This window comes from Stutzerimonas stutzeri (genome assembly GCF_024448695.1).
GTDB classification, from domain to species: Bacteria; Pseudomonadota; Gammaproteobacteria; order Pseudomonadales; family Pseudomonadaceae; genus Stutzerimonas; species Stutzerimonas stutzeri_T.
This window is the reverse complement of the sequence record NZ_JAMOHY010000003.1, coordinates 110,214-167,884: the sequence shown is the minus strand read 5'-3', so window position 1 is coordinate 167,884 and position 57,671 is coordinate 110,214. Positions and strand designations below refer to the sequence as shown.

The following is a 57,671-nucleotide window of genomic DNA, read 5'->3' as shown; positions in this document are numbered from 1 at the left end:
TCAGAAAGGTCTCCAGACCTTACCAATGGAACACCGTCTTCTTCATCATCACCCGGCTGAACAACGCCGTAGTTCAATTTGTCATCTGGATCAACAAGCGTAGAAAGCTCAACGACCTTCCACCCCTTCGGATTGGTCACCGGGTCGCCGAACATGTCCAGAAACACGGCACGGAGGAAGTCGTCGGCGAGCTGGATGGCTTGCTGGCGTTTGCGGCGGATGGCGTCGGCTTTGACGAGGATGGCGGCGATGCGCTTTTGTTCGGGCAGGGGTGGAAGGGGAATCAACCTGTCCTCCATCGCAGACTTGGTAACGTGAATCATCGTAGATCCGGTACCTTGCTCTCTCTTGATACTCTCCACATCGTTTTGCAGCGCATAAAAAAGGTACTTTTTATCAACAACCCCCTCATCTATCACAATCTTCCATATGTGATAGTGGTAAATAACTTTTTTGCCGCCCCAGATTCGCGGACCAAACGATGCGGACCATGCGTACAGCAGATCGCCATGATCACAATACTTATCCTCAGGAAGTTCCAAGTCCGAATAATACCAATCCCTGTTGGAGAAAAAATTCCCGACCCTTAGAACTTCATACTTACCCTCAGACAATAGCTCATCTTTAGCGTATGCCCTGCCGTTTATTAAGGTACAAACCGTTGAAAGCTTAACCATCGGCCAACTCACAGCATCCCCTCCAGCTCATCCAGATCCGCCAGAATTTCGTTCTCCAGCCCCTTGAGCCGTTGCAGAATCACCTTCGGGTCTTCGTACTGCTCTTGCTGGTACTCCACCTCCTTGTAGCGGTTGATGGAGAGGTCGTACTTGTTAGCGGTGATATCTTGGGCCTGCACGACAAAGGCCTTTTTGCGCTTGTCGCCAAACAGGGTGTTGATGGTGCTGGCGCTGACATTGCTCTCAACCATCTGCCGGTATTTGTGCCACTGGGCAATGGCATCGGGCAGGTCGTTGCCTGCTTCACCCTTGAGCGGGGTGCGTTTGTCGTCCAGGGAGTAGCCATCGGCTTGCAGGTCGTAGAACCACACACGCTCGGTGCTGCCGCCCTTGGTGAACATCAGGATGGCGGTGCTGACGCCGGCGTAGGGTTTGAACACGCCGCTGGGCAGGCTGACGATGCCTTCCAACTGGTTGTTGTCGAGCAGCTCCTGGCGCAGTTGCTGGTGCGCCTTGCTGGCGCCAAACACAACACCGTCCGGCACGATCACCGCAGCGCGGCCACCGAGTTTGAGCGAACGGAGGATATGGGCGACGAACAGCAGTTCGGTCTTCTTGGTTTTCACCAGGCCGAGCACGTCGGGGTTGGTGTTGCTTTCGTCCAGGCTGCCCTTGAACGGCGGGTTGGCCAGCACCACGTCGAAGAAGTTCTGTTCCTGGCGCGGGTAGTGCTCCTTGATGGATTTGCTCAGGCAGTCCTGATACAGGATGTTCGCGCCGTTTACCCCGTGCAGCATCATGTTCATGCTGGAGACGCGGAGCATGGTGGTGTCGAAGTCGAAGCCCCAGAACATCTGGCTGTTGATGTGTTGGCGGTAGGGTTCGAGCAGGTCGCCGGTAAAGTGCCGGTTGCCCTCTTCATCGGTGAAGATACCCGCCTCGCTGGAGTGCTGGCGGTTGAGGTATTCCATGGTGCGGGCGAGAAAGCCCGCGGTGCCGCAGGCAGGGTCGCAGATCACGTCGGTTGGTTGCGGTGCGATCAGCTCGATCATCGCGTCGATGATATGGCGCGGCGTGCGGAACTGGCCGTTGATGCCGGCAGTGGTGAGCTTGCTCAGCAGGTATTCGTAGATATCGCCCTTTACATCGCTCTGGGTCAGCGGCAGGTCGTTGACCATCTCCACGGCGGAGGTCAGCACCGACTCGTTCTTGATCTCCAGATCGGCGTCCTGCATGTATTCGCCGATATGCCCCAGCCCTTCCAGCGCACTGCCCTCCTCGCCCAGGCCATCGACCACATCGGACTTTTTACCCAACTTGGCGAAGTAGGGATAGACGTTGTGCTTGAGGTGCTGGTGTAGCTGCTTTCCGCCCATATGATGGAAGTTCTTCCAGCGCAGCAGTTGGCCTTCCGGGGTGTCGGGGAACAGGCGATCGAAGGTTTTGCCGGTGCGGTTGGCCTTGCGCTCGGCCACGTCTTCCTGCATGTCGAGCATGCGGGCGAACATCAGGTAGCTGATCTGCTCGATCACGGTCAGCGGGTTGGTGATGCCGCCGGTCCAGAACTTTTCCCAGAGTTTGTCGATATCGTTGCGGAGTTTGCCGGTGAGCATGGGGGGTTCTGTGTCCTATTTCCTGGTGTTTGCTTGGTATTGAGCGGCAGCTTCCTGGATACGCAGCAGTTTTTCCCGCTCGCGTTCCAGCTCGCGCTGGAGTTCTTCTTCGCTGGGCAGCGCGGTGAGGTATTTGGAGGCGAACAGCTGTTTGCTTTCGCTGAGTACGGAGTATTTGGCGACGGTGTTATTGCGCTCGCTGCAGAGGATCAGGCCAATCGTTGGGTTGTCATCGGCACGGCGCTTGTGCTCCTCGTACATGCGCACATACATGTCCATCTGCCCCACATCCTGGTGGGTGAGCTTGTGCATCTTCAGGTCGATAAGCAGAAAGCATTTGAGGTGGAAGTTGTAGAAGACCAGATCGATGAAGTAGTCACCATCATCGGTGCGGATGCGCTGCTGACGCTCGACAAAGGCAAAGCCCTTGCCCAGCTCCAGCAGGAATTGTTGCAGGTTGCTGATGATGGCCTGCTCCAGGTCACTTTCCTGCCAGGTTTTGTTCTGGAGATTGAGGAAGTCGAGGATGTAGGGGTCACGCAGGTAGTGCTTGGCGTCTTCGAGCAGCTCCCCGATTTTCTGTTGGGCTTCCTGTTCTACCGTCGGTTTGTCCTTGCTGGCCAGCAGGCGTTCGTAGTAGAGCACACCGATCTGGCGTTCCAGTGCGCGCACGCCCCAGCCTTGTTGCGCGGCCTCGCGCATGTACCAGTCACGCGCACGGGGTTTGTCGATACGTGCCAGCAGGTTGTAGTGCGACCAGCTCAATTCGAGAGACAGTGTCTCTCGAATTGGAAAAGCCAGGTAAAAGCGGCGCATATTGCGCAGGTTGGTGACATCAAAACCTTTGCCAAACTCGCGTTGCAGGCGCTCGGACAGCTGTTTGAGTTGCTGCTTGCCGTACTCGGCCCGCTCCTGCCCCTGCTGCTCCTGCTCAACGATCAATCGGCCCACCTGCCAGTAGGCCTGCACCATCTGCTGGTTGATCGCCTGCCTTACCTGTTGGCGAGCCTGCTGAATGACCTCCGCGATGGCGCTGTAGAGGCTGTCGTCCGTGAGACTCTGGCTAGCCACGTTGCGCCTCCTGCTTCAGGAAAGGTTTAAGCACCGCGATCAGATCGCCTACATCATCGGGGCTGAATACGCCGTCGATGCCTTCGTGAGAGACGCTGTCGAACGGCGGTTCGTAGAGCTTTTCCACTTTGATGCTGCCGTGCTGGGCGATGTGGTTTTTCAGCAGGTTCATAAAGCGCACCTGCTGGGCGGTCAGGCTGGGGTGAGCATGCAGGAAGCTCTTGAAGTGCGCCTCGATGGCTTGTGCATCGAGGCCGATAAGCTCGCGCACGGTGAGATGCAACTGATCCGCAGTGCGACCATAGAACTCGTTGAGCACCTCCAGGCTGACACCGGGGTGGCTGGTGAGGATGGTCGAGGTGAGGGTTTGCAACTCGGCCTCGGCAATGAGCTCGCCCTTGTGGATTTTCTGCAGGGTCGGGTTGGCGGCGAGCATGCTGTCGAGAATGTCCTTGAGGCGGCGGCGGTAGATCATTGCCTCGTTGGCGCCAACGATCTTCACTTCGCGCTCGCCTACCTGCACGCCACCATCTCCAGCCTTGGTGCTGGGCATGGCATAAATCCCACCGCCTGCGGTTTGGCGATACTTCATGATGCCGCGCAGTTCCTTGCGGGCGCTTTCCAGTTTGTCGATGCTCGGCTGCTGCCAGAATTCGGCGCTGCGTACTTCGGCAATCAACACATCCTTCTGGCGCACGGCCTGGATGTTCACGGCGAGTTTGTCCAGTTCAGCCAAGAGGACGATCTTGCCATCGTCGAAGCAACTGGCCTGATCGACCAGACAGCGCTGGATGCCCGCGATCAACTTGTCCAGCGCGGTGGCGTGTTTGTCGCGCAGCACTCGGGCGGACATCAGAGGCGCGATGGTATCGCTGAGCAGGTGCTGGGTTTTAGCATCAAGCCCTTGTAGCTGATTGCCCTGCTGTAGCTGGTGAACCAGCCGCAGCTCACGCCTGACCGCTACGCTGGTGTCCGGCAGGTCATTGATATCCGCCCGCAGCAGCTCAATCGCAGCGTCAAAAGCAGCCACATGGTTCTGCTTGAGTGCCGCCTGCGCCAGCTCCAGGCGTGCTTCGAAGGTGGTCTGCAACAGCGACTTGCCGCCGGTATCTTCCGGCTCCTGATACTCCTGCTCGAAGAAATCGAAGTTGCCGTAGTGGTCGAAGATGAGGAACTCGGTCTTGTCCTTGCCGGGGCCGAACAGGTTGGGGCGCAGGCGGGTGCCACGACCGATCATCTGCCAGAACTTAACCCAGGATTTGACCGGCTTGGCGAACACCAGGTTGACCACTTCGGGTACGTCGATGCCGGTGTCGAGCATGTCGACCGAGATGGCGATGCGGAAGTCGTTATCCGGCTTCTTGAACTCCTTGATCAGGGTGTCCACGTGCGGAATGGCGTTGTGGATGACCTTGCAGACCTTGGTGCCGTACTGCGGGTAGAGCTTGCAGAAGAGCTTTTCCAGGTGTTCGGCGTGATCCTGGCGCTGGGCGAAGACGATGGTCTTGCCGACCAGTGAGCCGGTCTCATCCTTGATGCCGTTGTCGATCAGGTTTTCCAGGATGATGCGGTCGGTGTCCTCGCTGAAGATCTTGCGCCCGATGTCCTTGCCGGCGATGGTGGTGCGCCTGGCTTCTTCCTCGCCGAGGTCTTCTTCTAGCTGGCGTTGCTGCTCGTCGCTCAGGTCGTTGTAGTGGATGCCGTCGCGCAGGAAGTCGGTGGTGAGGTCACGCACGCGAAACGGCACCAGATACGGCGGCTCGTTGTTGATGGCGGCATCCAGACCGAATTCGAAGGTGGGGTCGGTGGTTTCGCAGTCGAAAATATCGAAGGTGTTGCGGCTGATGAACTTCACCGGGGTGGCGGTGAGGCCGACCTGCAGCGCGTCGAAGTAGTCGAACAGGTCACGGTACTTGTTGTAGATGCTGCGGTGGCTTTCGTCAGCGATGATCAGGTCGAAGAAGCCGATATCCAGCTGGGCGAAGCGATTCATCATGCCTGGGTAGGTAGCGATATAGATGCGCGCTGTCTGATCCACCTTGTTGGTTTCACCAATCACGCAGCGTGGCTCGCTGGACAGGTTATGCCTGAAGGCCTCATCGGCCTGCACGCGCAGTTCCTTGCGATCGCAGAGAAACAGTACACGCTTGGCCCAGCTGGTACGCAGCAACAGCTCGGCCAGGGCGATGGCGACGCGGGTCTTGCCGGTGCCCGTGGCCTGGATGATCAGAGCCTTGCGCCGCTGCTGCTGGAAGTGCGCGGCAACGGTCTTGATGGCTTCGATCTGGTAGGGGCGGTCGGCAATGCTCAGCTCGGGGTTGTGCCTTTCCAGTTCGGGGATGCGGTATTGGCGCTGGTAGTTCAGGTACTCAAGACTGTCCTTGCTGTAGAGGCCATAAACCGGGCGGTAGGTGTTGTACTGCCTGTCGTCCCAGATAAAGGTTTCGTAGCCGTTGCTGTAGAAGATCACCGGGCGCTGCATGCCCATGCGCTCGAAGCCATCGGCGTACATGCGGGCCTGTTCGCGCCCGGCCTGCAAGCTGACATTGCCGGATTTCTTGGCTTCGATCACGGCCAGGGGCTGGCCGTTGTCACCCCATAGCACGTAGTCCGCACGGCCCTTGCCGGAGACGTTGCCGGGGAAGTCGACTTCTACTTCCTGGCCGACCTGCGCCGGATTGCTGACATCCCAGCCGGCCTGCAACAGCATGGCGTCGATCAGCAGTGCACGGGTCTTGGCTTCATTCCATTGCAGGCTGTTGGCAACTTTCTGGCTCTGCTGCTGGCGCTTTTGCTGGTCGGGCTTGGCCGGCGGTTCGAGCTTGTCGAGGTGGCGGGTGCGCTCCTGCTCCAGCCTGTCCATGACGCGCTGCAGCTCTTCCTGCTGCTGGTCGAGTTCCTTTTCGTAGCTGGAGACGGTCTTCTGCAAGCCGGCCAACGCAGCAGTCGGGTCCTGCACCTCGGCAAACTCGGGGATAGCAGCCTGCGCTGTGCCGTAGTACTTGATGGCCATGTACATGGCCAATTGATAGGCGGTCTTCAGCGCCAGTTGCGCATTACGCAGCTCGCCTTCGGCACCATGGGCGGTGTCGTTGCCTTGAATACGCAGGAAGTTGATCTGGTGAACCAGGGGCTTGCTGACGCAATCGACAAACACCGGATTTTTCACCAGCTCATAGAAGCTCGACTGTGGCAGGCGTGGCAGCAGCTCTTCCTTGTAGACGGCTTTGGTCAGCTCTTCGGCGAAGCTGCGCAGGCGTGTCAACGCGCTACCCGGATCGATGTGCAGCACCGCCTCGGCCAAGCCGGCGAGATTCGCCAGCAATTCGTTGCCGGGGCGAAGAAACTCGAAGTTGACTGATTTCATAAAGGTGCTTCTGTCCATGTCGGTCCTGTAGCGAGAGCGAGGACCATGCCAATTTTATTCAATGCCGTATCTGTCCCTGCAGTTGCTCAGCGTCTGCTGGCTTTTAAGGCCCAGCAGGCTGGCAGCACGGATTTTGTTGTTGCCTACAACAAAATTTTCTACTGCTCCGGCACCTGACCATGGATCGCAACGTGCTGACCAATCAGCGCCAGTCTTCGATCGAGTTCATTCATGAGGCGCAGCTGGGTCGCCATGACTTCTTTCTTGTTGAAGAATCCGGGCTGCTCGGTGTGAAGACCAAAGCGGCTGTTGATCGCAGCCGGTGACATGACCACCTGATAGGCCTTCGACGCGTGGTTGTAGATGGCGCACAGCAGACCGTTGGTGGTCTGCGACGGATGAACGAATACCAGCGTCAACCACTGCCCCGTGCGCATCTGGATGCTGCTGTCGGCAAACCCGAAGCAAGCCTCGCTGCCATCGCCCAGCCTGATCCAGAACTCGTGCTCGGTGGTGGTGTAGCTGCTGATGTGCATCGAGGAGTGTGCGCTGCCGCCCATGGAGCCATAACCACCATAGACATACCCGCCATTGCTGGCGCTGTGGGAATGAGAAGCCGAGAGGTGGGTGTTGGCGCGCTTTTGCGTATCCAGAACCTGGCCGGTCAAGGCGAAAAAGCGCAGTTCGTGGTCGAAGTGGCGGAACCCTTCATCAAGGAAGTTCTCGTCATTCGGCGACAGGGTGATGTCGTACATCGTACGAATCAGTTCTTCGCGCGCGGCCTTGTCACGCTTGGCCTTCTCCTGCAATTGCGCGCGGTGCGCCTTGGCATCCTCGAAGGCCTTGATGGCCTGGGCCTTTACGATGGGACTCTTTTCCCTGGCGAAGGCCGAGGTTTTCTCCGTCGCCTCCTTGATGACCGGCGCCGCTTTCAAGCTGGCTTCGGCAGCCAGTTCCTTTGCGCGATTCAGGGCCTGGGAGGCTTTCTCAACCATTTCCGGGTTCGCCTGTACGGCCTTTTGCTTCAGGTCATCCCATAAGCTCATGCGGGGTATCTCTCCATGATTGATTACTCGCCAGCGACCGGCTCGGGCCCCAGCGCCACCTGGTTATCTGAAACGCTTCAACGCTTGCCAGCCTTGCTCTGCTTGTCCGGTTTGCGCAGCCGGACGTAGAGGTCCAGGCCGCCGGTGGCGCTGCTGCCGCGTGACTCCAGGTCGAACCGCTTGGGCTCGGCGGCGATCAGGTCGCTGAGTTTTCTGCAGCCGTAGAGCCTGGGGTCGAAGGCCGGGCGCAGTTTACTGATGTTCTGCCCGAGGGTGCCGAGCTGGATCCAGTCCTCTTCTTCGGAGAGGTCGTCGAGTACCCGGGCGATGAAATCCACCGGCACTTGCTGGCACTTGATCGCTGCGCCTTTGTCGAGGGTCTTGGGCACGCGACTGACGGTTTCTTCAACCTGGGCAGCGGCGGCGGCAAGCTTCTCCGGAGACGGCGCTTCCGGCGACTGTTTAAGGGCGGCGGCACGGAGGATCTCGGTATAGATGAACTTGTCGCACGCCGATACGAATGGCGAAGGCGTCTTCTGCTCGCCAAAGCCATAGACGGTCAGGCCTTCCTCGCGGATGCGCGCGGCCAGGCGGGTGAAGTCGCTGTCGCTGGAAACCAGGCAGAAGCCGTCGAAACGCCGGGTGTAGAGCAGGTCCATGGCGTCGATGATCAGCGCGCTGTCGGTGGAGTTCTTGCCCGAGGTGTAGGCGAATTGCTGGATCGGCTGGATTGAGTGATCCAGCAGCACCTTCTTCCAGCTACCCAGGTTGGGCTTGGTCCAGTCGCCATAGATGCGCCGGACGCTGGCGACACCGTACTTGGCGATCTCCTCGAACAGCGGCTCGACAATGGCCGCCGGAGCATTGTCGGCATCGATCAGGACGGCAAGGAATTTCTGTTTTTGCGGGGCGCTGGACTTGTTGGCCATGGGTCATCCCTGGAAGAAGATTTCACGACCATAACGCCGGCAGGCAGGTGCTGACCAGAGGGCTGTACATGTGGCCCTGCAGGCACCGTTATAGAGGCGTATCACTGCTTTCAAAAGCACTAATGGCAAATTGACCTGAAAGGCCATTTGCCATACTGTCCGTTGCAAATTGTGACGGAGCGCAAGCCTCCGTTTAATCACCGTATCGATTACGTTTGGAGCAGGGATGCGCGGTGCATTGCTACGCAGTGGTAAAAGCGAGACTTTTACCGCGTTGGGAGAGACCGGGCAGCCGGTGTATCGGGCCGCTTTGCAATTGCACGAAGCCATTCGACGCAAGGATGCGAATCTCGTCGAGCATCTGGCGATACCGCAGAGCGATGAGCTGGGCAATCAGATCGACTGGTACAGCGACATTCCCGGCGATGTGATTCCCTGGACCTCGGCCACCGAAGAAGAGCGCGCGCCAGCCCGGCAACAGCTGGAAAAGCTGAAGACCGCGCTGGATGATCTCAGCACCCGCTTCCTCGGCAGCGATCCGGCTGACCAGCAGGGCGACAAGGCGGTGTTCGGCAAGCTGCTCAAGCGGGTCATCTACTTCCCCGATGAAAGCTTCGTCTATCTGGTGAATGGCAAGCCGGTGCTGACCTTCTGGGGCTTTCAGCATGCCGACGCTGACCGCAGTCTGGAGCCGCTGCATTGCCTGTATCCACGCAGCGAACCGGAGCCCAGCGCACCGCTGATACCGACGCCCGCTGCGGCTGCGACTGTGGCCGCTCCGTTGGCGGCGGTCGCCGTCGAGCCAGTACCGGTCGTCACCCGCCCCTGGTGGCGGCGCTGGTGGTGGCTGTGGCCGCTGCTCCTTCTATTGCTGACGCTGCTGTTGCTCAGCCTGCTGCGCGGTTGTATGCCCACCACCAGCTTACCGAACCTGCCCCAGCTGAATCTGCCGGCCATTTCCACGCCGGAACTGCCGAGCGGCTCATTGCCGGGTGGCGGGCTGGGCCTGAATGGCGGCGCCGGCGTTGGCGGGTCCGCCAGCGCCCCCGGATTGCCAGAGGGCAACGGGGGCTCATCAGCACCTGAATCCGCTGGGCCGGGTAACGAGCCGGAGTCGAGCGAGGCGCCTGCTGACGAGCCACCCGCCCCGCCTGCGCTGGAAGCTGAACCCGAAGCAGAACCCGCGCAGCCCGCTGATGAACCACAGGCCGAGCCGTCGCAGCCATCGGAGCAGCCACAACCACCGCAGCTGCCCCAGGACCCGCAAGAACCACTGAGCATTCCCGAGCAGGCCGGCAACGGCCCGGCAGACTTCCTCAATGGCGATTGGCGTGCCGGCGCCGGCATCCAGGATCGCCGCACGGGCAAGCCGCTGCGCCTGCAATACCGGTTCGATGACGGCAAGGGCGAGGTCACGGTGCGCCGCCCGGATGGCGTGGACTGTTCCGGCCCGGTCACTGCCGCCATGAACAACGGCAGCCTGGCCATCGACAGCCACGGCCAAGCCGCCTGCGCCGATGGCAGTAACTACGACATGCCACAGGTCACCTGCGCCAAGGGCGCACAGAGCATCGCGGACTGCACCGGCAGCTACGGAAACGAACGCTTCCCGATGTCCATGCGTCGCGCTGGCGAATAAGACTGGATGAATCCCAATGTTGCCTGAAGTCACCCAATTCGAAGACACCGTCACCCTGATCAGCGACACCGGCATCCAGTTCATGGATTTCGCGCTGTCGCTGGACCTGCGCAAGGAGCCGCCCGGCGAATTCGCGCCGCTGACCAGCGGCCTGCTAACGCGCCTGCTGTACAACGAGGAAAAGGACTTCTACTTCTACGAGCCAGAGCCGGAGAAGATCGAGAAGACCAAGCCCGTGTTCAGCCTCGACATGAAAAGCAGCCTGGACCTGCTCGATGGCCTCTGGCTGCCGATCCCCTTCTTCCGCTTCATGCCGCCCCATCGCTACGACGAAGGCCCGAGCAATTGGGCGCGCATGCGCCTGGTCAAGCTTCCCGCTCCGGACATCGACGGCAACAGCCATCGCCTGACGCTGGCCTTCGACAGCCGCGTCATGCCCCGCCAGGACGGCACCGCATACCTTGCACCCAACCAGGAAGACGTTAGCTCCGGCGTCGCCTTCCGCCTGGCCTGCAATATCCGCGATACCCGCTGGTTCCTCGATCAGGGCTGGGTCAGAGAATGGCTGCTGGAAGTGTTCCGCGAAGGCAATGCGCATCGTCCGCGCGATGAAGTCGATATCGAGGTGCGCGAAAACCATCACCTGGCGCACTACCTCAACCTGCTCAGCCTGATGGCGCAACCCGTGCCCGCGCAGCAGACCAATGCCCGCGCCAAGGTGGACATTCCCGAACTCAAGGTCGTCGCCAACGAGGTCAACGGACAGGTCAAGCCGATCCCCGTGGACTTGGTGCTGGACGTCGGCAACTCGCGCACCTGCGGCATCCTGATCGAGAACCACGGCCAGGCCGGCTCCGGACTCAAGCACAACTATGTGCTGGAGCTGCGCGATCTGATCACCCCCGAGCACACCTACAACCAACCGTTCGAGAGCCGCGTTGAATTCGCCCAGGCCAACTTCGGCAAGGATCAGTTCTCGGTCAAGAGCGGTCGCCACGATGCCTTCCAGTGGCCCACCATCGCCCGCGTCGGCAGCGAGGCCGGACGCCTGGCCAGCCGCCGACGCGGCACCGAAGGCTCGACCGGCCTGTCCAGCCCCAAGCGCTACCTGTGGGACGAGAACGCCTACGGCCACGGCTGGCGCTTCAACTGCTCCTATACAAAAGGTGACAGCGAGCCCTACGCCACCGCCGCACCCTTTTCGCACCTGATCAACGAAACCGGCGAGGCACTGTACAGCCTCGACGAGGACGACCGTCTGCCGGTGTTCATGCCGCGCTACTCGCGCAGCTCGCTGATGACCTTCATGCTGGCCGAAGTGCTGGCGCAAGCCCTGTCGCAGATCAACAGCCCGGCCCAGCGCTCGCGCCAGGGCCACACGCGCACACCGCGCCAGCTCAACAGCATCATCCTCACCGTGCCGCCGGGCATGCCTCAGGCCGAGCGCAGCATCCTCAACGAACGCATGCTGCAGGCCATCGGCCTGGTCTGGAAAAGCCTCGGCTGGCATGCCGGCGAGGAAGACCCGCACGAGGAGGACGTCAGCAGCGCGCGCACGCCGATCCCGAGCATTCGCGTGGAATGGGACGAAGCCTCCTGCGGGCAGCTGGTCTATCTCTATACCGAGGTCAACGAGAACTTTGCCGGTCACCCGGAAGAGTTCTTCGCCACCCTGGCGCGGCCCGACAAGGCCGACCGTGAGCGCATCACCCTGGCAACCATCGACATCGGCGGCGGCACCACCGACCTGGTGATCACCGACTACCGCCTGGACCGCGCCGGTAATGGCGGCAGCGGCAGCAACGTGCATATCGTGCCGGAACAACGCTTCCGTGACGGCTTCAAGGTCGCTGGCGACGACATCCTGCTGGACGTGATCCAGGACTTCATCCTGCCCAGCTTCGAGAAGGCTTTGCGGGTCGCCGGAGTGTCCAGCCCGAACGCGCTCATGTCGCGCCTGTGCGGCGACGAATCGGTCAGCGTGCAGGACGGCATTCTGCGCCAGCAACTCAACCTGCAGGTCTTCACCCCGCTGGGGCTGGCGCTGCTCAAGGCCTACGAACAGTACGACCCGGAGCACCCGCAGGAAGTCATCAGCCAGAGCTACGCCGAACTGCTCGGCGAGCAATCGGTAAACGACAGTGTGTGGGAATACGTCTGCAGCGCGGTACGCCGCGAAGTGGGTGGCCAGACGACGTTCGATCTGCTGCAGGTACCGATCAGCTTCGACCTGCAGCAATTGCACGCCGCCTTCCTCAACGACAGGATCAACCTGACCAAGACGCTCAGCGCCCTGTGCGAAGTGATCTTCCAATACCCCTGCGACATGCTGCTGCTGACCGGACGCCCCTCACGGCTACCGGGCGTGCAGGCCTTCATCCGCAAGATGCTGCCGCTGCCGCCGGGGCGCATCCTGCCGTTGCAGAACTACCGCACCGGCGGCTGGTATCCCTTCCACAAGAGCGGCCTGATTGACGACCCGAAAAGCACCGCCTCGGTCGGCGCCATGCTCTGCCTGCTGTGCGCCAACCACAGCGTGCCGAACTTCTATTTCCGTTCGGCGGCACTCAAGCCCTACTCGACCATCAAGCACATCGGCGTGATCGACCTGAACAACTTCATCAAGGACGCCGACGTGCTCTACCGAGACATCGCCTCGCAGGACGGCATGATCAGCCTGCCGCTGATCGGTGATGGCGATGACGCCGACACCCCGCAACTGGTCATGCGCGGCGACCTGCGGCTGGGCTTCCGCCAGCTGACCGCCGAGCGCTGGGCGGCGTCGCCGCTATACAGCCTGCGCTTCACCAAGGCCGGACGTGAAAAGTTCTCCCGCGCCGGAGAAGACGGTGAAGCGCCGCTGCTGAAGATTCGCTTCAAGATCGACACCCGCGACCAACGCACCCGCAAGCAGGGCCTGATCAGCGACCGGCTGGCCATCGCCAGCGTCGAGTCCAGCAGCAACAGGGTCGCGTTCAACGTGCGCAGTGATCTGGAGCTCGAGCTGAATACCATGCTCGACGCGGGACTGAGCGACACCAAGTATTGGCTGGACAGCGGAAGTGTGAAGCGCAAATGAGCAACCTGACTCCCAAACAGATCCAACTGAGCACCTCCTGGGCGGCCATTCACGAAGGCGCCGGCCAGGCCCTGGAGTGGATTCGCGAAGTGCGTGGCAACGCACCCCGCCTGGACAGCGAGGCCGACAGCTTCAACCTCAAGCTGCACCGTGCACGCAACCTGGCGCGCAGCCTTGGCCGGGTAGCCGGCACACCCATGACCATCGGCTTCTTCGGCCTGTCCCAGGCCGGCAAGTCCTACCTGATCTCGGCGCTCGCGGCGAACCAGCAGGGCAAGCTGGAAACCCTCTACGGCGACACCCGTCTGGACTTCATCAAGCACGTGAACCCACCGGGTGGCGGCAAGGAGGCCACCGGTCTGGTCACTCGCTTCAGCCGTACCGCGAAATCAGGACCGGCCAGCCATCCGGTAGAGCTCAAGCTGTTCAGCGAGATCGAGTTGGCCAAGATTCTGGCCAACGCCTGGTTCAACGACTTCAACCAGGAACTGGTCGACTACGAACTCGACGAGCCGCGCATCGCCCGCATCCTCAAGCCCTTTGAAAACGGTGCCACGAATGCCCCGCAGGCCGGCGTCAGCGCCGATGACGTGGTGTCGCTGTGGGATTACCTGCGCGACAACTTCGAGAAGTCGATCCGCAAGCTGGAGCACCTCTACTGGCCGCGGGCAATGGAGCTGGCGCCGCGCCTGAGCTGTACCCAGCGCGCCGAGCTGTTCTCGATTCTCTGGGGCGAGCAGCCGGAGCTGACCAACCTCTATATCCAGCTGGCCTCCACGCTGCAACGCCTGGGCCATGCACCGCGGGTGTTCGCACCGCTGAGTGTACTGGTCAGCCGTGACGGCGACGGTTACTCCCAGCGCGACAGCATCATGAACGTGGACATGCTTGAACGTCTGGGCAGCAGTCGCGATCTGCCGGTCGAGGTCTGCCCGGCGCCAGGCGATAACCTGCTGCCGGTCGTGGGCGTTCCGGTGGTGCAACTGGCCGCGCTGACCGCCGAAATGATCTTCCCGCTGGTCAATCCGACGTGTGACCCGCAGGTGGAACAGGTTGATCTGCTGGACTTCCCCGGTTATCGCGGACGCCTGGGCATCCGCTCGGTCAGCGAAGCCGGCAGCCAGGCCAGTGCCCAGGGCGGCAACCCCGTGTCCCAGCTGCTGCTGCGCGGCAAGGTCGCCTACCTGTTCGAGCGCTACACCGACAGCCAGGAGATGAACAGCCTGGTGGTCTGCACCAGCTCGTCCAAGCAGATCGACGTTAAGGACGTCGGCCCGGTACTGACCCGCTGGATCGAAAAGACCCAGGGCGCCACCGTCCAGGAGCGCGGCAAGCGCACACCCGGCCTGATCTGGGCGCTGACCATGTTCGACATGCAGATCGGCACCATGCTTGAGCAGGACGAAAACATGGTCCGCGAAGGCTGGGAAGGCCTGCTGAAGAAGACCATGCTGGAGCGCTTCGGCCAATACGAATGGATCCAGAACTGGGCCGGCCAGCCGTTCAGCAACACCTACCTGGTGCGCAAGCCGCGTCTGCCGATGGCCACTTTCGTCGAGATGGCCGAACACACCTACGACGAACTGGGCATGGTTTCGCGCTATCAGGCGCAATTGCAGCTGCTGGGGCGGACCTTCGTCGATGCGCCGGCGGTGTGCGAGCACATTGCCCAGCCGGACGAGGCCTGGGCGGCGATGATGGCGCTGAACGACGGCGGTATCCAGCGCATCAGCCAGTATCTCGGCCGGGTCGCCCACCTCGACTTCAAGCTCAACCGCATCGAGGAACAGCTGGAGCGCTGCAAGGACGATCTGTTGCACAGCCTCGACGGCTGGTATCACAAGGACGGCGAAGGCGCGCTGGCGCTCAAGCGTGCCCAGGCACAGATGATCCTGCAGGACCTGGGCCGCCGGCTGCCGGTGCTGGGCGAGCTGATCGACCACTTGCAATTACCCGGCGACAGCGTGCGCGACCTCTATCTGAGCGGCGCCTACGAGGTTGAAGAGAACGCCACCGAAAGCACCGAAGAAGCTGCCCAGGCCGCACCACAGAGCCTGTACGGCAACGATGGCGGCTTCGACTTCGGCGAGGTGTTCGGCAGCGCTGAAACACCGGCAGCCAAGGTGGCAGCGCCACAGCAACAAAGCAGCGAGCATCGCTTCGCCCGGGCCGTGTTCAAGGCCTGGATCAGCCATCTGCGTGAAATTGCCAACCGCCAGAATCTGCTGACCCTGCTGGGCCTGGATCGCAAGGTGGTCGAGGCCGTGGTCGATGAGCTCATCACTGCGGCCTATCGCCTCGACGTGCCCGAGCAGATCAGCCGTGCGCTGTTGCTGCGCACCCAGAGCGGCACGCGCCGTGATCAGCTGGTGCAGCGTCAGGTGCTGACCGTGCAGCTGGTATTGCGCGACTACGTGTCCTGGTTCGGCAACCTGCACAAGCCCGTGGACGCCCGACCCAAGAGCCTGATCGGCAGCAAGGATCACCTGTTCGCCTTCTATCGCCACCCGCAGCCGGGCCAGTTGCCCGAACTGCCTGTGCAGCCGATCGACCAGTCCAGGCTGTTCCTTGGCGACTGGCTGTCCGGGCTGGCCTGCATTACTCAGGACAACGCCGGGCACAGCGCCGGACGCGAAATCACGATTGAACAGAATGAATGGCTGGGCCGTGTGCTGCAGTCGTTCCAAGCGAGATAAGACATGCCCATACGTGTTGACCTGCTGACCCTTGAGCCAAACATCCCCGGCCAGGCCCGACTGGCGGTGAAGAAATGGCGCGGCGCCAGCGAGAAGCTGGAGTTTTCCATTCAGCGCAATCAGGACCAGTTCTACCTGCAAGGCGACCGGACCTGGAGCAACAATCCGTTCTGGTTCCAGGTGCCGTGCTTCAATCAGGGCGCCGACGAGGATGTGCTGGAAACCCTGATCGGCCCCGATGTGGTCGATCCCCTGCTGGAAGGCAGCGGCAGCTCGAACTTCCGCATCGAACTGCGTGAACTCGATGGCGGCCTCGTGGATCAGGGCGTGGTGCGCCCGGCCCAGGGCCTGCTGTCGTCGATTGCCGGTGGCGAAACCCGCGCGCTCTATGACGGCGGCAACATGAGCGTGCCCGAAGCGCCGCTGGAAATCCCGGACATGCCGTCGCTGGAGCTGCCTGAGCCGCAGCCGGCTGCAGAGCCGCTCAGTGCCACGCCTGAGCCCGAGCCGGTGGTTGCAGAACCGGCAGTCACGAAACCTTCGGCGCAGAAGAAAAGCAACCTGCTGCCACTGATCCTCGGCGTGCTGGTTCTCTTGGCAATCGCGCTGGGACTCTGGCTCTGGTTGAAGAAGCCAGCGGTTGAAACGCCGGCCGAGGCACCGCCCGCGGTAACCGAACCCGCTGCAGCCAGCGAGCCGGTCGCCGCCGGCCCCTGCACGCTGGAAAGCATGGCCAGCCAGAGCGAGCTGAGCTTCGTGCAGAACTGCATCCGCGAGGCGCCGGACAGCGCCGCGCTGCTGGAAATCATCGCCACCGCCAAGCAGGCCGGGCATTGCGGCATTGCCCAGCGCCTGTATGCCAACCGCGCCCAGGCCGGTGACGTGCAGATCGCCCACGCCTATGCGCGTGAGTACGACCCCGAGTTCCACCAGCCCAGCACTTGCTTCGCCGAGGCGGATGCCGCCACCGCAGCCTACTGGTACGAAACCATCCTCGCCTCGGCGCCGGACGACGCCCAGGCCCGCCAACGCTTCGAGGAGCTGCAACCGTGAGCCTGCGTATCAGCTGTGCGGCACTGCTGGCGTTCTGCGCCAGCGCCACCTTGCAGGCAGCGGACAAACCCCTGCTGCAGGAAGGCAAGCAGACCCTGTTCCAACGCGTACTGACCACGCCCAACTGCCAACTGAGCGCCAGCGCCGGTGGCAGCGGCCAGACACAGCCGGCATTCAGCCGTTTCTACGTCTACGAGCGCGCCCAGGCCGGTAACGCCGAGTGGCTGCGCGTCGGCCCGGACAGCTATGGCAAAACCATCGGCTGGCTGCCCGCAGCCTGCACCGTGGACTGGAAGATGCAGCTGACCCTGGCCTTCACCAACCCGGCCAACCGTGACCGCCTGCTGTTCTTCAAGGAGCGCCCGACGCTGGAAGGCATCCTCGATGCGCCGGACCCGGTCAGTCATGTCGCGCCACTGCGGGCCAAACTCAAACAGGGCCAGCCGGCCCCCGGCGTGCTGGCGCAGGAGCCGGAATTCTTCGTCGATCTGCAGAAGGAGTTCTACCTGCTGCCGGTGCTCAGCGGTGAGGAGGTGATGAGCGAAGAAGGTTTCCGCATGCGCCTGCTCAACGTCGCCTCGGTGAGCAAGGCCGAGACGCCATCCGCCACCGGCAGCAACGCGACGGGCGCCGCGAACGCAGCCGGCAGCGCAAGTCAGCCGGCCATCACCAGCCAGCTCAAGGAATTCAGCGCGGCCGTGGTGTTCGTCATCGATTCGACCATTTCCATGGACCCCTATATCGAGCGCACCCGCGAGGCGATCAAGAAAGTTTACGCGCAGATCGCCGTGGAAAACCTCGGCCAGCAGGTCAAGTTCGGCCTGGTCGCTTTCCGCTCCAGCACCCAGGCCGTACCGGGGCTGGAGTACGTCAGCAAGATGTACGCCGACCCCAACAAGGTCACGGACGGCGCCGACTTTCTGAGCAAGGTGGCCGACCTCAGGCAGGCCAAAGTGTCGAGCAGCAGCTTCGACGAAGACGCCTACTCCGGCGTCATGCACGCCATTGATCAGGTGGACTGGAGCCAGTTCGGCGCCCGCTACGTGGTGCTGATCAGCGATGCCGGCGCCATCGAAGGCGACAACAAGCTGTCCGGAACCGGTCTCAGCGCCGAACAGGTGCGGATCGAGGCCAGCAACCCCGGCGTGGCGATCTATACCCTGCACCTGAAGACCGCCGCCGGCCTGAAGAACCACGGCAAGGCCGAGGCTCAGTATCAGGCGCTCTCGACCTATCCGGGCACCAACACTTCGCTGTATTACCCGGTCAATGCCGGTGATCTGGACGCCTACGGGCGCAAGGTCGATGCCTTGGCCAACGCTATCACCAGCCAGGTCAAGGCCGCCTATAGGGGCGACGAGGCCATTGGCAGCGCACTCAATGCCAAGGCGGAACCGGCAGCTGCCAGCAGCGAAGAGCAGAAAATGCTCGACGACGCCGCCCTGATCGGCCACGCCATGCAGCTGGCCTATCTTGGGCAGAAGATCGGCACCCAGGCCCCCCCCGTGTTCCAGGCCTGGATCAGTGATCGCGACCTGATCAAACAGAACCTGCCGACCACCGATGTGCGCGTGCTGCTGACCAAATCCCAGCTCAGCGACCTCAGTGACGTGCTCAAGCAGATCCTCGACGCCGCCAACCAGGGCCTGATCTCGCCCAGCGAAATGTTCGAGCGCCTGCGTTCGGTGGCCGCCACCATGGGCGCCGATCCCAACCAGTTGAAGCAGGGCGACAACACCCGCCTGGCGGAGCTGGGCATGCTCGGCGAATACCTGGAAGACCTGCCCTACCAGAGCGAAGTACTCAATCTGGACGAGGAAACCTGGAAGAGCTGGGACGGCCTGGCCCAGGAGAAATTCATCCGCACCCTGAGCACCAAGCTGCGCCACTACCAGCGTTACAACGCCGATGTGGACCGCTGGGTGGCGCTGGCCAAGGACAGTGATGCACGCGACAACGTGTATCCGGTGCCGCTGGAAATGATGCCCTGAGCCATGCTCGATATTCAGGGACTACGGGTCGCACGGGGCAGCGGTGCGCAGGCGCATCGCGTCTGCCTGCCGGCGTTGCAGCTGGGGCATGGCGAGATTCGCGCCATCACCGGTGAGAGCGGCTGTGGCAAGAGCACCCTGCTCGAAGCCATCGGCCTGTTGCTCGCCCCGCAGGCGCTGACGCACTACCGGCTGGGTCGCGAGCGTGTGGATGTCTGCCAATTGCTGCAGGCCGACGACCAGTCGGCGCTGGCGGCAGTACGCTCGCGCCAGTTGGGTTTTGTCCTGCAAAGCGGCGGTCTGCTGCCCTTTCTCAAGGTGCGCGACAACATCAGCCTGCCGCGCCGCCTGCTCGGCCTGCCGTCGCGCAGCGGCCATGTGGAAAAGGCTGTGGATGTGCTGCGCCTGCAACCCTTGCTCGACAAGTATCCCCAGGCCCTGTCCATCGGTGAGCGTCAGCGTGTGGCTTGCGTGCGGGCCATCGCCCATGAGCCGCAACTGCTGCTGGCCGACGAACCCACCGCAGCGCTCGATCCGGTCAATGCACGGCGGCTGTTCGAGCTGCTGCTGAGCCTGGTGCGCGAGCTGGGGCTGACCGCGCTGGTGGTGTCCCACGACTGGGCGCTGATCGACGAGTTTGGTCTGGCGCGACTGGGCGCCGTCAGCCGTGAAGGGGAGACAGCCTTTGTCCCTGTGGCTTGATCGCTTCGCCCTGCTCGGCAGGCTGGCACTCAACGACCTGTGGCACGACCGCAAGGTGTCGCTGTGTGTGGCCGCCTCGCTGGTAGCGGTGATCGCCCCGCTGCTGCTGCTGTTCGGCCTCAAGCACGGTGTGGTCAACCAGCTGCAGGATGACCTGTTGCGCGATCCGCGCAACCTGGAAATCCGCCTGCTGAGCAGCGGCAACTACGACACAGCCTGGCTCACGCAACTGCAACAGCGCCCGGAAACCGGTTTCGCCATCGGTCAGACCCGCTCACTGAATACCCAGGCCGACCTGCTCGGCCCCAACCGACGCTTCGTCGAAAACGCAGAGATCATCCCCACCCAGGCCGGCGACCCGCTACTCGACACACCACTGAGCGCGCTACGCGGTAACCAGGTGATTCTCAGTGCACGCGCCGCCGAGCGCCTGAACGTCCAGGCCGGTGACTCGCTGCAACTGCAGGTGACGCGCCGGCTGAACGGTGTCAACGAACGCGGCGAGCAACCCCTGCAGGTGCTGGCGGTACTCGACCCGGCGCGTTTCGGTCGCCCCGCCGCCTTCGTCGCGCCTGAGCTGCTGCTGGGGCTGGAACGCTTTCGCGACGGCTATCAGGTGCCCGCGCTGGGCGCACACAGCGGTAACTCCGCCGAGGGCCTGACGCCCGGTTATGCCCGCGCGCGCTTGTATGCACGGGATATCGACAGCGTTGCGCCGCTGGAGCGCTGGCTGAATGCGCAACACATCGAAACCAGCAGCCGCCTGGCCGAGATCGATGCGGTCAAGGCCATCAACCATGTGCTGGGAGTGATCTTCGGCGTGATCGCCGGCGCTTCACTGGTGGGCTGTATCGCCTCGCTGATCGGCGCCTTCCTCGCCAACATCGACCGCAAGCGCCGCAGCCTGGCGCTGCTGCGCCTGCTGGGTTTTCAGCGAGCTGCGGTGGCTGGCTATCTGGTGCTGCAGGCGTTGTTTCTCAGCGGCGCCGGCTATCTTGGCGGTCTGGCGTGCTACGGCGTCGGCAGCCAGTTGTTCAACCGCCTGCTGGGCAGCAGCCAGGCCACAGGCGCCTTCGTCTGTGACATCACTTTCTGGCACGGGCTGATCGCCCTGTTGCTGGCGCTGCTAGTAGCGGCGCTGGTTGCCCTAATCGGCGCCTTGCGCGCCATCAGTATTGAACCTGCGGAGAGTCTGCGTGAACTCTAGAAACTGGTGCCGTTTCCTGCTGTTGCCCCTCGGGCTGGCCTGCACCCAGGCCTTCGCCACCTGGGACGAGAAACACTTCAACCCCATGCCCGAGGCCGGCGACGTGGTACTGCCCATGCCCTGCGACGGCTCCATGGTGTTCCGCAAGGTGCATATCCCCATGGCCGGTCCGCTGGACGACTATCCCATCAGCATCGGCCAGGACAGCGCCGAATGGGGCTACGTCGAGCAGACCCGCCCGGCCTTTATCGCCGGCAGTTTCACCTCCAGTGGTTCCAAGAAGTCGCGCTATTACCTGCTGGCCAAATATGAAATGACCCAGCTGCAGTACCGCGCCCTGACCGACGAGAGCTGCCCGACGCCGTCCAACAAGCTGCGCCTGCCGGTGGTGGCGGTCAGCTGGCTGGATGCGCTGCAGGTTTCGGACAAGTACAACCTGTGGCTGCGCCAGCACGCAGCGGGCAAGCTGCCCAGGGAAGACGGCGCGCTGGGCTTCGTGCGCCTGCCGACCGAGATCGAATGGGAATTCGCCGCGCGCGGCGGGCTGGAAGTCGGCACCGCCGAGTTTCGCGACGGTCGCTATCCGATGGTTGAAGGGTTGAACGGCCATGAATGGTTCGCCGGCTCGCAATCAGCCAACGGCCAGTTGCAGTTGTCGGGCCTGCTCAAGCCCAACCCGCTGGGCCTGCACGACATACTCGGCAATGCTGACGAGATGATCTTCGAGCCCTTCCGCCTGAACAAGCTCGACCGCCAGCACGGCCAGGCCGGCGGCTACGTGGTGCGCGGCGGCAACTACCTGACGGCGCAAGGGGAAATGCGTACGGCCCTGCGCAAGGAAGAGCCCTACTACAACGCCCAGGGCCAGGTGAAGAACAAGACCACCGGCCTGCGCCTGGCGCTGGTGTCGCCGACCCTGACCTCGCGCGAGCGGGTCGCCAGCATCGAAAGCAGCTGGAAGAAACTCGGCAGCGGAACGGAAGATGCCACCAAGGACAAGGGCACCGTGCAGGCGCTCGAAGCGCTGGCCTCCGGCGTCGAAGATCAGGCCCTCAAGGATCAGCTCAAGTCCCTGGAGAACCAGCTACGCGCCAGCAACCAGCAACAGGAAGAGGCTCGCGATCAGGCCATTCGCGCCAGCCTCAACCTGGGCGCCTTCCTCTGTACCAAGATGCTCGATGACGGCCAGTATCTGGATTTCCTGCAGAAAAACTACGACCTCAACTGCGCTGCCGGCGAGCAGGACCCCAGTTGCCCCATGCGCAAGGGCAAGCTCGACGAACAGCAGGACCGGCTGCACAAGCTCAGCCGCTACTACGCCAGTAGCCTGGTCGAGTCGGCCAGCCTCTACGGCCAGCCGCTGCTGCAGAAACAGCTGCCGGTGATGGAAGAGCTCATCGGTCGCAACAAGCAGCTGCAGGAACTCAAGCCCTATCTGCGCACCCACTGGGCCAACCAGAAGGCCTTCCTGCAGACCCAGAAGATCGACACCAGTGCCTGGCTCACCAGCTGCAAGGCCGTATCCCGATAACTAGAAAAAGCACAACGCCAAACACACAAGGAGCGACAACATGAAACTGAGCCAAGGTATGTTTTCCAGGGCCGTACTCGGCTTTGTCATGGCAGGCAGCATTCTGCTGAGCGGCTGCGCCAGCACCGGGAGCCTGCTCACCGACAGCTCGGTCCCGGCCGCCGACCCGCGCCTGACCCAGGGCAATGACGCCGCGTTCTTCAGCAAATCAGGCTTCACTGCCTGCGCCGGTGCCGCCAGCGTCGGGGTGCTGGCCTGCGCCCTGTCCAACTCCAGCAACAAGGCCGCCTGCGCCGTGGTCGCCGGCCTCGCTGCCTGCGGCGTAGCCATGGGCGCCAACTACTACTACGACCAGCGTCGCAGCCAGTACGCCAACACCGCCGAGCGCCTGGGGGTGATGAGCGCTGACATCCAGAAAGACACGGAAAATGTCGTCGCCCGTACCGAAACCATGCAGCGCGTCATCCGTGACGACGAGCAGAGCATCGCCGCCATCCAGAAGTCGATCAAGAACAAGCAGCTGGACAAGGTCCAGGCCGAGCAGGAGTTGGCTGGTGTCGACCAGAACCTGGCGCTGATGCGCAAGGAACTGGCCAATATGCGCAACAAGGTCAGCGAATACGAGAAGACCGCCAAGCTTGAGCGCGAAAGCGGTGCCGGCACCGATGTGGTCAAGATCGAAGAGGAGATCGGCAAGATGAACCTCAAGGTCGCGGCCCTGCAGCAGGAAGTCGATGGCCTCTATAGCCAGCGCTCCGCGATCACCCTGGGCTGAGGCGACGCACATGATCTTTCGACTGTTGTTTGGCGCCCTCGCGGCGCTGACGCTGGCCGGTTGCGCCACCGCACCGGCCAACTGCAACTCCGCCAACAATGACGCGAGCCTGATCGCCAAGATGCAATGCGACCACTCCGGCGGTTACAGCGCGCAGATTCGCCAGCGTGAGCAGGAGCTGCTGGATGCCCGGGCGGAAAACGAACTGTTCCACCGGGTATACGAGGAGATCAGCGCACAACAGCAGGCCACTCGCCAGAGCCTGGACGCCCAGCGCCAGCGGCAGGCCAGCCTGCAGCAGTCGTTGAACAGCCTCCTGAGCCAGCTCAAGAGCCGGCACGCCAACAAGGACCAGGTGCAACAGCAGATCGCCACGCTGGAACAGGACCTCCAGCGCAGCCCCGCCAGCGGTGGCAGTGCTGCCGAGATCGCCGCGCGTCAGCAGGAACTCAAGGCGCTGCAGCAGAAGGTCAGCCGTCTGCAATTGAGCCTGGGCTACGAGTAACCAGCCCACTCCCCCAGAGGCCGTCCTTGCCGACGGCCTTCATTTTTCAGGAATTCGCTTCATGCAGCGGGTGACACGCGAGTCGGCAACTTATCCCCAACAGGCGCTATCGGCACTCGATGCCAAGGTCGAGCTGATACGTCGGCATTTCCCGCCCAGCGTCGCCAGCCTGTACGCCGTGCCCCGGACCGGTGAGGACGGGAAACTGCAATGGTGGTCCGAACTTGCAGGACAGCCGCACCCCTATGCCGAACTGAACGCCGATCAGCAGCGCCGGCTGCTGGAGAAGTACCAGCAGCGCCAGCACGCCATCGGCCACCTGGCCAACGAGCTGCAAAGTCGCGGCCAGGACGATACCGCCACCCGCCTGCGCAGCCTGATCGGTGCGCCGGACCTGGCCAACCTCTACAGCCTCAACGATGAACCACTGGTGGTGCGCTGGGGCTTGCCGCCACCCCCGCCTGCGTCCGCGATACCGCCAGCTTCAATACCGCCGCAACCGACGCCAGTACCACGCAAACGCTGGTGGCTGCGCCTTCCGCTGTGGTGGCTGCTGCTGCCTTTGCTATTGCTTGTGTTGCTCTGGCTGCTCTGGTTCTGGCGGGGCTACCTGCTGCACCTGATCAACCCCACGCCAATGATCAGCCATGCCTGCCAACCGGGAAATGTGCGGCCTCCGGATTTTGCTGTGGTGCTGGATACCTCCGGGTCGATGAACCTCAATATCGACGTCTCGCCCGCAGACGACCAGTGGTTCCACAGCACCGGTGTCCACCTGCCGGAGAACAACCCGCGCCGGGCGCGCATGCTCAGCGAACCCACCCGGCTGACGGTGGCCAAGCAGGCGTTCGGCGGCATGCTCGACACCCTGCACCCCGACATCAACACCCGCCTGATCACCTTCGACGGCTGCTACAACCAGATCGACCGGGGTCTGTTCGGGCAGAGTCAGAGAGATCAGCTGAAACGCAGCGTACAACAGCTCGGCGCCAACGACGGCACGCCACTGGCCAGCAGCCTGGAGCTCGCCGCCAGCCAGGTCGATGGCCGCCTGCATGATGCGCTGGTGGTGATGTTCGTTGACGGTGAAGACGGCTGCGAACGCAACGCCTGCGCCGTGTCACGCAGCATCGCCCGCCAGCAGCCGCGCCTGCGTGTCAATGTGGTCAACATCAGCGACAGCGAACTCTCCAACTGCATCGCCGAAAATACTGGAGGCCGCGTGTATACCGCACGCAATGCAGCCGAAGTGTCGAGCATGCTGCGTGAAGCCAGCGAAGAGGTTTCGACCGATCCAAGCTGCCCGTAACCCCTGACAGAACAATTATTTTTACCGTGTCGCCTGTCCGCCCAGACAGTCGAACCCATCAAAAAGGGCGCAAGGAGCAACGCAATGGCTTACACCTCGATTATTTTCAAGAATCCCAATACTGGCGCGATGAAAGAAGCACCGGTTGGGTTTTCATGGACAACCTTCTTTTTTGGTTTTTTCCCTGCAATGTTTCGTGGCGACTGGAAATACGCGCTGATCCAGCTAGTCATAGCCTTCATTACGCTCGGCTTCAGCAACATTGTTTTCGCGTTTATCTACAACAAGCTCTACATCAGGGACCTGATCGGTGCCGGGTTCAAGGCACAGTCGATTGCCAGTGGCGACATGAACTTTGCGTCCGCCAAAATCGGCATGCAGATTCCTCAGCTTGAAACGGCTTGAAAAAGCGTGAGGCGCAATAACGAGCAAAAGCGACAGCACTGCTCAGCACCAGCGTCATTCTTCACCGTTAAGCACGGTTGCAGCTGACGCAGTGACCGGCAGATGACCACTCAGCGGCCATCTGCCGTGCGGCGATGAACGGCAAAAGAGCAGCCTCGGCAAAGTGACAAAATGCCATCACACCTGCAAACGGCCCTTTCTATGCCAGAGCGACTTTCCTATGCCTGCTGAAAAACGTTATTCCGTCATTCTCGAACACACCGGCCAGGTGCTGCTCGACGACGCTCCACTGTCACAGCTCGAGGCGTTCTGGGACGCCAACGACACCCTCTATTTCGGCCTGCGTATGGAGGACGAGGTGAGCGAACATGCCCGCGTATTCGTCACCGACGTGGTCCCGGAAGAGGAAGACGCCGCCTTCGCCTGACCTTGCTCCCTTCAGGCCTGCACACTCAGAACATCCCCAGCGTCACCGCCGCCAGCACCAGATAGCGTGCACCCTTGGCCAGGGTCACCAGCAGCAGGAAGCTCCACAGCGGTTCGCGCAGCATGCCGGCGACCAGGGTCAGCGGGTCGCCGATGATGGGTACCCAGCTCAGCAACAGTGACCAGCGACCGTAGCGGTGGTAGCTTCGCTGGGCTTTTTCCAGCTGCTGCGGGCTGGCCGGAAACCAGCGCTTGTGGCGCAGGCGCTCGACGTAGCGCCCGAGCAGCCAGTTGACGAGCGAACCCAGCACATTGCCCAACGTGGCCACCGCCAGCAGCGTGGCGGTCGGGAAGTTTCCGCTGAGCAACAGCCCGACCAGTACCGCTTCGGACTGTGCCGGCAGCAGCGTAGCGGCAGCGAAGGCGGCCAGGAACAGGCCCAGATAGGCGGAAAGGTCGAGCACGGGGTTTCACCGGATTGTTGGCAGCAGTGCGGTAGCGTACGAAGCGGGAACAGACCCTAGCAGAGGATTTGAATGAACGGCAGGTTGATCTATCTCATGGGCCCTTCGGGTTCGGGCAAGGACAGCCTAATGGATGCGGCACGCGAACGCCTGACAGAGGGCGGCGTGCGCATTGCACGGCGAGTCATCACGCGCTCGGCAGAGGCCGTGGGCGAGGATGCGGAGGCGGTAAGCGAAGACGAATTCAAACGACTCGAAGCCAGTGGCGCCTTTGCCATGAGCTGGCGGGCCAATGGCCTGGCCTATGGAATTCCCGTGCAGATCGATCAGTGGCTGGCCGACGGCAACGATGTACTGGTCAATGGCTCGCGCGGATACCTGCCCCGCGCGCGCCAGCGCTATCCCGATCTCCTCGCAATTCTGCTCAGCGTCAGCCCCGAGGTACTGCGCCAGCGCCTGCTGGCTCGCCAGCGTGAAACCCTCGAACAGATCGAGCAGCGCCTGGCGCGCAATGCACGCTTCATGGAATCCCCGGACAACTTGCAGCTGCTGGACAACTCCGGTGACATCGAGCTGACGGTGCAAGAGCTGCTGCGCATCCTCAAGCACGCCTGAGCGCCTTGAGGTTTCAAGCGCAGCGCGCGGTTTTTTAGAATCCCGAACCCGGTCGGTCGAGATAGCCTTGCTCGGCTTCACTTGATACGCGGCCAAGCATTGCATTGCGGTGGGGGAAACGGCCAAAACGGGCAATCACGTCGCGATGACGCCGGGCGAAGTCGAGAAAACCCGCGAAGGCAGGTCGCTCATCTGGCATAGCCATATCGCACAGTGCAGTGAACCGGGCCACTGCCAGTTCCTGATCCGAAAGGTTCTCGGCGTGCTCCAGCACCAGGTAGATGAAGGTCCGCTCAATGGGCGCGAGCAACCTGTCGCGGCCCTGCAGCATACCGTCGCTGACCAGCTGCCGGGCACGCTCGTCGCCGGCAAATGCCCGTGGCGTGCCGCGATGAATCATGCGAGGTAACTGGTCGAGCAGCAGGACAAGCGCCAGCCAGCCCTGCTCCACGCGGGACCATTCCAGCAGGCCGCCAGCGCACGCCTGATCGCACAAATCGCCGAAACGCTCACGGGCCTCGCGGTCCTGTTCAGGTTTGTAGCCGAACCACAGCTGCTGCTTGTCGCTGACGATCTGTTGCGCCGTGCAGCCCTGGCCAAACCACCAGTCCAGCAAGTCCTGCCAGGGCGCGGGCATCATTTAGCCCTTGTGATAACCGGTGACGCGCTCGACTTCTTCCGGCGAGCCGAGGAACACCGGCACGCGCTGGTGCAGTGAGGTCGGTTTGATATCCAGAATGCGCTGTTTGCCATCGGTAGCGGCGCCACCCGCCTGCTCGATGATGAAGGACATGGGGTTGGCCTCGTACATCAGGCGAAGCTTGCCGGGTTTTTCCGGTTCACGGTCGTCCCAGGGGTACATGAACAGACCACCACGGGTCAGGATGCGATGCACATCGGCCACCATCGAGGCGATCCAGCGCATGTTGTAGTTCTTGCCCAGCGGACCTTCCTCGCCGGCCAGCAGTTCGCTGACGTAGCGCTTGACCGGCTCGTCCCAGTGACGCTGGTTGGACATGTTGATGGCGAACTCGGCGGTGCTGTGCGGCACCCGGATGTTGTCGTGGGTGAGCACGAAGCTACCCAGCTCGCGATCCAGGGTAAAACCCATGACGCCATTGCCGAGGGTCAGCATCAGCATGGTCTGCGGACCATAGATGGCATAACCGGCCGCGACCTGCTTGGTGCCCGGCTGCAGAAAGGCCTCTTCGCCGAGCGCATCATTCTGGCTGAAGCATTCGCCCGGGCAGCGCAGCACCGAGAAGATGGTGCCGACCGAAACGTTCACGTCGATGTTGGAGGAGCCGTCCAGCGGATCGAATACCAGCAGGTACGCGCCCTTGGGGTACTTGCCGGGAATCTGATAGGCGTTGTCCATCTCTTCGGAAGCCATGCCGGCCAGGTGGCCGCCCCACTCGTTGGCTTCCAGCAGGATCTCGTTGGACAGCACGTCCAGCTTCTTCTGGACCTCGCCCTGCACGTTCTCGCTGTCGGCACTGCCGAGCACACCGCCCAGCGCGCCCTTGGAAACCTGATGGCTGATCTCCTTGCACGCGCGTGCCACCACCTCGATAAGGAAGCGCAGATCCGCCGGGGTGTTGTTGCTGCGAGTCTGCTCGATCAGGTAGCGGCTCAGGGTTACGCGTGACATGGAATGACTCCGGGAGAGAAAAAACCCGCGCAGTTTAGCAGGGCACGGGGCTACTAATCTCCTCAGACCGACCATGGTCTGCAGGAGTTCAGCGAAACGGTAATGGCCGCTCGTGGGGTCGGTGGAGCGTGACCCGACCTACATGACCTTCCAGATCTCCTCGGCGTATTCGCGGATGGTCCGGTCCGAAGAGAACCAGCCGGTACGTGCGGTATTCAGCACGGCGGAGCGCCACCAGCTATCGGGATCGCGCCAGCGTGCTTCCACGTCCAGCTGCGCCTGCCAGTAGGCCTCGAAATCAGCGCAGACCATGAAGGTGTCGTGCCATTTGAGGCCGTCGATCAAGGCCGTGTAGCGGCCCGGATCATCCGCCGAAAAGGCTCCATCGCGAATGGCCAGCAGTACCTCGCTGAGACGAGGTGAGCTGAAAATGGTCGCTTCGGCGCTGTATTCGCCCGCCTGCTTGCGCGCCTCCACCTCTTGCGCTGTCATGCCGAAGATGAACATGTGCTCCAGACCGATCTGCTCGCTCATTTCCACATTGGCGCCATCCAGGGTGCCGATGGTCAGCGCGCCGTTGAGCGCGAATTTCATGTTGCTGGTGCCTGAGGCCTCCAGGCCGGCGGTGGATATCTGCTCGGAAAGGTCGGCTGCCGGAATGATGCGTTCGGCCAGGCTGACGTTGTAGTTGGGCAGGAATACCACCTTGAGCAGGCCGCGCACTGTCGGGTCGTCGTTGATGGTGCGGGCGATGTCGTTGGTCAGTTTGATGATCATCTTGGCGGTGTGATAACTGGCCGCCGCCTTGCCGGCGAAAATCTTCACCCGTGGTACCCAGGCACCGCCTGGATCGGACCGAATCGCCTGATACAGCGCCACGGTATGCAGCAGGTTGAGCAACTGTCGCTTGTATTCGTGGATGCGTTTCACGTGCACATCGAACAGCGCACCTGGATCGATGCAAATACCTGTACTTTCCTGAACAACACGCGCCAAAAGCTGCTTGTTGGCCAATCGCTGCGCAGCGAAGCGTGCGCGGAAATCCGCCTGTTCAACGAAGGGCTCCAGCTTGAGCAACAGGGTTTGCGGGGCATCGAGCAGGCCATCACCCAGGTGTTCGACCAACAGGCTCGTCAGCTGGGGGTTGGACTGATACAGCCAGCGGCGAAAGGTAATGCCGTTGGTCTTGTTGCTGATGCGTTGCGGATACAGCGAATGCAGATCGGTAAAGACCGTCTCACGCATCAGCCCGGTATGCAGTGCCGAAACCCCGTTTACGCAGTGCGACCCGAGAAACGCCAGGTTGCCCATGCGCACCCGGCGCCCGTTGCTTTCCTCGATCAGCGACACCGAGCGCAGCAGTTCGGCATCGTGAATATCACGCGCGCGCAAGCTGTCCAGGTGGTGCGCGTTGATCAGGTAAATGATCTGCATATGACGCGGCAGCAACCGCTCCATCAGACCTACCGGCCAGGTTTCCAGAGCCTCGGGCAATAGCGTGTGGTTGGTGTAGGACAGGGTCGCGACTGTCAGCTCCCAGGCCTTGTCCCAGGCAATATCGTGCACATCCACCAGCAGCCGCATAAGCTCTGCCACGGCGATGGCCGGATGGGTGTCATTGAGCTGGATGGCAGCGAATTCCGGCAGGTTCAGCAGGGTGCCTCGCTGATCCAGATGCCGACGCAGTAGATCCTGCAGCGATGCCGCAACAAAGAAGTATTCCTGGCGCAGCCGCAGCTCCAGACCCGCTTCAGTGCTGTCGGCGGGATAAAGCACCCGCGAAATACTTTCGGCACGTGCGCCTTCTGATACCGCACCGACATGGTCGCCGGCATTGAAGCGTTCCAGATGGAAATCCGCTTCGGCGCGGGCTCGCCATAACCTCAGGGTATTCACACTGGCACCACGCCAGCCAACAATGGGCGTGTCGTAAGCGATGGCGCGCACACCCTCGGCCCAGTGCCAGAAATGCTTGGGCTCCTTGCCGGGTGCTTCGGCGGGCAAGGCCATGACGCTGCCACCGAAGCCGATCAGGTAGCTGACCTCAGGCCGCTCGAACTCCCAGGGATTGCCGAAAGTCAGCCAGGTCTCGGTCTGCTCGTGCTGCCAGCCGTCGACGATGGCCTGGCGAAACAGGCCATGGTCATAACGAATCCCGTAACCATGAGCGGCAATGCCCAGCGTCGCCATGCTTTCCATGAAGCAGGCGGCCAGCCGCCCCAGGCCCCCATTCCCCAGTGCCGCATCCGGCTCGGTCAGGCGAATACGCTCGAAATCGACATCAATCCCGGCCAGCGCCAGCCGCGCGGTTTCCAGCAGGCCGAGGTTGCTCAGGCTATCAATGAGTAGCCGACCGATAAGAAACTCCAGGGAGAGGTAGTAAACGCGCTTCTTGCCCTGTCGATAGGCCTCGCGGGTACGGTCCATCCATTGGTCGATCATGCGGTCACGGGTGGCCAGCGCTACCGCCTCGAACCAGTCGTGATCGGAAGCATGCTCGGGGTCCTTGCCAATGGAGTAGGTCAGCTTGGCGAGAATGATGGTGCGGAAGGCTTCCACTTCATCGGCAAGGGGGGCGGACTGTTCTGGTGTCATGGACGGGCCTCGTAGCGCTACGCGAATGGCGATGTGGAGGGATTTGCAGGTCCAACCCGGCTCCGGGCGACCTTCTGGACACTTCTAAAAACCAGCTGCGTTGCCATCGCTGCGTTTATAGAAGCACCCCTCCTGTCGGGCTTCGACTCGTCGGATTCACTGGAAATTCCACTCGACGCCGTTATCATCGCGCGCCCTCATTACCGAATTGCGCCTGTGAAGACCCGATTGATCGCTTCCGCCGACCCCGACCGCCTGGAAACCTGGGCGCGCTACAGCAACGGTCTTTGCCGCGACTGTCGCGCCACCTGCTGCACGTTGCCGGTGGAGGTGCGCATTGATGACCTGATCCGTCTGGAAGTGGTCGATGCCTTCGAGCGCGACGAACCGCCCAGAACCGTCGCCAGGCGGCTGAGCAAGGCCGGTATCGTCGAGCATTTCAACCAGAAGCACGGCATCTTCACCCTGACCCGCCTGGCCAACGGTGACTGCCTCTATCTCGACCGGCAATCACGGCTGTGCACGGTCTACGCGAAGCGCCCGGACACCTGCCGCAATCATCCGAAAATCGGCCCCAGGCCCGGTTATTGCGCCTATCAGCAGAAAACCGCTGCACGCTGAGAGGATGTTTGCGAGTCAAGGCACTCGACCAGCCACGTTGTATTCCGCCTCAGAAAGCCGGTCTCGAGAAGGTTCACCAATAGGCCACGGACACTGGCAATATCGTGACTCAGCAGTCATGCTTTGCGTCTGCCTGTATCCGCAACGTTTAGGAACCCTCCCGGCATGAGTCGCGACAGCCGTTATCTGGAAGACCTTCTGCACCACGACATCCCCTTGACGCGCGCGCTGGGGCTGCAAGTCGAGCAGTGGGAGAATCATGAATTGCGTGTGAAGGTACCGCTGCAAGCGAACATCAATCACAAGAGCAGCATGTTCGGCGGCAGCCTTTACTGCGCCTCCGTGCTGGCTGGCTGGGGCTGGCTGCATCTGCGCCTGCGCGAGGCAGGCATCGAAGATGGCCATATCGTGATTCACGAGGGCCAGATCGACTACCCGCTGCCGGTGGTCGACGATGCCACGGCGATTTGCTCAGCTCCCGAGGACAGTGCCTGGGAACGCTTCGAAACCATCTACCGCCGCCGTGGCCGCTCGCGTCTGACCCTGCACAGCCGCATCCTGACTGCCGATGGCCGCGACGCCGTGCGCTTTACCGGGCAGTTTGTACTGCACAAGTAACCTCGCCGACTGAGGCTTCATTGCGAAACCTCAGCATCTCCCGATTCAGACGTAACGCGACTTGGGCGTAGCCATCGGCAGCGGGCCGTCGCCGATCAGACGGAACTCGCCCTTGGCCGCATCATAAGCACGGATCTCACTGGTGCCGATGTTGTAGAGCCAGCCGTGAATGAACAGCTGCCCACTGGCCAGGCGCGCCGCCACCGACGGGTGAGTACGCAGGTGTTCGAGCTGCGCCAGCACGTTTTCCTCGGTGAGAATGCGCAGCGTGCTGTCGTCGGCACACCCGCAGTTCTCCTCCACCACGGTACGGGCCACTTCGGCATGCCGCAGCCAGCTCCTGACCGTGGGCATGCGATCCAGACTGGACGGATTGAGCACCGCTTTCATCGCGCCGCAATCGGAATGCCCGCAGACAATGATGTGCTTGACTCCCAGCGCCATCACGGCGAACTCGATGGCCGTCGAGACACCACCGTTCATCTGCCCATAGGGCGGCACGATATTGCCCACGTTGCGGGTCACGAACAGGTCGCCCGGCGAACTCTGGGTGATCAGCTCCGGCAGGATGCGCGAATCTGCGCAGGTGATGAACATCGCCCGCGGCGTCTGTTCGTTGGCCAGTTTGTCAAACAGCTCGCGTTGCTGCGGATAGACATCCTCGCGAAAGCGCATGACACCTGCGACGAGGTTGTCGAGCGCTTCCTGCGCGGTTTCGTTCGGCACGTCTTCGAGGCACATGTTCAAGATCTCTTCTGGTTGATTGCCCGCAGTCGCGGGCTTGTTTTCGTCACGGGTGCGGTGTTCAAGAGGTTGCAGAGGTTCCTGCGCGGCCACCGGCTGCATCACCGTCGCGCCGGACGGGAGCTATAGAATTATTCCCGGGCACAGGGCAGTAAAGCGTTTTCAGCATCCTCCAGGCCTGGTTTTGTATCCGGCTGCGACAGGCGGGAAAGGCCCGTTTTCCCGCCTGTCACGGCACTGACTCAGACGATCTCGATCAGCAGGTCGCCGGGCGTCACTCGGTCACCCTTGGCCACGTGAACGGCCTTGACCGTGCCGGCAACTGGCGCCTGGATCTCGGTTTCCATCTTCATCGCCTCGCTGATCAGCACCGGTTGCCCGGCCTTGACCACATCCCCTTCACTGACCAGCACATCGACGACATTGCCCGGCATGCTGGTGCTGACGTCGCCCGGACCATTGGCCTGTTTGCGCTGGCTGCCGCCGCCACCACCGACGAAGTTGTTCAGCGGCTCGAACACCACTTCCTCCGGCATACCATCGATGGAAAGGAAGAAATGCCGCTTGCCTTCGCCCTTGACGCCGACGCCGGTGATGTCGACACGATAGGTCTCGCCGTGCACATCGATGACGAACTCGGTCGGCACGCCCTGCCCGCCTGCGGCAGTCGCCGTGGTGCCATCCGGAATCGGCAGCAGCACCTCAGGCACCAGCGTGCCGGCTTCGCGCTCCTCGAGGAATTTGCGGCCAATGTCGGGGAACATGGCATAGGTCAGCACGTCTTCTTCGGTTTTGGCCAGCGCACCGACCTCTCGCCGCAGCTTGTCCAGCTCAGGCTTGATCAGGTCGGCTGGGCGCACCTCGATGAGCTCCTCGCCGCCGATGGCCTGGCGCTGCAGCTTGGCGTCGATGGTGCCCGGCGCCTTGCCGTAGCCGCCCTGAAGATAGAGCTTCACCTCGTTGGTGATGGTCTTGTAGCGCTCACCGGCGAGCACGTTGAAGAACGCCTGGGTGCCAACGATTTGCGAGGTCGGGGTTACCAGCGGCGGATAGCCGAGGTCCTTGCGCACGCGCGGAATCTCGGCCAGCACTTCATCCATGCGGTTGAGCGCGCCCTGCTCCTTCAACTGGTTGGCCAGGTTGGAAATCATCCCGCCCGGTACCTGATTGACCTGCACACGGGTATCGACGCCGGTGAACTCGCTTTCGAACTGGTGGTACTTCTTGCGCACCGCGTAGAAGTACAGGCCGATCTCCTGCAGCAGTTCCAGATCGAGGCCGGTGTCATAGGGCGTGCCACGCAACGCGGCGACCATGGATTCGGTGCCGGGATGACTGGTGCCCCAGGCCATGGAGGAAATGGCGGTGTCGATATGGTCGGCGCCGCTTTCGATGGCTTTCAACTGACACATGCTGGCGACACCGGCCGTGTCGTGGGAGTGGATGAACACCGGCAGGTCGATCTCGGCCTTCAACGCGCGCACCAGCTCGCCGGTGGCGAACGGCGTGAGCAGGCCGGCCATGTCCTTGATGGCGATGGAATCGACGCCCATGTCGCGCATCGCCCGACCCTGTTCGACGAACAACTCGACGGTGTGCACCGGGCTGGTGGTGTACGCGATGGTGCCCTGAGCGTGTTTGCCGGTCTTCTTTACCGCACGGGTCGCGGTTTCCAGATTCCGCACATCGTTCATCGCATCGAAGATGCGGAACACGTCGATGCCGTTGTCGGCCGCCTTGGCGCAGAAGGCCTCGACCACGTCATCAGCGTAATGCCGATAGCCCAGCAGGTTCTGCCCGCGCAGAAGCATTTGCAGACGAGTGTTGGGCAGCGCCGCCTTAAGCTGGCGCAGGCGCTCCCAGGGATCTTCCTTGAGAAAGCGCACGCAGGCATCGAAGGTAGCGCCGCCCCAGATCTCAAGCGACCAGTAGCCGACACGGTCGAGCTTGTCGCAGATTGGCAGCATGTCCTCGGTGCGCATGCGGGTAGCCAGCAGGGACTGATGGGCGTCGCGCAGGATGGTGTCGGTAACGGTGATCTTCTTGGTCATGGTTCGGTTCCTCACAGGCCGGCGTGGGCGGCGATAGCCGCGGCAATGGCCAGGGCCAGTTCGCCCGGCTTGCGCTTGATCGAGTAGTTCAGCAGCTCGGGGTGGTTGTCGACGAAGCTGGTGTTGAATTTGCCGCTGCGGAAATCCGGGTTGGCGAGGATCTGCTGGTAGTAGGTGGCGGTGGTCTTCACGCCCTGCACGCGCATGTCGTCCAGCGCCCGCGAGCCGCGAGCCAGCGCTTCTTCCCAGGTCAGCGCCCAGACGATCAGCTTCAGGCACATGGAGTCGTAGTACGGCGGAATGGTGTAGCCGGTGTAGATCGCCGTATCGGTACGCACGCCGGGGCCACCGGGCGCGTAGTAGCGGGTGATCTTGCCGAAGCAGGGCAGGAAGTTGTTGCGCGGCTCCTCGGCATTGATGCGGAACTGCAGGGCGAAACCACGGTACTGGATATCTTCCTGCTTGACCGAGAGCGGCAGGCCCGAGGCGATGCGGATCTGCTCGCGAACAATGTCGATGCCGGTGATTTCCTCGGTGATGGTGTGTTCCACCTGCACGCGGGTGTTCATCTCCATGAAATACACCTCGCCATCGGCGAGCAGGAATTCCACGGTGCCGGCATTCTCGTAACCCACGGCCTTGGCCGCACGCACCGCCAGGTCACCGATGTAGGCGCGCTGTTCGGGGGTCAGTTGCGGGCTGGGGGCGATCTCGATGAGCTTCTGGTTGCGTCGCTGGATCGAGCAGTCGCGCTCGAACAGGTGCACGGTGTTGCCGAAACTGTCGGCCAGCACCTGCGCCTCGATGTGCTTGGGCTCGACGATGCATTTCTCCAGAAAGACATCCGCCGAGCCAAAGGCCTTGGTCGCTTCTGAAATCACCCGCGGCCAGGCATGCTGCAGCTCCTCGACGGTATTGCAGCGACGAATGCCGCGCCCGCCGCCGCCGGAAGTAGCCTTGAGCATCACCGGGTAGCCGAGACGCTCGGCCTCGCGCAGGGCCTCGTCCATATCGACGACATTGCCTTCGGTGCCGGGTGTGACCGGCACGCCCGCCTTGATCATGCTGCGTCGGGCCTCGGTCTTGTCGCCCATGCGACGAATGACTTCCGCACTCGGGCCGACGAATCTGATTCCGCGCTCGGCGCAGATTTCCGCCAGCTCAGGGTTCTCGGACAGAAACCCGTAGCCGGGATGCAAGGCATCACAGTTGGTTTCCACCGCCAGGTTGACCAGTTTGCGCGGATTCAGATACCCGGCCAGCGGATCTTCGCCGATGAAATAAGCCTCGTCGGCACGCTTGACGTGCAGCGCATGACGGTCGGCCTCGGAAAATACCGCCACCGAACGAACACCCATTTCGGCGCAGGCCCGCACGATGCGAACGGCAATTTCACCGCGGTTTGCGATCAGCAGCTTCTTGATCACTGTCTTCCCTCGGATCGATGAACGGACGACCCAAGCGACGGGCCGATAGTCGCTCGCCTTGTCGAGCGAGCGTTTTTCACCCTACGCCTGCGAGGGGGATTACCGAAAATGAATAATTGTTTGATTGGGGATAAGTAAATACTTATAGCTGTGCCAGAATAGGCAGCCAGCCTGGCTTCCAGGTAGACGACACGACCGAAAAACCACGCAAAAAGGCAGCGAAAACGATGCGAAGATCGCTGATGCGCATTACGCTGCGCCAGCTACAGGTGTTCCGTGCAGTCTGCGAGAGCCACTCCTACAGTCGTGCTGCAGAGGAAATGGCACTGACCCAGCCGGCCGTGAGCCTGCAGATTCGTCAGCTGGAAGAGCTGGTCGGTCAACCGCTGTTTGAATACCTGGGCAAGAAGCTCTACCTCACCGACGCCGCCGAAGCGCTGCAGCGCGCCAGCACCGATATATTCGGTCGCCTGGACAGCCTCGACATGCAGCTGTCCGATCTGCACGGCTCATTGCAGGGGCAGCTGAACCTGGCGGTGGAGTCGAGCGCCAAGTACATCACACCACACCTGTTCGCAGCCTTCAGGCGCCAGCATCCGGAAGTCAGCCTGCAACTGCTGGTGGTCAACCACGCCCAGGCGGTCAAGCGCCTGTCGGTGAGTCGCGACGATCTGCTGATCATGTCCCAGGTGCCGACTGACATGGACCTGGAATTCCTGCCCTTTCTCGACAACCCGATCATCGCCGTGGCGCCGCCCGAGCACCCACTGTGCCATGCCGCCGAACTCTCGCTGCAAGACCTGACACCCTACCCGCTGCTGGTTCGCGAGCCCGGTTCCGGTACGCGCAAGGCCAGCGAAGATTACCTGCGGCAAAAGCGTGCGCATTTCGCCCAGACCATTCAGGTGGCCTCGCTGGATGCGCTGCGCGAAGGTGTGGTGGCGGGTCTTGGCGTGGCACTGCTGCCGCGCCACGCCGTGCATCTGGAGCTGGCCTGCGGACTGCTGCGCGAGCTACCGATAGCAGAGTTACCGCTGTATCGCAGCTGGTGCGTGGTGCACCCGCGCGGCAAACGCCTGAGCCCGGTAGCCCAGGCGTTCTTCGCCTTCATCCGTGAAGAGCGCGCCCAGATCAGTGCGCTGGCTACACGCTTTGCCGGCACGCCGCTACGCGACGGTCGCCACTGAGCAGATCGGGAAACTCCATTAGCTGCGCCTGCAACCGAAGCTGCTCGGCATGGTTTTCGATGGCGCGACGGAAATACATGCGCCGCTCGTCCTGCTGCTTGCGGCGAGCGCGGGCTTCGAGGTTGACATAGGCTTCGCGGTACTGGGACATGTGCTGTTCTCCCGAAACAGGGTTGGAGAGATCAGCATCGAAGCCGTGAGTGACGCCATGAAGTCAGTCCGATGACAAACCGGTGACGCCCGGCGTCAATCGTCCTGATGCTTCAGCGACTTGGGCGACAGACGCAGGCTGCGCAGGCTGCGCTTGACGCTTTTCAGGTGGTTGACCAGATCCGGGCCGCGCGCCATGGCGACACCCATGGCCAGCACGTCGATCACGACCAGATGGGCGATACGCGAGGTCAGCGGGGTATAGATCTCGGTGTCTTCCTGCACGTCGATGGCGAGGTTAACGGTGGCCAGTTCGGCCAGCGGCGTCTGGCTCGGGCACAGGGTGACCAGCGTCGCGCCGCTTTCACGCACCACGTTGGCGGTGATCAGCAGATCCTTGGAGCGCCCCGACTGGGAAATGCAGATCGCCACGTCAGTGGGCTTGAGCGTCACCGCGGACATCGCCTGCATGTGCGGGTCCGAATAGGCGGCGGCGCTGAGCAGCAGGCGGAAGAACTTGTGCTGGGCGTCAGTGGCCACTGCGCCGGAGGCGCCGAAGCCGTAGAACTCCACACGCTCGGCCTTGGCCATGGCAGAGATGGCCTTTTCCAGTGCAACGGGATCGAGATGCTCGCGCACCTCCATCAGGGTGTGCAGCGTGGTGTCGAAAATCTTCTGACTGATGTCGCTGGTCGAGTCGTTCTCGCTGATGGCGAACTGGCCGAAGCTCGCGCCGGCGGCCAGGCTCTGCGCCAGCTTCAGCTTGAGGTCCTGGAAGCCCAGGCAGCCGATGGCACGACAGAAACGCACGATGGTCGGCTCGCTAACACCGACCACATGGGCCAGATCAGCCATGGAACTGTGCATCACCGATGCCGGGTCGAGCAGCACATGGTCTGCCACCTTCAATTCCGACTTACGCAGCAGACTTCTCGATTGGGCGATGTGTTGCAGCAGGTTCACGGGGTAGGCTCGCTATGCTCTGTACCTGACGAGCGCCATGCGCGCAACGCTGCGCCATGACCCAGCCCGTCAGATTGTGTAGTGGGCTTGTAGTTATACTACAAGAGCTGCAACATCGCCCACATCGGGCTGTCGAAAACCGATCTCACCTCAGCCCGTCTCATCAAGTAGGAGTGATGTCGTGTCCATTCCCTGCGACATGCTGGTCTTCGGCGGCACCGGTGACCTGGCGTTGCACAAGCTCATCCCCGCGCTCTATCACCTGCATCGCGAAGGGCGACTGCACCGGGACGTGCGCATTCTTGCCATCGCCCGCAAGCGCCTGGAGCGCAACGCCTATGTGACTTTGGCCGAGCGCCATTGCCGGGCACAGGTGGCGCGCAACGATTTCGATACGAACGTCTGGCAGGCTTTCAGCCAACGCCTCGATTATTTCCCCATGGACGCCTCCCAGCGCGGCGAATTCGTCCGCCTCGCGCACCAGTTGGGACAGGCCGAAGGCCGCGTGCACGTGCATTACCTGGCCACCGCCCCCGACCTGTTCGAGCCGATTGCCTCCAATCTCGAAAGTGCCGGGCTGGCCGGCAAAAACGCGCGCATCGTGCTGGAAAAACCCATCGGCCATTCACTCGATTCGGCGTTGTCGATCAATGCCGCCATCGGCCAGATGTTTCCCGAGCCACGGATTTACCGGATCGATCATTATCTGGGCAAGGAAACCGTGCAGAACCTCATGGCGCTGCGTTTCGCCAATGCGCTGTTCGAGCCGATCTGGCGTGCCGGGCATATCGACAATGTGCAGATCACCGTGGCCGAAACCCTCGGCGTGGAAAATCGCGGCAGTTACTACGACAACGCGGGCGCCATGCGCGACATGCTGCAGAATCACCTGTTGCAGCTGCTCTGCTTGGTGGCCATGGAGGCGCCGGTACGCTTCGACGCCGAGTCGGTACGCAACGAGAAGGTCAAGGTGCTCGAAGCCCTCAAGCCCATCACGGGCAACGACGTGCAGGACAAGACCGTGCGCGGCCAGTACGGCGCCGGGCAGATCGGCGGTCACGACGTGCAGGCCTACTACTTCGAAAAGAACATCGACAATGACAGCGACACTGAAACCTTCGTCGCGGTAAAGGCTGAAATCGACAACTGGCGCTGGGCGGGCGTGCCCTTTTACCTGCGCACCGGCAAGCGCATGGCCAGCAAGCGCTCGGAAATCATCATCACCTTCAAGCCGGTACCGCACATGCTGTTCAGCAAGGGCGAGACCAACCGCCTGGTGATCCGCCTGCAGCCCGAGGAAAGCATCAGCCTGCAGCTGATGGCCAAGGCGCCCGGCAAAGGCATGCAGCTGGAACCGGTGGAGCTGGACCTGAATCTGGTTCACGCCTTCAGCAGCACGCGCCGCTGGGAGGCTTACGAGCGCCTGCTACTGGACGTCATCGAGGGCGATTCGACGCTGTTCATGCGTCGCGACGAAGTAGAAGCCGCCTGGCGCTGGGTCGATCCGATCCTGCGTGGCTGGCACAGCCATTATCGCAAGCCACGGCCCTATCCAGCCGGTACCGATGGCCCCGAACAGGCCCATCAGCTGATTGAGCGACAGGGCAGCCGGTGGCGACAATAGCAGGCGGCTGCGCGACACCGTGCAATCGCCCGGATAATGCCTGGTAGAGCAGTCCAGTACATATTCGCACCACTATCTGTAACATTGACTGACAACTGCGGCGGAACTTCTGAGTTCCGCCGACAAGCAACTCATCATGAATTATTTTTCATCTTTTATCGCGTGGGCGATTCTGCGCCGCAATAGCGACGATATCACCCCTGAATATCAGCAAAGCAGGACGTCCATTTACAGTGACTGAACTCGCCTGATTTCAGCTTGATTCTGTCTGGCTGATCACATCATATTCGCAGCCTTTTCCGAGAACACCAAAAAGCCCTTGATGGAACGCCCGAAAGCCCCACCAATCAGGGCTTTCAGCAAAAATACGAAAGACTCTTTCGGGCCCTTGAACAACACTCGTCTCGACACCTTCGAACATGCTTGTTGACCGCCTGCAACTTCGCTGAATATCTGCCTGGATATTCGCCCTGTTCACCACTGAATATCCCGCAAGACAGAACCCATCCATACGCTGCCGATATGATCAATATCTGCTGCATATCTGTCGACTCAAGGCAGAGTTCGGGTTGAGAAATGATTTTCCATGTGTTTATCCTAGAAAAGGATTTCAATCAGCAACCCCAAAGGACTTGTTTTGAGTGTTCCTACCGTAACGCTCCGTCGCCCAACCGACGGCGACGGTTTTGCCCTCCACGCACTGGTAGCCCGCTGCCAGCCGCTGGATACCAACTCGGTCTACTGCAACCTTCTGCAGTGTTCCGATTTCGCCGATACCGCCATTGCTGCCGAAGATGCACAGGGTCAGCTGGTCGGTTTCATTTCCGGTTACTGCCCACCTTCCCGCCCGGACACTTTGTTCGTCTGGCAGGTCGCGGTAGACGCCTCGATGCGCGGCCAGGGTCTGGCTCTGCGCATGTTGATGGCCCTGACCCATCGGGTCGCCAGCCAGGGCGTTCGTTTCATGGAAACGACCATCTCGCCCGATAACGGCGCATCCCAAGCCCTGTTCAAAAAGGCCTTCGCGCGACTGGGCGTCGACTACGACACCCGCACGCTGTTTTCCCGCGCCGTGCACTTTGCCGGCCAGCACGAGGACGAAGTGCTGTATCGGGCTGGCCCATTCGACATTCCGAATCCAGAAGAAAAATCAGAGGAAACCGCATGAAAACCTTCGAACTGCACGAATCCGGCGTTCGCAGTTACTGCCGCTCTTTCCCCGTGGTATTCAAACAGGCGCGCGGCGCCGAACTGATCACCCGCGAAGGCAAGTCATACATCGACTTTCTCGCCGGCGCCGGCACCCTCAACTACGGGCACAACCATCCGGTGCTCAAGCAGGCGCTGCTCGACTACATCAGCGATGACGGCATTACCCACGGCCTGGACATGTACTCCGAAGCCAAGGAACGTTTCCTGGAAACCTTCTCCCGGCTGATTCTCAAGCCGCGCGGCATGAACTACGTCATGCAGTTCACCGGCCCGACCGGCACCAACGCGGTGGAAGCCGCGCTGAAGCTGGCGCGCAAGGTGACAGGCCGCAGCAACGTCATCAGCTTCACCAACGGCTTCCACGGTTGCAGCATCGGCGCGCTGGCAGCCACCGGCAATCAGCACCACCGTGGCGCTGCCGGCGTTCCGCTGACCGACGTCAGCCGCATGCCCTACGCCAACTACTTCGGCGACAAGGTCAACACCATCGCAATGATGGACAAGCTGCTTGCCGACCCGTCCAGCGGCATCGACAAGCCGGCTGCGGTGATCGTTGAGGTTGTACAGGGCGAAGGCGGCCTGAACGCCGCATCCGCCGAGTGGGTGCGCAAGCTGGAAAAACTCTGCCGCAAGCACGACATGTTGCTGATCGTCGACGACATTCAGGCCGGCTGCGGCCGTACCGGCAGTTTCTTCAGCTTCGAGGAAATGGGCATCAAGCCGGACATGATCACCCTGTCCAAGTCGCTGTCGGGCTTCGGTCTGCCGTTCGCCATGGTGCTGCTGCGCAAGGAGCTGGACCAGTGGACTCCCGGCGAGCACAACGGCACCTTCCGCGGCAACAACCACGCCTTTGTCACCGCCACCGCTGCGCTTGAGCATTTCTGGCAGAACGACGAATTCGCCCAGAGCGTGCGCGCCAAGGGCAAGCGTATCGCCGACGGCATGCACAAGATCGTCCGCCGTTATGGCCCCGATTCCCTGTTCGTCAAGGGACGCGGCATGATGATCGGCATCAGTTGCCCGGACGGCGACACCGCCGCCGCCATCTGCCGCCATGCCTTCACCAACGGCCTGGTGATCGAAACCAGCGGCGCCCACAGCGAAGTGGTCAAGTGTCTTTGCCCGCTGGTCATCAGCGAAGAGCAGATCGATAAGGCCATGAGCATCCTGGACAAGGCCTTTGCTGCCGTGATGACCGACCATGCCGCCGATCAGGCCTCCTGATTTTCCGAGGAACTGAAAAATGATCGTACGTACCCTTGCCGAATGCGAGCAGTCCAACCGCAAGATCGTCACCGAAACCTGGGACAGCACACGCATGCTGCTCAAGGACGACAACATGGGCTTCTCGTTTCACATCACCACCATCTACGCCAACACCGAGACGCATATCCACTACCAGAACCATCTGGAGTCGGTGTACTGCATCAGCGGTAACGGCGAGATCGAAACCATCGCCGACGGCAAGATCTACAAGATCGAGGCCGGCACCCTGTACATCCTCGACAAGCACGACGAGCACCTGCTGCGCGGCGGCTCCGAGGACATGAAGATGGCCTGCGTGTTCAACCCGCCTCTCAACGGCAAGGAAGTGCACGACGAAAGTGGTGTCTATCCGCTGGAGGCCGAAACCCTCGCCTGACAGGCCAGGCGGGTGCAATGCCGCACCCGCCGCTCGCCAAGCAACCGAAAGGAGAATGCGAAGTGAACCCCGTGCAAACCGACCATTACCCTTCACGCCAGCATGATCAACCCCGCTGGCAGGAGCGTCTGGACCCGGTTATCCACCGCACCGACCTGACCAACGCTCCCATCACGGCGCAACAGATCGCACGCTTCGAGCGTGACGGCTATCTGGTCATTCCCAACCTTTTCAGCGCCGATGAAGTCGCGCTGTTTCGCGACGAACTCGACCGCCTGCGTCAGGACCCAACCGTCGCCGAGTCCGGCAAGACCATCCGCGAACCCGGCAGCGGTGCGATCCGCTCGGTATTCGCCATCCACAGGGATAACGCCCTGTTCGCCCGCGTCGCAGCCGACGAGCGCATCGCCGCCATCGCAAGCTTCATCCTGGATGGCGACATCTATGTGCATCAGTCGCGGATGAACTTCAAGCCGGGCTTCACCGGCAAGGAGTTCTACTGGCATTCGGACTTCGAGACCTGGCACGTTGAAGATGGCCTGCCGCGCATGCGCACCCTCAGCTGTTCAGTCCTGCTGACCAACAACGAGCCGCACAACGGCCCGCTGATGCTGATCCCCGGCTCGCACAGGCATTACATCCACTGCGTGGGCGCCACCCCCGAGAATCATTACGAAAAATCCCTGCGCAAGCAGGAGCTCGGCGTGCCGGATCACGACAGCCTCACCCGACTGGCCGAACGTTACGGCATTGACACAGCCACTGCTCCGGCAGGCAGCGTGCTGTTCTTCGACTGCAATACCATGCACGGCTCAAACGGCAATATCACGCCAAGTGCCCGCAGCAATCTGTTCTACGTCTACAACCATGTGGATAATGCTGCACAGGCGCCTTTCTGCGGACTCGCACCACGCCCCGACTTCGTCGCCGAGCGTGAGGACTTCACCCCCCTGCAGATCCGGCCACAACAGTATCTCTGAACTTCCAAAAGCGTTTCCGCCTCGTGCGGGAATGGCTTGCGACTGGCTGCGAAGCCGGCCCAGGGATGACAATTCACCCCCAAGACGGGACGTTGAAACGATGCACACCGTAGAAAAGATCGGCGGCACTTCCATGAGCCGCTTCGACGAACTGCTCGACAACATCTTCATCGGCCAGCGCCAAGGCACCGAATTCTATCAGCGGGTCTTCGTCGTTTCGGCCTACAGCGGCATGACCAACCTGCTGCTCGAGCACAAGAAAACCGGCGAGCCTGGCGTCTACCAGCGCTTCGCCGATGCACAGAACGAATGCGCCTGGCTCGATGCCCTGCAGGATGTTCGCCAGCGCATGCTGGAGAAGAACACCGAGCTGTTCCCTGGCGATTTCGAGCGCCACGCCGCCGACCAGTTCATCAATGCCCGCATCGATGATGCCCGCGAATGCATGAGCAGCCTGCAGCGCCTGTGCGCCTATGGCCACTTCCAGCTCGGTGAACACCTGATGAAAGTGCGCGAGATGCTCGCCTCGCTGGGTGAGGCACACAGCGCCTTCAATGCCGTGCTGGCGCTCAAGCATCGCGGCATCAATGCGCGCATGGTCGACCTGACCGGCTGGCACCGCGACTCGCCGCTGCCGTTCGAGGACATGGTCCGCGAGAGCTTCGAAGGCGTCGACCTGAGCCGCGAACTGGTAATCGCCACCGGCTACACCCACTGCAGCGAAGGCCTGATGAACACCTTCGACCGCGGCTACAGCGAGATCACCTTTGCCCAGATCGCCGCTGCCACCGGCGCGCGCGAGGCGATCATCCACAAGGAATTCCATCTTTCCTCGGCCGATCCGAATCTGGTGGGCGCCGACAAGGTGGTCACCATTGGCCGCACCAATTACGACGTGGCCGACCAGCTGTCGAATCTCGGCATGGAAGCGATCCACCCGCGTGCCGCCAAGACCCTGCGCCGCGCCGGCATCGAGCTGCGCATCAAAAACGCCTTCGAGCCCCAACACGCCGGCACCCTCATCAGCCAGGACTACCGGAGCGAGAAGCCCTGCGTGGAGATCATCGCAGGCCGCAAGGACGTCTTCGGGATCGGCGTGTTCGACCAGGACATGCTCGGCGACGTGGCCTACGACATCGAGATCAGCAAGCTGCTCAAGCAACTCAAGCTCTACGTGGTGAACAAGGACTCGGACGCCAACAGCATCACCTACTACGCCTCGGGTTCACGCAAGCTGATCAACCGCGCCGCGCGACTGATCGAAGAGACCTACCCGGCAGCGGAAGTCACGGTGCATAACGTCGCCATCGTCTCGGCCATCGGCTCGGACCTCAAGGTCAAGGGCATCCTTGCCAAGACCGTTGCAGCACTGGCCGAAGCAGGCATCAGCATCCAGGCGATCCACCAGTCGATTCGCCAGGTGGAAATGCAGTGCGTGGTTAACGAGGAAGATTACGATAACGCCATCGCCGCGCTGCACCGCGCGCTGATCGAGCCGGAAAACCACGGCGACGTGATCGCCGCCGCGTAATCACCCCCGCCACAAGCACCGCCGGGCCTGACACTGTCACGCCCGGCGGTTTGCTTTGTGACTGCCTGAGCCCGCAGTCATCGCGCAACCGCAGGTTGCCATCGCAGACATGACGCCCGTCAATATTGCCTGTGCAAGGCAGGGCCACTATGAAACCGGAACGCAGGTCGCACTGCCAGCGCTCCGTCACAGCCACGCACAGGAGTTCCCATGTTTCCCGAATACCGCGATCTGATCACCCGCCTGAAATCCGAAGACGCACACTTCAACAACCTGTTCGACGAGCACAACGAACTGGACCAGCGCATCAAGAACATGGAGGCGCGCATCATTCCGGGCACCGATACCGAGATCGAAACCCTGAAGAAGGAAAAACTGCAGATCAAGGATCGCCTCTACAGCGTGCTCAAGGATGCCGACGTCGCCTGACCGTTGCCCCTCGCTTGCGGGGCGCGCAACCCATTCGCGATTGAAGTCGCACATGTAAAGCCGGTGCACACCAAACCTGTGGGGGCGGCTTCAGCCACGAAGCGTTTCCAGCAAGACTGACAACGAAACCCTTATGCCGGCCCATCACCCGCGCAATCCTTGGCCGCGCGCAGTAAAATGCCGCGTTTCTCCGACGCCCTGCGAGTTACCGCGCCATGAGCACCCCCTTCCGCCCCGAACTGCTGTCGCCCGCCGGCACGCTCAAATCCATGCGTTACGCCTTCGCCTACGGTGCCGATGCGGTCTACGCCGGACAGCCGCGTTACAGCCTGCGCGTACGCAACAACGAGTTCGACCACGCTAACCTGAAGCTCGGCATCGACGAAGCACACGCGCTGGGCAAACAGTTTTACGTGGTGGTCAACATCGCGCCGCACAACGCCAAGCTGAAGACCTTCATCAAGGACCTCGCACCCGTGGTAGCCATGGGACCGGACGCACTGATCATGTCCGATCCCGGGCTGATCATGCTGGTGCGCCAGCACTTCCCCGAGATGACCATTCACCTTTCGGTACAGGCCAACGCGGTGAACTGGGCGACGGTGAAGTTCTGGCACGACCAGGGCGTGAGCCGGGTCATCCTCTCGCGCGAACTGTCGCTGGAGGAGATCGGCGAGATCCGCGAGCAGGTGCCGAGCATGGAGCTGGAAGTCTTCGTCCACGGCGCGCTGTGCATGGCCTACTCGGGCCGCTGCCTGCTGTCGGGCTACATCAACAAGCGCGACCCCAACCAGGGCAGCTGCACCAACGCCTGCCGCTGGGAATACAAAACCCATGAAGCCAAGGAGAACGAGCTTGGCGAAGTGGTGCACCAGTACGAACCGATTGCCGTGCAACGCGCCGAGCCCATCCTTGGCGTGGGTAAGCCCACCGATGAGCTGTTCCTGCTGGAAGATTCCAGCCGCCCCGGCGAGTTCATGGAAGTCAGCGAAGACGAGCACGGCACCTACATCATGAACTCCAAGGACCTGCGCGCCGTGCAGCACGTCGAGCGTCTGGTGCAGATGGGCGTGCATTCGCTGAAGATCGAAGGCCGCACCAAATCCCACTACTACGTCTCGCGCACCGCCCAGGTCTACCGCAAGGCTATCGACGATGCCGTGGCCGGCAAGCCGTTCGACAAGTCGCTGATGGATACGCTGGAATCGCTGGCCCATCGCGGCTACACCGAGGGCTTCCTGCGCCGTCACGTGCATGACGAATACCAGAACTACGAACGCGGCTTCTCGCTTTCCGAACGCCAGCAGTTCGTCGGCGAGCTGACCGGCGAACGCCGCAACGGCCTGGCCGAAGTCAAAGTGAAGAACCGTTTCGCCGTCGGCGACAAGCTGGAACTGATGACCCCTCAGGGCAACCTCAACCTGCGTCTGGAAACCTTGGAGAACAAGCGTGGCGAGCAGATCGACGTCGCACCGGGCGACGGCCACACCGTGTATCTGTCCGTGCCGGAAGACGTGGACCTGCAATACGCCCTGCTGATGCGCGAACTGGAAGGCAGCACCACCCGCAGCTGAAAACACCGCGTGGAGACGGCCTTGCTCCTCACCTCGCAATCGCGGGTTCGGGAGTGAGCGGTTCACCGGATTTCAGCACGCCATGGGCGATACAGAGCATTACACAGCGCCGCGCGGAAGATCTGTTTGTCGGCGCAGATGCTCAAGAACCGACTCGATCAACCCCTTGATCTTGATCTCGCGGATGACCTCCAGACGGCGCTGTTCCACCTGCCAGTCTTGAAGATTCTTCAGGCGATGCACCAGCTCTTTCAGCGAGCGAGGCGCTCGGAGATGCCTGAGGCGCGAAACCGGTGGATAAGCTTCGCTTTATCCACCGTCGCGAGAAGCTTTCAGCTGCCCGGCGCCAGCAGCAGGTTGGGTGCCTGGCGCTGATAACCTTCCTGATCCATGCGAAGGTCAAGGGCGAGACTGGCGAGGTCAGCGGAGAGACCTTCGGCGTCCGGGTCGGATTCGAGGTAGACCAGCTTGAAGTAGCTGTTGCAGCCGGGGCAGCACTCGGCACGGATGGGTGCCTTGTCCGGGGCGTGGCGGTCGCTTTCCAGGCTGGCGTAGTGCAGGTCCTTGCTGGAGTCGCAATGCACGCACTTGACCCGCACGAAGTGCCATTCGCAGGCGCACAGCGAGCAGACCAGATAGCGCAGACCCTGTTGCTTGCCGCGATGGCGGATCACCCCGGTCATCGCCGGTGAGCCGCAGCAGGGGCATTGGGCGCCGCTGCCGATGTCCGTCACGCTGCCTTCAGGCAGAGCCAGCAGCGCCTGGCTCCAGGCGGCCTGCAGCGCGGCGCCGAGGAAAGGCACCACGGCGGCGTCGAGCGCCGAGTAGTAGCCGTCCAGGAGGCTCACAGCCCAGCTGCGACGCTGTTCGCCATCGGCCTTGCGCAAGCTGTCCAGCGCTTTGCCGACGGCTTCGTTGGGAGCCTCGACTTGCTCCAGCAGGGCGTCGAGAAACGGTTGCCAGCCGTCTTCACGCACCAGACTGTCCACCGCCAACGGAGGCATCTTGTGGGTGCGGGCCTGGGCCAGGCGCTCCGGCGTCGGTAACAGCGAGGCGGGTGGTTGTTCCAGCAGCTGTTGCTGAACGCGGCAGAGTCCGGCCAGCAGGCGCAGGTAGTCTCCCATGGGGTGGTCTGTTGCCAGTTTTTCCAGACGTTCGGCGCGCAGGGCGAACAGGCGTTCCGGTGGCAGGTCGCTGTAGGGCGGGGTGCTGGCCGAAGCAGTGATCTGCTCCGGTTCGAGAAGGTTGTCAGCCATGTCTGTGGCCTCCTGAAAAAACAAGCGCGACCCCAAGGTCGCGCTCGCGTCGTTGCGATTGGCCGGGTTCAGTCGCGCTTCCGGTCGGTGACTTCACGGTACCAGAGCTCATGGTGCTTGCGCGCCCAGCGGTGGCTGACCTTGCCGGAGAGCATGGCGCCGAAGGAGCCCTTGATCCAGATCGCTGCGTAAACGTGGACGATGATCGCCAGCACCAGCACGAAAGCGGCGAAGGCGTGTGCCAGAGCCGCCAGGCGGATGGCGTCGATACCGAACAGATGGCTGAAGTACTCGCGCCAGATGACGATGCCCGACACCAGCAACACCAGCATGCTCACCAGCAGCGCCCAGAACAGCAGCTTCTGGCCGGGGTTGTACTTGCCGATGGGCGGTACGCCGTCTTCCTGGTTGCGCATCACCTTGCCGATGTTTTTCAACCACAGGCCGTCGTTACCGGAGAAGTAGTTGGCGCTCCAGAAGCGAAATACCAGGCCCAGGAACAGCACGAACATCGCTACGCCCAGGAAAGAGTGCAGGATGCGCGTCCAGGGGCCGCCGCCAAACAGGTTGCTCAGCCAGAACAGCGCCGGATGGAACAGCGCCAGGCCGGACAGACCCGCCAGGATGAACAGGATCGCCACGGCCCAGTGGTTGCTGCGCTCGTTGGCGTTGTAACGCTGGATTTCATCTTGTTTCATGTCGATGGTCCTCGACCGGCCCCGCACGAACGGGGCCGGCACGCCTCAGGGCTGCTTGGGGTCGTAGGTCTGCACCGCCGGATCCTGTTGATGAGCCGCCGGCTCGACCGTCGGCTCGTCCTCCTCTTCCTCGACACGTTGCGGGCCGACCCGCACATAGTGGAAGAAGCCGCCCAGTACCGCCGCTCCCATGGCCAGCAGGGCCAGGGGTTTGGTGATGCCTTTCCACAGGCTGACCATCGGGCTGATGACCGGCTGATCAGGCAGGCCGGCATACAGCGACGGCTTGTCGGCGTGGTGCAGCACGTACATGACGTGGGTGCCGCCGACGCCATCGGGGTCGTAGAGGCCGGCGTGTTCGTAGCCACGCGACTTCAGGTCCGCGATGCGCTCGTCTGCGTGACGCTGCATGTCGTCCTTGCTGCCGAAGACGATGGCGCTGGTCGGGCAGGTCTTCACGCAGGCCGGCTCCATGCCCACCGACACACGGTCGCTGCACAGGGTGCATTTGTAGGCCTTCTTGTCATCCTGCGAGATGCGCGGCACGTTGAACGGGCAGCCGGTGACGCAATAGCCGCAGCCGATGCACTTGTCCTGGTTGAAGTCGACGATGCCGTTGGCGTACTGCACGATGGCGCCAGGCGACGGGCAGGCCTTGAGGCAGCCCGGATCGGCGCAATGCATGCAGCCGTCCTTGCGGATCAGCCACTCCAGGTCGCCGTCATCCTTTTCGTGCTCGGTGAAGCGCATCACCGTCCAGCTGTCGGCGGTCAGGTCGATGGGGTTGTCGTAGGTGCCGTGGTTGCTGCCCACCTCGTCGCGCAGCTCGTTCCATTCCGAGCAGGCGACCTGGCAGGCCTTGCAGCCGATGCACTTGGACACGTCGATCAGCTTGGCCACCTCCTCGACCTGACGGATCGAGGGGGCAGGCGTGGTGGTCGCGGAGCGCGCAATAATGTCTTGAGTAGCCATTACACCTTCTCCACGTTGACCAGGAACGACTTGGATTCCGGCGTCTGGGTGTTGCCGTCACCGATGTAGGGCACCAGGGTGTTGGCGATGTACCCCGGCTTGGCCACGCCGGTGAAGCCCCAGTGCAGCGGAATGCCGACCTGGTGCACCACCTGTCCGTTGACCTGCAATGGACGGATGCGCTTGGTGACTACCGCCACAGCCTCGATGTGGCCGCGTTTGGAGCTGACGCGCACCCGGTCGCCGGCAGCGATGCCCTTCTCCCTGGCCAGCACTTCGCCGATCTCGACGAACTGCTCGGGCTGAGCGATGGCGTTCAGCTTGCAGTGCTTGGTCCAGTAGTGGAAATGCTCTGTCAACCGGTAGGTGGTACCGGCGTAGGGGAACTCGTCAGCAGTGCCGAGTGACTCCCACACCGAATCGAACACGCGTGCGGCCGGGCTGCTGATCACCTTGCGGTTTTTCGGGTGCATCGGGTTGACGCCGATGGGCGTCTCGAACGGCTCGTAATGCTCGGGGAAGGGGCCTTCGGCCATCTTGTCCACGGCAAAGAAACGCGCCACGCCTTCGGGGTTCATGATGAACGGATTCATCCCCGCTTCGGGGTCGATGCTGGCGTTGTAGTCCGGCACGTCGGTACCGGCCCAGCCCTTGGCCTGCGCATCCCACCAGACCAGCTTCTTGCGGTCCGACCAGGGTTTGCCCTGGGGGTCGGCGGAGGCGCGGTTATAGAGAATGCGGCGGTTCGCCGGCCAGGCGAAGGCCCAGTTCTGGTGCTGCTTCATGTGGTACGGGTCGCTGTTGTCGCGCCGCGCCATCAGGTTGCCCTGCTCGGTCCAGGAACCGCAGAAGATCCAGCAGCCCGAAGCGGTGCTGCCGTCGTCCTTCAACTGACTGAACGCGCCCAGCTGCTGACCGGGACGGGCCACCAGGTTGCCGTTGGCGTCGGTCACCTCGGTCACTGCGTAACCGTTGAATTCCTTGGCCAGTTCCTCGGCCGAGGGTTCGTGGGCCACCTTGTAGGGCCAGTGCAGGTTGAGGATGGGCTCGGGGAAGACGCCGCCCTCGGTGCGATACAGCTCGCGCAGCCGCGTGTGCAGGCCGGACATGATCCAGATGTCTGGACGTGATTCACCGGGGCCGTCGGCAGCCTTCCAGTGCCACTGCAGCCAGCGGGTACTGTTGACCAGCGAACCGTCTTCCTCAGCGAAGCAGGTGGTCGGCAGGCTGAACACTTCGGTCTGGATGCTGGCGGTGTCAACGTCGTTGAACTCGTCGTGATTGCGCCAGAACTCGGAAGTTTCGGTTTGCAGCGGGTCCATCACCACCAGCCACTTGAGCCGGGCCAGCGATTTGACCACGCGGTTCTTGTCCGGCAGCGCCGCCAGCGGGTTGAAGCCTTGGCAGAAATAGCCGTTCACTTCGTCGCGCGACATCATGTCGAACATGCGCAGCACGTCGTAGCCGGCGCCGCCGTATTCCAGCTTGGGCAGGTAGTCGAAGCACCAGTCGTTCTCCGCCTGGGCGGCTGGGCCGTACCAGGCCTTCATCAGACTGACGTGGAACTTGCCGTAGTTCTGCCAGTAGGACATCTGTCCCGGTCGCAGCGGCTTGGGCGCGCGCTTGGCAATGTAGGTCGAGTAATCCTGCTCGGCATCCAGCCCCAGGGTCAGGTAGCCCGGCAGCAGGTTGGAAAGCAAGCCGAGGTCGGTCAGCCCCTGGATGTTGGAGTGCCCGCGCAGCGCGTTGACGCCACCGCCCGGCATGCCAACGTTGCCCAGCAGCAACTGGACCATGGCCGCGGTGCGGATGATCTGTGCGCCGATCGAGTGCTGGGTCCAGCCGAGGGCATAGAGAATCGTCATGGTCTTGCCCGGTGTCGAGCAGGTGGCGATTTCTTCCCAGATCTTCAGCATGCGATCCACGGGCGTACCGCAGATCTGGCTGGCCAGTTCCGGCGTGTAGCGGCTGTAGTGCTGCTTCATCAGCTGGAACACGCAACGCGGGTGCTGCAGGGTTGGATCGACCTTGGCGTAGCCGTCCTCGCCCAGCTCGTAGGTCCAGCCGGACTTGTCGGTATAGGTGCGCTTCTCCGCGTCGTAGCCGCTGAACAGACCATCCTCGAAGCTGAAGCCTTCGCTGACGATGAACGATACGTCGGTGTAGTTGCGCACGTACTCGTGCTGGATCTTGTCGTTGTCGATCAGGTAATTGATCAAGCCGCCCAGGAACGCGATATCCGTCCCGGTACGAATGGGCGCGTAATAGTCGGCCACCGAGGCGGTGCGGGTGAAGCGTGGATCGACCACGATCAGCCGGGCCTTGTTCTCGGACTTGGCTTCGGTCACCCAGCGGAAACCGCAGGGGTGTGCTTCTGCAGCGTTGCCACCCATTACCAGGACCAGATCGGCGTTGCCGATATCCGTCCAGGTGTTGGTCATGGCGCCACGGCCGTACGTCGGGGCAAGACTTGCCACCGTCGGGCCGTGTCAGACACGTGCTTGGTTATCGAATCCTACGATGCCGAGATTGCGGACGACCTTGTGGGTCAGGTAGCCGGTTTCGTTGGACGCAGCCGAGGCGGCGAGAAAGCCGACCGAGGTCCAGCGGTTAACCGTCTGGCCTTGGGCGTTCTGCTGCACTAAGTTGGCGTCGCGGTCCTCTTTCATCAGACGGGCGATGCGCTCAAGCGCTTCGTCCCAGGACAGGCGGGTCCACTCATTGGAGCCGGGCTTGCGCACCATTGGGTGCTGCAGGCGGTTGGGGCTTTTGATGAAGTCCAGCAGGCCGGCGCCCTTGGGGCACAGGCTGCCGCGGTTGACCGGATGATCCGAATCGCCCTCGACGTGGATGATCTGCTGATCGACGTTCTTGCCGCCGGTGCCGCGACTGTAGAGGATCAGGCCGCAGCCCACGGAGCAATAGGGGCAGGTGTTGCGGGTTTCTTTGGTGTTGCTCAGTTTGAAATGCCGTATCGACTCGGCAAAGGCGGGCTCGGGCGCCATGCCCAGGGCCGCCATGCTGGTCGCTCCAAGGCCTATCCCGCAGACCTTGAAGAACTGGCGACGGTTCATGTCCATCGTTTCTTCCTTATCAGGCTAAGACGAGGCGGGTCATCGAAAACCGGTCGGGCTGTTCTGGCGCAGCCTTGAGCATGGTTCCCATCGACCCATGAGCGCTTTTGGCGCTTCGCTTGGGCACATTGTATACGGCCCGCTCGCTGAAAGGATTAATCCTTTGGTTATGCAAGGATTTGTGGCGCGCAATAAAAAGCCCGGACATCGGTCCGGGCTTGGGTACGTCAGAAAACTCAGGCGTTCTGGCGGATACCGGCCACCAGCCAGGGCTGGTTCTCGCCTTGGGCACGCTCCATGCGCCAGCTTTCGCTGAAGGGCTCGCCCTGGTCGAAGCGGGAGTTCTTCGCCACGCCGACGAAGGTCAGGGTGGCGGTGGTCTTCTCGGCATTGTCATCCACGCCGTCGAGCTGGATCTGCAGATCATCGACATAGGTCGCCTGATAGGCATCACCGATCTCGGCGCGCTCGCGCTTGAGAAACTCAAGCAGTTGCGGGGTGACGAACTCGGCGATCTTGTCCATCTCGTTCGCATCCCAGTGCTGCTGCAGCGACAGGAAATGCTCGCGAGCGGCGCCGACGAAGCTCTGCTCGTTGAACCACGCGGGTGCGTTGATCACCGGAGCCGCAGCCACGGCCGCACTGCTACTGCTGCCACCGAAGATCGACGGCTGCTGCGGCATTTCACGCTGCATGGGCGCATGGCCGGCCACAGCGGGTTGCTGCTGGCGTCGGCGTGCGGCGATGAGGCGGAAGATGACGAAGGCGATCAGGCCGAAGATCAGGATATCCATGAACTGGATGCCCTCGAAGCCATCACCCATGAACATCGAGGCCAGCAGGCCACCGGCAGCCAGACCGGCCAGCGGGCCGAGCCAGCGCGAAGCACCGCTGGCGGCGGCGGGTTGTTGACGGCCGGCCTGCTGCTGAGCGGCATCATTGCGTTGTTGAGGTGCAGCCTGGCGGGTCTGGTGGCTGGGCGCCGAGCCGAAGCTCTTGCCGCCGCCGAAGCGCTTGGCGTGGGCGTCGAGCGCGAAAGTCAGGCTGAGACACAGCGCCATGAAGAGGCTAAGCACAGATTTCATTAAGTGTTCCCATGTTGGGTGAAGGTGCGCGCGTCATGTTGCACAGGGGTGCGACACAACGCCAGCGGTAAATGTTTCAGGCTTTTGCTTATCGAAACGGCAGTCGCCTCTTGATCAGCGCCAGTTGTACAGCTCCTTCTCGGATATCTCCTGCATCGGCTCCACCTGAGCCTGAAAGGCTTTCATCGAGGCCCAGATGCGGCCATTCAGCTCGCTCTGTTTGGCCAGCTGGCCCAGCACCTGCTCGGAATGCTCGCGCATGGCGACGAGGACTTCGTCGGGGAAGCGCTTGAGTTCGACGCCCTGCTGCTTGAGCTGTTCCAGCGCCAGGGCGTTGTTGTAGGTGTAATCGTCGAGCATGTCGCGGCTGGCGGCGCGGGTCGCCTCGGTGAGGATCACCTGCAGGTCCGCCGGCAGACTGTCGAAGGCTTTCTGATTGACCAGCAACTCCAACACCGCCTGCGGCTCTTGCCAGCCCGGATAGTAGTAATAGCGCGCAGCCTTGTGCAGGCCGAAGGCCAGGTCGTTGTAGGGGTTGACCCAGTCAGTGGCGTCGATGGCGCCGGTCTGCAGGGCAGTGAAGACTTCACCGCCAGGCAGGTTGACGCTGGTGGCGCCAAGCCGCGCCAGCACTTCGCCGCCCAGACCCGGCATGCGGATCTTCAGACCCTGAAGATCGCTCAGCGAGTTGATCTCCTTGTTGAACCAGCCGCCCATCTGCATGCCGCTGTTGCCCACCACCATCGGCTTCACGCCGTGCGGTGCATAGGCCTCTTCCCAAAAGGCCTGCCCGCCGCCCTTGCTCAGCCAGGCGTTCATCTCGATGGCAGAGAGTCCGAAGGGTACCGAGGTGAAGAACTGCGCGGTGGGCACCTTGCCCTTCCAGTAATAAGCCGCGCCGTGACCCAGCTCGGCGGTGCCGCGCGAGACGGAGTCGAAGACTTCTAGTGCAGGCACCAGCTCACCAGCGGCATACACCCGAATGGTCAGGCGGCCAGCGCTCATGGCGGTAACGCGCTCGGCCAGGCGCTCGGCGGAAGTGCCAAGGCCCGGATAGTTCTTCGGCCAGGCGGTGACCATCTTCCACTGGTAGGTCTTGGCGGGTTCGCTGGCTTGCTGAGCGGTGGTTTCGGTTTTGTCGTCATTGCAGCCGGTGAGACCGAGGGTAGCGAGTAGCGTTGTGGCAGCGAGCAGATAACGGCGTTTCATGGGGCTCCGGTTTTCCTTGGTGACTTTGTTCTTGGTGCGGAAGTCGGGTTGCAGGGCGCGTTGCCTGCCCTGCAGTCTCAAAGCGCTTCGAGCTTGGCGTAACTGAGCATCAGCCACTTGCTGCCTTCATCCTCGAAATTCACCTGCACCCGCGCCTGGGCGCCGGAGCCTTCGAAGTTGAGGATAGTGCCTTCGCCGAACAGCGCATGGCGTACGCGCTGGCCGAGGTTGAACGGGGTATCCGGCACGCTGGCGCCGTCGAACAGCGAGGCACCGCTCATTCCTCTGGTATTGAACGAGCGGCTGACCGTGTTGCTCAGGCGCACTTCGCTGATCAGGGCCGGCGGGATTTCCCGCACGAAGCGGGAAATCTTGTTGTAGGTCTCGCTGCCGTACAGCCGCCGTGTTTCGGCGTAAGTGATGGTCAGCTGCTGCATGGCGCGGGTGATGCCCACATAGGCCAGGCGACGTTCCTCTTCCAGACGACCGGATTCCTCTAGGCTCATCTTGTGTGGGAACAGCCCTTCTTCCATGCCGACAAGGAATACCAGCGGGAACTCCAGACCCTTGGCGCTGTGCAGGGTCATCAGTTGCACGCTGTCCTCGTGGTCGCCGGCCTGCTGCTCGCCGGCCTCCAGCGAGGCGTGATCGAGGAAGGCCGCCAGCGGTGACTGGATGTCGTCATCCTCTTCACTGTAGTTGTCGAAAGCGCGCGCGGCGGAAACCAGTTCCTCCAGGTTCTCCACCCGCGCCTGGGCCTTTTCGCCCTTCTCGTCGCGGTGGTAGGCGAGCAGGCCGGACTGCTCGATCACCAGCTGCGCCATGCTGTGCAACTGCATGCCCTCGACCTTCAGCGCCAGGGTGTCGATCAGCTCGACGAAGCCGTTCAGCGCGCTGGCCGCGCGACCGGATACCGCCTTGGTGCCGACTGCCTGATGCAGCGCCGCCCACAGCGAGGTTTCCTCGGCGCGGGCCAGCTGGCGCAGGGCCTCGACGGTCTTCTCGCCGATGCCGCGTGCCGGCAGGTTGATCACCCGCTCCAGCGCCGCATCGTTGTGACGGGTCTGGATCAGGCGCAGGTAGGCCATGGCGTTCTTGATCTCGGCACGCTCGAAGAAGCGCTGACCGCCATAGATGCGGTACGGGATCTTTTCGCGCAGCAGCGCCTCTTCCAGCACTCGCGACTGGGCGTTGGAGCGGTAGAGGATGGCCATCTCGCTGCGGCTCATGCCGTCGCGGATGGCCTTCTCGATGGTTTCCACCACGTAGCGTGCT

Annotated in this window: 50 protein-coding genes (2 of these 50 cut by a window edge); 26 read left to right on the top strand and 24 right to left on the bottom strand. The window is 62.1% G+C overall.

Annotated elements, in window-relative coordinates; all coding sequences use genetic code 11:
* The 4 genes in view from NAV32_RS04775 to NAV32_RS04760 are tightly spaced (at most 15 nt apart) and all read right to left on the bottom strand, a layout consistent with a single transcriptional unit that may run on beyond the window.
* Positions 1 to 689 carry the 5' portion of a restriction endonuclease subunit S gene (locus NAV32_RS04775; protein WP_256051651.1) on the bottom strand. Its footprint begins 463 nt before the window's first position, so only the first 689 of its 1,152 coding nucleotides appear in the window; its start codon is at positions 687 to 689; the stop codon falls past the left edge of the window.
* Positions 686 to 2,290: a type I restriction-modification system subunit M gene (locus NAV32_RS04770; protein ID WP_256051650.1), complete on the bottom strand. Its 1,605-nt coding sequence runs from the start codon at positions 2,288 to 2,290 to the stop codon at positions 686 to 688. The genes NAV32_RS04775 and NAV32_RS04770 overlap by 4 nt, the downstream gene beginning before the upstream one ends.
* Before the next feature lie 15 nt (positions 2,291 to 2,305).
* Positions 2,306 to 3,361 carry a PDDEXK nuclease domain-containing protein gene (locus NAV32_RS04765; protein ID WP_256051649.1) on the bottom strand — a complete coding sequence of 352 codons (1,056 nt, stop codon included), beginning with the start codon at positions 3,359 to 3,361 and terminating at the stop codon, positions 2,306 to 2,308.
* Positions 3,354 to 6,728 carry a DEAD/DEAH box helicase family protein gene (locus tag NAV32_RS04760; protein ID WP_256051648.1) on the bottom strand — a complete coding sequence of 1,125 codons (3,375 nt, stop codon included), beginning with the start codon at positions 6,726 to 6,728 and terminating at the stop codon, positions 3,354 to 3,356. The genes NAV32_RS04765 and NAV32_RS04760 overlap by 8 nt, the downstream gene beginning before the upstream one ends.
* A gap of 45 nt (positions 6,729 to 6,773) precedes the next feature.
* Between NAV32_RS04760 and NAV32_RS04755 the strand changes: the two genes are divergently transcribed.
* On the top strand, positions 6,774 to 6,905 hold the full coding sequence (locus NAV32_RS04755) for a hypothetical protein (RefSeq protein ID WP_256051647.1): 132 nt from the start codon (positions 6,774 to 6,776) through the stop codon (positions 6,903 to 6,905).
* Here the strand turns inward: NAV32_RS04755 and NAV32_RS04750 are convergent.
* Both NAV32_RS04750 and NAV32_RS04745 read right to left on the bottom strand, forming a co-directional pair.
* Positions 6,887 to 7,774, bottom strand: a complete 888-nt coding sequence (locus NAV32_RS04750; protein ID WP_256051646.1) for a hypothetical protein — start codon at positions 7,772 to 7,774, stop codon at positions 6,887 to 6,889. The two genes, NAV32_RS04755 and NAV32_RS04750, sit on opposite strands and share 19 nt — an antisense overlap.
* A 77-nt stretch (positions 7,775 to 7,851) precedes the next feature.
* Positions 7,852 to 8,703, bottom strand: a complete 852-nt coding sequence (locus NAV32_RS04745; RefSeq protein ID WP_256051645.1) for an NYN domain-containing protein — start codon at positions 8,701 to 8,703, stop codon at positions 7,852 to 7,854.
* A gap of 226 nt (positions 8,704 to 8,929) precedes the next feature.
* Between NAV32_RS04745 and NAV32_RS04740 the strand changes: the two genes are divergently transcribed.
* From NAV32_RS04740 to NAV32_RS04680, 13 genes are all read left to right on the top strand, one after another.
* Positions 8,930 to 10,342 carry an SrfA family protein gene (locus tag NAV32_RS04740; protein WP_256051644.1) on the top strand — a complete coding sequence of 471 codons (1,413 nt, stop codon included), beginning with the start codon at positions 8,930 to 8,932 and terminating at the stop codon, positions 10,340 to 10,342.
* 16 nt (positions 10,343 to 10,358) lie between these two features.
* A complete protein-coding gene (locus NAV32_RS04735) occupies positions 10,359 to 13,421 on the top strand; it encodes a virulence factor SrfB (RefSeq protein WP_125940464.1) in 3,063 nt (1,020 codons plus the stop codon).
* Positions 13,418 to 16,117, top strand: a complete 2,700-nt coding sequence (locus NAV32_RS04730) for a putative virulence factor (protein WP_256051643.1) — start codon at positions 13,418 to 13,420, stop codon at positions 16,115 to 16,117. Before NAV32_RS04735 ends, NAV32_RS04730 begins: the two co-directional genes overlap by 4 nt.
* A 3-nt stretch (positions 16,118 to 16,120) precedes the next feature.
* Positions 16,121 to 17,170, top strand: coding sequence for a hypothetical protein (locus NAV32_RS04725; RefSeq protein ID WP_256051642.1), 1,050 nt, complete (start codon positions 16,121 to 16,123; stop codon positions 17,168 to 17,170).
* The gene (locus tag NAV32_RS04720; RefSeq protein WP_256051641.1) at positions 17,167 to 19,161 is read left to right on the top strand and encodes a vWA domain-containing protein; all 1,995 of its coding nucleotides are present in this window, start codon (positions 17,167 to 17,169) and stop codon (positions 19,159 to 19,161) included. The genes NAV32_RS04725 and NAV32_RS04720 overlap by 4 nt, the downstream gene beginning before the upstream one ends.
* A 3-nt stretch (positions 19,162 to 19,164) precedes the next feature.
* On the top strand, positions 19,165 to 19,863 hold the full coding sequence (locus NAV32_RS04715) for an ABC transporter ATP-binding protein (RefSeq protein WP_256051640.1): 699 nt from the start codon (positions 19,165 to 19,167) through the stop codon (positions 19,861 to 19,863).
* Entirely contained in the window at positions 19,847 to 21,070 is a 1,224-nt protein-coding gene (locus NAV32_RS04710) for an FtsX-like permease family protein (protein WP_256051639.1), read from the top strand. Before NAV32_RS04715 ends, NAV32_RS04710 begins: the two co-directional genes overlap by 17 nt.
* An 85-nt stretch (positions 21,071 to 21,155) precedes the next feature.
* On the top strand, positions 21,156 to 22,601 hold the full coding sequence (locus NAV32_RS04705) for a formylglycine-generating enzyme family protein (RefSeq protein WP_256051730.1): 1,446 nt from the start codon (positions 21,156 to 21,158) through the stop codon (positions 22,599 to 22,601).
* Between the two features lie 40 nt (positions 22,602 to 22,641).
* Positions 22,642 to 23,376 (top strand): hypothetical protein, encoded by a 735-nt coding sequence (locus NAV32_RS04700; protein ID WP_256051638.1) that lies wholly within the window; start codon positions 22,642 to 22,644, stop codon positions 23,374 to 23,376.
* Between the two features lie 10 nt (positions 23,377 to 23,386).
* Positions 23,387 to 23,881 carry a hypothetical protein gene (locus NAV32_RS04695; RefSeq protein ID WP_256051637.1) on the top strand — a complete coding sequence of 165 codons (495 nt, stop codon included), beginning with the start codon at positions 23,387 to 23,389 and terminating at the stop codon, positions 23,879 to 23,881.
* 61 nt (positions 23,882 to 23,942) lie between these two features.
* The gene (locus NAV32_RS04690; protein WP_256051636.1) at positions 23,943 to 25,190 is read left to right on the top strand and encodes a VWA domain-containing protein; all 1,248 of its coding nucleotides are present in this window, start codon (positions 23,943 to 23,945) and stop codon (positions 25,188 to 25,190) included.
* Positions 25,191 to 25,274: 84 nt separating this feature from the next.
* Positions 25,275 to 25,595, top strand: a complete 321-nt coding sequence (locus tag NAV32_RS04685; protein WP_256051635.1) for a hypothetical protein — start codon at positions 25,275 to 25,277, stop codon at positions 25,593 to 25,595.
* Positions 25,596 to 25,815: 220 nt separating this feature from the next.
* Positions 25,816 to 26,022, top strand: a complete 207-nt coding sequence (locus NAV32_RS04680) for a hypothetical protein (protein WP_256051634.1) — start codon at positions 25,816 to 25,818, stop codon at positions 26,020 to 26,022.
* 25 nt (positions 26,023 to 26,047) lie between these two features.
* Here NAV32_RS04680 and NAV32_RS04675 read toward each other — a convergent pair whose 3' ends face one another.
* Positions 26,048 to 26,485: a VTT domain-containing protein gene (locus tag NAV32_RS04675; protein ID WP_256051633.1), complete on the bottom strand. Its 438-nt coding sequence runs from the start codon at positions 26,483 to 26,485 to the stop codon at positions 26,048 to 26,050.
* 72 nt (positions 26,486 to 26,557) lie between these two features.
* Between NAV32_RS04675 and phnN the strand changes: the two genes are divergently transcribed.
* A complete protein-coding gene (gene phnN / locus NAV32_RS04670) occupies positions 26,558 to 27,100 on the top strand; it encodes a phosphonate metabolism protein/1,5-bisphosphokinase (PRPP-forming) PhnN (protein ID WP_256051632.1) in 543 nt (180 codons plus the stop codon).
* Between the two features lie 34 nt (positions 27,101 to 27,134).
* Here the strand turns inward: phnN and NAV32_RS04665 are convergent, their stop codons facing one another.
* From NAV32_RS04665 to NAV32_RS04655, 3 genes are all read right to left on the bottom strand, one after another.
* Positions 27,135 to 27,737: a DUF924 family protein gene (locus tag NAV32_RS04665; protein ID WP_256051631.1), complete on the bottom strand. Its 603-nt coding sequence runs from the start codon at positions 27,735 to 27,737 to the stop codon at positions 27,135 to 27,137.
* Positions 27,738 to 27,740: 3 nt separating this feature from the next.
* Positions 27,741 to 28,751 (bottom strand): class 1 fructose-bisphosphatase, encoded by a 1,011-nt coding sequence (locus tag NAV32_RS04660; protein ID WP_256051630.1) that lies wholly within the window; start codon positions 28,749 to 28,751, stop codon positions 27,741 to 27,743.
* 138 nt (positions 28,752 to 28,889) lie between these two features.
* Complete coding sequence (locus NAV32_RS04655) at positions 28,890 to 31,346, bottom strand: glycogen/starch/alpha-glucan phosphorylase (RefSeq protein WP_256051629.1); 2,457 nt, start codon at positions 31,344 to 31,346, stop codon at positions 28,890 to 28,892.
* A 216-nt stretch (positions 31,347 to 31,562) separates the two neighbouring features.
* Here NAV32_RS04655 and NAV32_RS04650 point away from each other — a divergent pair, with 216 nt between their 5' ends.
* Together NAV32_RS04650 and NAV32_RS04645 are read left to right on the top strand one after the other, a co-directional pair.
* Positions 31,563 to 31,967 (top strand): YkgJ family cysteine cluster protein, encoded by a 405-nt coding sequence (locus NAV32_RS04650; protein ID WP_256051628.1) that lies wholly within the window; start codon positions 31,563 to 31,565, stop codon positions 31,965 to 31,967.
* Positions 31,968 to 32,132: 165 nt separating this feature from the next.
* Positions 32,133 to 32,585 carry a thioesterase domain-containing protein gene (locus NAV32_RS04645; RefSeq protein ID WP_256051627.1) on the top strand — a complete coding sequence of 151 codons (453 nt, stop codon included), beginning with the start codon at positions 32,133 to 32,135 and terminating at the stop codon, positions 32,583 to 32,585.
* A gap of 45 nt (positions 32,586 to 32,630) precedes the next feature.
* Here NAV32_RS04645 and NAV32_RS04640 read toward each other — a convergent pair whose 3' ends face one another.
* The 3 genes from NAV32_RS04640 to NAV32_RS04630 form a co-directional block, all read right to left on the bottom strand.
* The gene (locus NAV32_RS04640) at positions 32,631 to 33,326 is read right to left on the bottom strand and encodes a carbonic anhydrase (RefSeq protein ID WP_256051729.1); all 696 of its coding nucleotides are present in this window, start codon (positions 33,324 to 33,326) and stop codon (positions 32,631 to 32,633) included.
* A gap of 245 nt (positions 33,327 to 33,571) precedes the next feature.
* On the bottom strand, positions 33,572 to 35,380 hold the full coding sequence (gene oadA, locus NAV32_RS04635) for a sodium-extruding oxaloacetate decarboxylase subunit alpha (RefSeq protein ID WP_256051626.1): 1,809 nt from the start codon (positions 35,378 to 35,380) through the stop codon (positions 33,572 to 33,574).
* 11 nt (positions 35,381 to 35,391) lie between these two features.
* The gene (locus tag NAV32_RS04630) at positions 35,392 to 36,807 is read right to left on the bottom strand and encodes an acetyl-CoA carboxylase biotin carboxylase subunit (RefSeq protein ID WP_256051625.1); all 1,416 of its coding nucleotides are present in this window, start codon (positions 36,805 to 36,807) and stop codon (positions 35,392 to 35,394) included.
* Positions 36,808 to 37,034: 227 nt separating this feature from the next.
* Between NAV32_RS04630 and NAV32_RS04625 the strand changes: the two genes are divergently transcribed.
* Positions 37,035 to 37,994, top strand: a complete 960-nt coding sequence (locus NAV32_RS04625) for a LysR family transcriptional regulator (protein ID WP_272890146.1) — start codon at positions 37,035 to 37,037, stop codon at positions 37,992 to 37,994.
* Here the strand turns inward: NAV32_RS04625 and NAV32_RS04620 are convergent.
* Both NAV32_RS04620 and hexR read right to left on the bottom strand, forming a co-directional pair.
* Positions 37,951 to 38,145 carry a PA3496 family putative envelope integrity protein gene (locus tag NAV32_RS04620; RefSeq protein ID WP_256051623.1) on the bottom strand — a complete coding sequence of 65 codons (195 nt, stop codon included), beginning with the start codon at positions 38,143 to 38,145 and terminating at the stop codon, positions 37,951 to 37,953. The genes NAV32_RS04625 and NAV32_RS04620 overlap by 44 nt on opposite strands.
* Before the next feature lie 95 nt (positions 38,146 to 38,240).
* Positions 38,241 to 39,107, bottom strand: coding sequence for a transcriptional regulator HexR (gene hexR, locus NAV32_RS04615; protein ID WP_256051622.1), 867 nt, complete (start codon positions 39,105 to 39,107; stop codon positions 38,241 to 38,243).
* Positions 39,108 to 39,288: 181 nt separating this feature from the next.
* Here hexR and zwf point away from each other — a divergent pair, with 181 nt between their 5' ends.
* On the top strand, positions 39,289 to 40,731 hold the full coding sequence (gene zwf / locus NAV32_RS04610) for a glucose-6-phosphate dehydrogenase (protein ID WP_256051621.1): 1,443 nt from the start codon (positions 39,289 to 39,291) through the stop codon (positions 40,729 to 40,731).
* A gap of 253 nt (positions 40,732 to 40,984) precedes the next feature.
* On the opposite strand, the gene NAV32_RS04605 is transcribed toward zwf, so the two are convergent.
* Positions 40,985 to 41,152: a hypothetical protein gene (locus NAV32_RS04605; protein WP_256051620.1), complete on the bottom strand. Its 168-nt coding sequence runs from the start codon at positions 41,150 to 41,152 to the stop codon at positions 40,985 to 40,987.
* Between the two features lie 216 nt (positions 41,153 to 41,368).
* Here NAV32_RS04605 and ectA point away from each other — a divergent pair, with 216 nt between their 5' ends.
* The 7 genes from ectA to yegQ all read left to right on the top strand — a co-directional run bounded on the left by ectA (position 41,369) and on the right by yegQ (position 48,102).
* A complete protein-coding gene (gene ectA, locus NAV32_RS04600) occupies positions 41,369 to 41,899 on the top strand; it encodes a diaminobutyrate acetyltransferase (RefSeq protein WP_256051619.1) in 531 nt (176 codons plus the stop codon).
* Positions 41,896 to 43,170, top strand: a complete 1,275-nt coding sequence (gene ectB / locus NAV32_RS04595; protein ID WP_256051618.1) for a diaminobutyrate--2-oxoglutarate transaminase — start codon at positions 41,896 to 41,898, stop codon at positions 43,168 to 43,170. Before ectA ends, ectB begins: the two co-directional genes overlap by 4 nt.
* 19 nt (positions 43,171 to 43,189) lie before the next feature.
* Entirely contained in the window at positions 43,190 to 43,588 is a 399-nt protein-coding gene (locus NAV32_RS04590) for an ectoine synthase (RefSeq protein WP_181083267.1), read from the top strand.
* Between the two features lie 71 nt (positions 43,589 to 43,659).
* On the top strand, positions 43,660 to 44,568 hold the full coding sequence (thpD, locus tag NAV32_RS04585; protein WP_256051728.1) for an ectoine hydroxylase: 909 nt from the start codon (positions 43,660 to 43,662) through the stop codon (positions 44,566 to 44,568).
* Between the two features lie 100 nt (positions 44,569 to 44,668).
* Positions 44,669 to 46,099 (top strand): aspartate kinase, encoded by a 1,431-nt coding sequence (locus NAV32_RS04580; RefSeq protein ID WP_256051617.1) that lies wholly within the window; start codon positions 44,669 to 44,671, stop codon positions 46,097 to 46,099.
* 210 nt (positions 46,100 to 46,309) lie between these two features.
* Positions 46,310 to 46,528, top strand: a complete 219-nt coding sequence (locus NAV32_RS04575) for a YdcH family protein (protein ID WP_256051616.1) — start codon at positions 46,310 to 46,312, stop codon at positions 46,526 to 46,528.
* Between the two features lie 215 nt (positions 46,529 to 46,743).
* The gene (gene yegQ, locus NAV32_RS04570; protein ID WP_256051615.1) at positions 46,744 to 48,102 is read left to right on the top strand and encodes a tRNA 5-hydroxyuridine modification protein YegQ; all 1,359 of its coding nucleotides are present in this window, start codon (positions 46,744 to 46,746) and stop codon (positions 48,100 to 48,102) included.
* A 99-nt stretch (positions 48,103 to 48,201) separates the two neighbouring features.
* On the opposite strand, the gene NAV32_RS04565 is transcribed toward yegQ, so the two are convergent.
* From NAV32_RS04565 to uvrD, 8 genes are all read right to left on the bottom strand, one after another.
* On the bottom strand, positions 48,202 to 48,345 hold the full coding sequence (locus tag NAV32_RS04565; RefSeq protein ID WP_256051614.1) for a hypothetical protein: 144 nt from the start codon (positions 48,343 to 48,345) through the stop codon (positions 48,202 to 48,204).
* 89 nt (positions 48,346 to 48,434) lie between these two features.
* Positions 48,435 to 49,358 (bottom strand): formate dehydrogenase accessory protein FdhE, encoded by a 924-nt coding sequence (gene fdhE, locus NAV32_RS04560; protein ID WP_256051613.1) that lies wholly within the window; start codon positions 49,356 to 49,358, stop codon positions 48,435 to 48,437.
* 68 nt (positions 49,359 to 49,426) lie between these two features.
* A complete protein-coding gene (locus NAV32_RS04555) occupies positions 49,427 to 50,056 on the bottom strand; it encodes a formate dehydrogenase subunit gamma (protein ID WP_256051612.1) in 630 nt (209 codons plus the stop codon).
* Positions 50,057 to 50,101: 45 nt separating this feature from the next.
* Complete coding sequence (fdxH, locus tag NAV32_RS04550; protein ID WP_256051611.1) at positions 50,102 to 51,028, bottom strand: formate dehydrogenase subunit beta; 927 nt, start codon at positions 51,026 to 51,028, stop codon at positions 50,102 to 50,104.
* Positions 51,028 to 54,108 (bottom strand): formate dehydrogenase-N subunit alpha, encoded by a 3,081-nt coding sequence (gene fdnG, locus NAV32_RS04545; RefSeq protein WP_256051610.1) that lies wholly within the window; start codon positions 54,106 to 54,108, stop codon positions 51,028 to 51,030. The genes fdxH and fdnG overlap by 1 nt, the downstream gene beginning before the upstream one ends.
* 230 nt (positions 54,109 to 54,338) lie before the next feature.
* On the bottom strand, positions 54,339 to 55,187 hold the full coding sequence (locus NAV32_RS04540) for a Tim44 domain-containing protein (RefSeq protein ID WP_256051609.1): 849 nt from the start codon (positions 55,185 to 55,187) through the stop codon (positions 54,339 to 54,341).
* Positions 55,188 to 55,301: 114 nt separating this feature from the next.
* A complete protein-coding gene (locus tag NAV32_RS04535; protein WP_256051608.1) occupies positions 55,302 to 56,396 on the bottom strand; it encodes a TRAP transporter substrate-binding protein in 1,095 nt (364 codons plus the stop codon).
* 77 nt (positions 56,397 to 56,473) lie between these two features.
* Positions 56,474 to 57,671 carry the 3' portion of a DNA helicase II gene (gene uvrD / locus NAV32_RS04530; RefSeq protein WP_256051607.1) on the bottom strand. Its footprint extends 992 nt past the window's final position, so the window shows 1,198 of its 2,190 coding nt (coding positions 993–2,190); the start codon falls outside the window, past its right edge; its stop codon occupies positions 56,474 to 56,476.

Coding starts and splice junctions, on each gene's coding strand:
- NAV32_RS04770 (WP_256051650.1), bottom strand. CDS start 2,290: ATGCTCACCGGCAAACTCCGCAACGATATCGACAAACTCTGGGAAAAG.
- NAV32_RS04760 (WP_256051648.1), bottom strand. CDS start 6,728: ATGAAATCAGTCAACTTCGAGTTTCTTCGCCCCGGCAACGAATTGCTG.
- NAV32_RS04755 (WP_256051647.1), top strand. CDS start 6,774: ATGCCAATTTTATTCAATGCCGTATCTGTCCCTGCAGTTGCTCAGCGT.
- NAV32_RS04750 (WP_256051646.1), bottom strand. CDS start 7,774: ATGAGCTTATGGGATGACCTGAAGCAAAAGGCCGTACAGGCGAACCCG.
- NAV32_RS04745 (WP_256051645.1), bottom strand. CDS start 8,703: ATGGCCAACAAGTCCAGCGCCCCGCAAAAACAGAAATTCCTTGCCGTC.
- NAV32_RS04740 (WP_256051644.1), top strand. CDS start 8,930: ATGCGCGGTGCATTGCTACGCAGTGGTAAAAGCGAGACTTTTACCGCG.
- NAV32_RS04735 (WP_125940464.1), top strand. CDS start 10,359: ATGTTGCCTGAAGTCACCCAATTCGAAGACACCGTCACCCTGATCAGC.
- NAV32_RS04730 (WP_256051643.1), top strand. CDS start 13,418: ATGAGCAACCTGACTCCCAAACAGATCCAACTGAGCACCTCCTGGGCG.
- NAV32_RS04725 (WP_256051642.1), top strand. CDS start 16,121: ATGCCCATACGTGTTGACCTGCTGACCCTTGAGCCAAACATCCCCGGC.
- NAV32_RS04715 (WP_256051640.1), top strand. CDS start 19,165: ATGCTCGATATTCAGGGACTACGGGTCGCACGGGGCAGCGGTGCGCAG.
- NAV32_RS04705 (WP_256051730.1), top strand. CDS start 21,156: ATGCCCGAGGCCGGCGACGTGGTACTGCCCATGCCCTGCGACGGCTCC.
- NAV32_RS04700 (WP_256051638.1), top strand. CDS start 22,642: ATGAAACTGAGCCAAGGTATGTTTTCCAGGGCCGTACTCGGCTTTGTC.
- NAV32_RS04695 (WP_256051637.1), top strand. CDS start 23,387: ATGATCTTTCGACTGTTGTTTGGCGCCCTCGCGGCGCTGACGCTGGCC.
- NAV32_RS04690 (WP_256051636.1), top strand. CDS start 23,943: ATGCAGCGGGTGACACGCGAGTCGGCAACTTATCCCCAACAGGCGCTA.
- NAV32_RS04685 (WP_256051635.1), top strand. CDS start 25,275: ATGGCTTACACCTCGATTATTTTCAAGAATCCCAATACTGGCGCGATG.
- NAV32_RS04680 (WP_256051634.1), top strand. CDS start 25,816: ATGCCTGCTGAAAAACGTTATTCCGTCATTCTCGAACACACCGGCCAG.
- phnN (WP_256051632.1), top strand. CDS start 26,558: ATGAACGGCAGGTTGATCTATCTCATGGGCCCTTCGGGTTCGGGCAAG.
- NAV32_RS04665 (WP_256051631.1), bottom strand. CDS start 27,737: ATGCCCGCGCCCTGGCAGGACTTGCTGGACTGGTGGTTTGGCCAGGGC.
- NAV32_RS04660 (WP_256051630.1), bottom strand. CDS start 28,751: ATGTCACGCGTAACCCTGAGCCGCTACCTGATCGAGCAGACTCGCAGC.
- NAV32_RS04655 (WP_256051629.1), bottom strand. CDS start 31,346: ATGACACCAGAACAGTCCGCCCCCCTTGCCGATGAAGTGGAAGCCTTC.
- NAV32_RS04645 (WP_256051627.1), top strand. CDS start 32,133: ATGAGTCGCGACAGCCGTTATCTGGAAGACCTTCTGCACCACGACATC.
- NAV32_RS04640 (WP_256051729.1), bottom strand. CDS start 33,326: ATGTGCCTCGAAGACGTGCCGAACGAAACCGCGCAGGAAGCGCTCGAC.
- oadA (WP_256051626.1), bottom strand. CDS start 35,380: ATGACCAAGAAGATCACCGTTACCGACACCATCCTGCGCGACGCCCAT.
- NAV32_RS04625 (WP_272890146.1), top strand. CDS start 37,035: ATGCGAAGATCGCTGATGCGCATTACGCTGCGCCAGCTACAGGTGTTC.
- NAV32_RS04620 (WP_256051623.1), bottom strand. CDS start 38,145: ATGTCCCAGTACCGCGAAGCCTATGTCAACCTCGAAGCCCGCGCTCGC.
- NAV32_RS04605 (WP_256051620.1), bottom strand. CDS start 41,152: ATGTTCGAAGGTGTCGAGACGAGTGTTGTTCAAGGGCCCGAAAGAGTC.
- ectB (WP_256051618.1), top strand. CDS start 41,896: ATGAAAACCTTCGAACTGCACGAATCCGGCGTTCGCAGTTACTGCCGC.
- NAV32_RS04590 (WP_181083267.1), top strand. CDS start 43,190: ATGATCGTACGTACCCTTGCCGAATGCGAGCAGTCCAACCGCAAGATC.
- NAV32_RS04580 (WP_256051617.1), top strand. CDS start 44,669: ATGCACACCGTAGAAAAGATCGGCGGCACTTCCATGAGCCGCTTCGAC.
- NAV32_RS04575 (WP_256051616.1), top strand. CDS start 46,310: ATGTTTCCCGAATACCGCGATCTGATCACCCGCCTGAAATCCGAAGAC.
- yegQ (WP_256051615.1), top strand. CDS start 46,744: ATGAGCACCCCCTTCCGCCCCGAACTGCTGTCGCCCGCCGGCACGCTC.
- fdhE (WP_256051613.1), bottom strand. CDS start 49,358: ATGGCTGACAACCTTCTCGAACCGGAGCAGATCACTGCTTCGGCCAGC.
- NAV32_RS04555 (WP_256051612.1), bottom strand. CDS start 50,056: ATGAAACAAGATGAAATCCAGCGTTACAACGCCAACGAGCGCAGCAAC.
- fdxH (WP_256051611.1), bottom strand. CDS start 51,028: ATGGCTACTCAAGACATTATTGCGCGCTCCGCGACCACCACGCCTGCC.
- NAV32_RS04540 (WP_256051609.1), bottom strand. CDS start 55,187: ATGAAATCTGTGCTTAGCCTCTTCATGGCGCTGTGTCTCAGCCTGACT.
- NAV32_RS04535 (WP_256051608.1), bottom strand. CDS start 56,396: ATGAAACGCCGTTATCTGCTCGCTGCCACAACGCTACTCGCTACCCTC.